Here is a 57,671-nt window from a genome sequence, read left to right as displayed (position 1 = left end):
CCCCGATCTCCAGCCAGCGCGCGGCGGCGTCGATCCCGGCGAGAAAGCCAAGGCAGGTCGCGTTCACATCGAAGCCGAAGCCCTTCCCGTCCGGCACGCCAAGCGCGCGCATCAAAAGCGGCGCGGTGCTGGGGAGCGTCTGATACGGCACGGCGCTGGCGTTGATCAGCACGTCGATGTCTTGGGGGGTGATCCCGGCGGCATCCATCGCGGCGCGGGCGGCGGTGACGGCAAGGGAAATCTGGTCCTCATTCTCGCAAAAATAGCGCGTCTCAACACCGGAGCGGGCGAAAGCCTCGCGCCCGATCTGGGGGAAGCGCGCGGCCAAAGCGTCGAGATCCTGCCGGCTTTGGGGCAGCGCGCGACCCGTCGCCGTGAGATGGACTGTCATATCAAATCTTACCGTTTACGCCCTCTTTAGGAAAGCGCGGCAGGCGGCGCTTTCAAGGGAGGGACTCGTAAGGTCAGATCCGTCTCAGCTCCCCTCGACGATCATGATATTGGCGATCCCATTGCCTTCGCGGTGTTTTTTCGCGTTTTGATAGGCCTCGGAATGATAGCAGGCGAGCGCCTGATCCATGCTCTCAAACTCGATCACGACATTGCGCGGATGGCCCTCGCCCTCAAGCTGCTGCACCGCGCCGCCGCGGGCCAGAACCTTCGCGCCAAATTCGCGAAACGCTTCGGACGCGCCTTCGGCATAGAGCTTGTAAGGGTCCGGGTTGGTCACGGTCACATGGGCGATCCAATAGGCTTTGGGCATGGGGGTCTCCTTTGGCAAAAGCGCGGCGGCACAGGGGGTGCGCCGCCGCACGTATCGTTAACGGCGGTTCAGCATCGGGGTCAGCACCAGATAGGCCGCCCCCGCCACGAACAGCCCGACGAACCACGCATAGGTGTAGATCGTCGCGAAGAATGGCGAGGCGCCACTGGTCAGCCCCACCCCGGCGAGAAAGCCCGGAATATTCGGCAAAATCCCGATGATGAGCGCGCCCATCCCGGCCCAGTTGGTGCCGCTGCTGCCCAAATAGATCCCCTCATGGCGATAGAGATCTGTGAGGTTCAGCCGTCTTTTGCGCAGCAGGTAATAGTCCGCCAGCATGATCCCGGCGATCGGGCCGAGCAGCGCCGAATAGGCGATGAGCCAGCCGGTGATATGGTTGATCAGCACCCAAGGGAACATGGCGATCCCGATGGCCGCGGTGATATAGCCGCCGCGCTTGAGGTTGATCTTGCTCGGCGCGAGGTTCGCAAACCCGTGGGCGGGTGCGACCGTGTTGGCCGCGAGGTTGGTGGTGAGCGTCGCCACGATCAGCGCGAAGAGCGCGATGATGACCGAGATGCCGCCCATACGTTCGGCAAGCTGGATCGGGTCCCAGATCGCTTCGCCGAAAATCACGATGGTGGCCGAGGTCACGGCGGAGGCGATGAAGGCAAAGAGCGCCATGGGGATCGGGAGGCCAATCACTTGCCCCTTGATCTGATCGCCCTGACTGCGCGCGTGGCGGGTGAAATCGGGGATGTTCAGCGCGAGTGTGGCCCAATAGCCGATCATGCCCGTCAGGCTTGGCCAGAAGACGGCCCAGAACTGGCCCTCCTGCGGCTGGCCGGGGTCAAACTGGCTGGGGGTGGAGAGCATCGGGCCAAAGCCCCCTGCCCGCAGATAGGCCCAGATCAGGAGCGCGATGCCCATGGCGAGCAGGAACGGCGCGGCCCAGATTTCGAGCCAGCGGATCGACTCCGTGCCGTGGGTGATGAAGTAGATATGCAGCAACCAGAAGGCGAGGAAGCAGAGGAACTGCCCCAAATTGATCCCGAGGATCGGCAGCGGATCGCCCGCCAGCGCGCCGCCGAGCAGCATGTTGAGAATGACGTAAATGGCCGAGCCGCCCACCCATGTCTGGATGCCGAACCAGCCGCAGGCGACGATCCCGCGCGCCACCGCCGGGATTTTCGCCCCCGCTGGCCCGAAGGAGGAGCGGAGCAGCACCGGGAACGGGATGCCGTAGCGCGTGCCCGCATGGCCGACGAGCAGCATCGGGATCAGCACGATCACATTGGCGATGAGGATGGTCATCACCGCCTGATCCCAGCTCATCCCCGAATTGATGAGATAGGAGGCGAGCAGATAGGTCGGGATACAGACCACCATGCCGACCCAGAGGGCGGAAATGGCGACCCAGTCCCAGTTGCGATCGTCCATTCCGGTCGGAAGCTGGTCCTCGTTATAAAGCGCAGGATCAAGAGCGCCGAGCTCCTGGTGAACAATCCCGGCTGCGTCCGGTTGATAATTAGGCTCCGACATTTTTTGTTCTCCTTATGAGGTCGCATAAGCGTCGTCGTTGGCGATGATGCCGCCCGCGGGTCCCTGTCAAAGCCCTGCGCGGCGGGTGGTGAGAGGCGGCCCGCGGCGGGCGGACCGCCCTGTTATCTTACACCCCGCTGGCCGGGATGCCGCTGCGCTGCACGGGGCGCGGCGCGGTGAGTTCTTTCCAGGCAGAGAGGGCGCGGTTCACGGCGGGCTTGGCCTCGCGGGGCACGAATTCGCCATGACCCTCGCGGCTGTCGACCTTGCCTTCCGTCACCGCGACTACACCGCGCGTCAGCGTGTAGCGCGGCAGGCCCTTCACGTGATGGCCCTCGAACACATTGTAATCAATGGCCGATTGCTGGCTGTCTGCGGTGATGGTTTTCTCCGCCTCGGGGTCCCACACGACGAGATCCGCATCCGCCCCAACCAGCACCGCGCCTTTTTTCGGGTAAAGGTTCATGATCTTCGCGATATTGGTGGAGGTCACGGCGACGAACTCGTTCGGGGTCAGCCGCCCGGTGTTCACGCCATTGGTCCAGAGCATCGGCATCCGGTCTTCCAGCCCGCCGGTGCCATTGGGGATCTTGGTGAAATCGCCCACGCCGTAGCGTTTCTGCTCTGTGGTGAAGGCGCAATGATCCGTCGCCACCACCGAGAGCGAGCCCGATTGCAGACCGGCCCAGAGACTGTCCTGATGCTGCTTGTTGCGGAAGGGCGGCGACATCACCCGGCGGGCGGCGTGGTCCCAGTCCTTGTTGAAATATTCGGACTCGTCGAGCGTCAGATGCTGGATCAGCGGCTCGCCAAAGACCCGCTTGCCCTGCTGGCGCGCCCGGCGGATCGCTTCATGGCTTTCCTCGCAGGAGACATGAACGACATAGAGCGGCACGCCCGCCATATCCGCCACCATGATCGCCCTGTTGGTCGCCTCACCCTCGACTTGCGGCGGGCGGGAATAGGCGTGCGCTTCAGGGCCGGTATTGCCCTCCTCCAGCAGCCGCGCCGAGAGATCGGCGACCACATCGCCATTCTCCGCATGAACCATCGCCAGCCCACCGAGATCGCCAATCCGGCGGAAGGAGGCGAAGAGCTCGTCATCCTGCACCATCAGCGCGCCCTTATAGGCCATGAAATGTTTGAAACTGGTGATCCCGCGATCCTTGACGACGGTTTCCATTTCGTCAAACACCTGCTCGCCCCACCATGTGATCGCCATGTGATAAGCGTAATCGCAATGGGCGCGGCCGGATTTGTTGTCCCACATCCGCAAAGCATCGAGCAGCCCCTGCCCCGGCGACGGCAGCGCGAAATCCACGACCATCGTGGTCCCGCCCGCCAGCGCCGCGCGGGTGCCGCTCTCAAAATCATCGCTCGAATAGGTACCCATGAAGGGCATTTCGAGATGGGTATGCGGGTCAATCCCGCCCGGCATCACATAGCAGCCGGTCGCATCGAGCTGGTTGTCGCCGCTAAGGTTCTCCCCAATCTCGGTGATCTTGCCCCCCTCTACCCGCACATCCGCCTTATAGGTCAGATCCGCCGTGACGATGGTGCCGTTTTTGATGACTGTACTGGTCATGAGTTTATCTCCCGGTGTATTTTGTCTAATTCGCGCGACCTAAGTCCAAACCCGATGTATTCTGAATGAAAGGTGTTTCCTTCAGTCGTCGACACTTCAAGGGAAGTACACACACTGAGCGTGTGCTCAAGATAACTTAGGCATGGACCGCCGTAGGTAAGATACATATCTTGGTCATCTAAATCTTGGGCGACCTCAGGATATTTGCCGCTAAACGTTATCCCTTCGGCAAATAGAGCTTTCTGTATAGCTTGCGCCTGAATACCTGAGAATAACCTTTGTCTGATGTGTTCAGCGCCGTGCTCATCTTTCAATAACTCTGAGGCGACTTTATTGAATGAAATCTCATTTGGTTGGATTAATGTGATTGCATCGTGGAATGGATTATTAGCTTTCTCTCTATTGGAGGCTTTTTGTGCGAACGCTAATGAATTAAAGTCTCGTCTGGCTAACAAATTTGCAATGACAACGCTATGACTTTCAATTTTTATCGGTCGGCCATCCCAACGAACGTTATTAATCAATACCGGAGCCGGGAAGGTGTTATTCGGCGAAAAATTAATTCGTTGTAGAATAACAGGTTCTGACTGATCATTAATTATATGAAATTCCACTTCCTGTATTACGCCATGTTCCGTGACGAAAAATTCGCCACTCTTGCCCGGCGCTTGAAGAATTTCCAGATTTTCGCTCTCACTTTGCCACTGCCAGTAGAGGCCGACACCTGACATTATCAGCGAAATTAAAATTCCAGCCGATTGAATGGTGTCAGTCATTCTCACCGCACCACCTCCGCTGCTTCCAAAACCGCATGGAGCAGCACATCTGCCCCCGCTTCGGCCCATTCCTTGCTGATCTCTTCGGCCTCGTTATGCGAGAGCCCGTCCACGCAGGGGCACATGATCATGACGGTGGGGGCGACGCGGTTGATCCAGCAGGCGTCGTGGCCGGCGCCGGAGACGATGTCCATGTGGGAATAGCCGAGGCGGTCGGCGGCGTCGCGGAGGGATTGGGCGAGGTCTGGGTCGAAGGTGACCGGATCGAAATGGCCGACGGGGTCGATCTCGATGCCAAGGCCGAGCTCTTCGGCGATTTTCGGGGCTTCGGCTTCCAGTTCCGCCCGCATTCCGTTCAGTTTCTCCAGTTCCGGGCTGCGGAAGTCGATGGTGAAGACCGCCTTGCCGGGGATCACGTTGCGGCTGTTGGGGTAGACATTGGCCTGCCCGATCGCGCCGACGGCGTTTGGCTGGTTGTCCATGGCGATGCGGTGGACGAGTTCGGTGATCCGCGCCATGCCAAGCCCCGCATTGACGCGCATATTCATCGGCGTCGAGCCGGTATGCGATTCCTTGCCCGTCAGCGTAACTTGCAACCACCAGAGGCCCTGCCCGTGGGTGACGACGCCGATCTGCGTGTTTTCGGCCTCCAAAATCGGCCCCTGCTCGATGTGATATTCGAACATCGCATGCATGGGCCGCCCGCCGACCTCTTCGGTGCCGCGCCAGCCGATGCGGTCCAGCTCCTCGCCAAAGGTTTTGCCCTCGGCATCCTCGCGGGTATTGGCGAAGTCCTCGGTGTGCTCGCCCGCATAGACGCCGCTGGCGAGCATGGCGGGGGCGAAGCGGGTGCCCTCCTCATTGGTCCAGTTGACGACGACGATGGGCCGTTTGGTTTTCACGCCCATATCGCGGATGGAGCGGATGACTTCGAGGCCGGAGAGCACCCCCAGCACCCCGTCATATTTGCCGCCCGTGGGCTGGGTGTCGAGATGGCTGCCGATATAGACCGGGTCGAGATCCGGCTCCGCCCCCTCGAAGCGCATGAACATATTGCCCATTTTGTCGAGCGCCATGGACATGCCCGCCTCCTCGCACCATGACTGGAAGAGCGCGCGGCCCTCGGCATCTTCATCGGTCAGCGTCTGGCGATTGTTGCCGCCCGCGACCCCCGGACCGATCTTGGCCATCTCCATCAGGCTGTCCCAAAGACGGTCCGCATCGATCTTCATATTGCTGTCGGGGCTGGTCATAGGCGGTCCTTTCGATCACATTTGCAGGCGCATCGGCTTGGCCTGTTTTGACCAAGCTTTTGATAACAGGCTATAAGAATTGCGAATCCAATCAAGAGCGGGACGCAGATGGACAAGGCGCGGCGGCTGACCCGCATTCAAAAGCGCAATCGCGAGGCGATTTTGACGGCGGCGCTGGAGGTCTTCGCGGCCCATGGATTTCGCGGCGCGACGGTCGACGAGATTGCCACGCTGGCCGGGCTGTCGAAGGCCAATTTGCTCTATTATTTCCGCTCCAAGGAGGAGATTCATCGCACGCTGCTCGACGCGCAGATCGAGGAGTGGCTGGCCCCGTTGCAGGCGATTTCGGAGGATGGCGAGCCGCTGGAGGAGCTGCTGGCCTATATGCGCTGCAAGCTCGATATGAGCCGCACCCATGCCAAGCAGAGCCGGCTTTTCGCCAATGCGGTGGTGCGCGGCGCCGAACATATCGAGGCGATCTTGAGCGGGCGGCTCAAGGCGGTGGTGGATGAGAAAGCGGCGCTCATTGAGCGCTGGATGGATGAGGGGCGGATTGCGAAGAGCGATCCTTACCATCTCATCTTTTCCTTCTGGGCGATCACCCAGCATTACGCCGATTTCGAGGTCCAGATCCATGCGGTTCTGGGGCCGGATCACGACCCCATCACCGAGGCGCGCCCCTTTGCCGAGACGCTGTATCGCCGCCTGCTGACGCCCTGAGCGCGTCACTTCGGAAAGGCGCGCGCTCAGGCTCATTCGGCCGCCGTGGCCGAGGGGTTGTTGGGATGCTCGGTCCAGTTGGCGTAATCGCCGACCACCTCGCCCGTGCGCGGGTCCGTCTCGCCCTTCTCAAGCTGCCGCATGGTGATGCAGTTCTCGACCGGGCAGACATCGACGCAGAGATTACAGGCGACGCATTCGTCATCCTTGACCGAGAACACACGATCCGCCGACATATCAATCGCCTGATGGCTCGTGTCCTCGCAAGCCGCGTAGCAGCGCCCGCATTTGATGCACAGATCCTGATCAATCTCGGCCTTGGTGACGTAATTGAGGTTGAGATATTGCCAATCCGTCACATTTGGGCGGGCGCGGCCCACGAGATCGGCGGTGGATGTGAAGCCCTTCTCGTCCATATATTCCGAAAGGCCGGAGATCATCTCCTGCACGACCTTGAAGCCATAGGTCATCGCGGCGGTGCAGACCTGCACATTGCCCGCGCCAAGCGCCATGAACTCCGCCGCGTCGCGCCATGTCGTCACCCCGCCAATGCCGGAAATGGGCAGATCCGCCGTCTCCGGGCTGCGGGCGATTTCGGCGACCATGTTTAGCGCAATCGGTTTCACCGCCGGGCCGCAATAGCCGCCATGGGTGCCCTTGCCGTCAATCGTCGGCTCCGGCGCGAAGAGATCGAGATCGACCGAGGTGATGGAGTTGATCGTGTTGATAAGGCTCACTGCATCCGCGCCGCCGCGTTTCGCCGCCTCGGCGGGTTTGCGCACATCGGTGATGTTCGGGGTCAGCTTCACGATGCAGGGCATCCGGCTATATTGCTTCACCCAGCGGGTGACCATTTCGATATATTCCGGCACCTGACCCACGGCGGAGCCCATGCCGCGCTCGGCCATGCCATGCGGGCAGCCGAAATTCAGCTCGACCCCATCGGCCCCGGTGTCCTCGATTTGCCTCAGGATCGTTTTCCAACTGTCCTCGTCGCAAGGCACCATCAGGCTGATGATCAGCGCCCGGTCCGGGTAGTCGCGCTTCACCGATTTGATTTCGCGCAGGTTCACCTCCAGCGGGCGGTCGGTGATCAGCTCGATATTGTTGATGCCAAGCACCCGGCGATCCGCGCCATACACCACGCCGTAGCGCGGGCCGTTGACGTTCACGACCGGCGGGCCTTCCGCCCCGAGGGTTTTCCAGACGACCCCGCCCCACCCCGCTTCGAACGCGCGGCGGACGTTGTATTCCTTGTCGGTCGGCGGCGCGGAGGCGAGCCAGAACGGGTTGGGGGATTTGATCCCGATAAAGTCGGTGGTGAGATCAGCCATGATTACGCCCCTCCCATGAGTTGCTGGTGAATGTCTTCCGCGGCATCGCGGCCTTGGGCGACGGCGGAGACGGTGAGGTCCTCGCCTGCCGTGCAATCGCCGCCGGCCCAGATTTTCGGGTTTTTGGTGCGGCCATTCGCATCGACCGCGATCTTACGCCCGTCAAGGGCGACGCCGTCCGGTAACCCGCCGAGTTTCTGGCCGATGGCAAACAGCACCTGATCGGCTTTCAGCGTGAAGGTCTCAGGCCGCTGCGCCATGGCGCCGCTCGCGTCATCCTCGGTATAGGCGAACTCGATTTCCTCGACCTTGCCATTCCCGCGGATTGCAACCGGCATGGCGTTGCAGCGGATGCGGACCCCGGCCTTACTGGCGTGTTCCTGCTCGACCCATGAAGCGGAGAGCCGCTCCGGCCCGCGCCGGTAACACATGGTGACATTTTCCGCGCCCAAAAGCCGCGACTGCACCGCCGCATCCACCGCCGTCATGCCGCCTCCGATCACGACCACATCGCGGCCGACGGGCAGCGTGGTCAGATCCTCGGTCTGGCGCAGCTCGGCGATGAAATCGACCGCATCGCGCAGCCCGTTCATCTCGCCGCCAAGCCCGAGATCATTGACCGCGGCGAGGCCGATCCCGAGGAACACGGCATCATAATCCGCCGTCAGTTGATCGAGCGAAATGTCCCGGCCAAGCGCGACGCCGTTCTCGATGGTGATGCCGCCGATCTTGAGCAGCCAATCCACCTCACGCTCGGCAAACTGGTCGCTCGCCTTATAGGCCGCGATCCCGTATTCATTGAGACCGCCGGCTTTGGGCCGCGCCTCGAACACCTTCACATCATGACCCTTCATCGCGAGACGGTGCGCGCAGGCGAGACCCGCTGGCCCTGCCCCCACCACCGCCACGGTTTTGCCCGTGGCCGCCGCGCGGGCGAAGGGGTGCGGATCGTCCAGCACCCGGTCCGTCGCATAGCGTTGCAGCGCGCCGATCTCGACGGGTTTCTCCTCCGCTTCCATCCGCACACACGCGCCTTCGCAGAGCGTTTCCGTCGGGCAGACCCGCGCGCACATCCCGCCAAGGATATTCGACGACAGGATCGTTTTCGCCGCCGCATCGGGCGTGCCGGTCGCGATCTGACGGATGAACAGCGGAATGTCGATCTCCGTCGGACAGGCCGTGATACAGGGCGCGTCATGGCAGAAATAACAGCGATCCGCCGCCACCTGCGCCTCATGCGGATCGAGCGGCGGGCAGTAATCGGCGAAATTTTCGGCAATGAGGGTGGAGGAAAGCCGCCCCTCGGCGATTCCGGGTGTGAAGGTCGAATTACTCACTGGCTTGCTCCCTGGCTGGCGAGTGTCTGATGTCATCCGCGCGCGCGGCCGCCCGTGCGTGTGGACCAAACGCTGTTATCCGCGTTTCCTTCGAGAATGACAGAACCGGAAATTTTATCAACTGGTAAAATTTTGAGCCGTTTCAACATGAAAACAAGGATTTCGCAGATGCAAAAACGCCGCGCATCGGGGAATGCGCGGCGTTTGCTGTGGCGGTGTGACTCGCTCTCGGTTGCTCTGCGGGACGGCCTAGATGCGATATTCCTGCACGCGCTCTTTCGCCCGCGCACCCGCTTTGGCGCCGCTCCATGGCGCATCGGCGGCGAGTTCGAAAAAGAGCCGCCCTTCGCGCCCGCGATGCTGGGCCTGCCCCTGGTCCGGCAGCAGCGCGGCGACGGCGGTGTCGAATTCGTCGGGCGTCACCGGACGGTTGCGGAAATTCGTGACCGAGTTGTCCGTCACAATCGGATAGACCCGCAGCTTTGGCGCACCGCGTGCCCCGATCATCAGCTCGGTCACGAGGCCAAAGGGCGGCGCGTCGAATTTGTGGAAGCCGCTGCCCGGCGTGTTCCAGACGAAATTGCCGATGCCGAAAAGGACCGGCTTGCCGTTCAGCATCTCGATGCGCTGGCTGGAATGGGTGCCGTGGCCGATGATCACGTCGATCCCGGCGTCGATGAGGCCCCAGGCCAGCTCGCGCTGCCGCTCGGTCACATCCTGATAATCCGTGCCCCAATGGGGATAGGCGACGAAAATCGGGTCCGCCAGCTCGGCCCGCAGATAGCGGATCATCTGGCCGATCCGCTCCGGGTCGAGCCGCGCGACGCCTTCGGTTTCGGGGCTGGCATACCAGCGATAGCGGCGGTCGTAGCGATTGCGATGCTCAAAGCCCGCGAAGATCACGAGGGACCGCTCGCGCCCGCCCACGGTGAGGGTTTTCACAATCGGGCGTTCGGCCAGCGAGATGTTCGGGCCCGCGCCGAAAGGCACGATGCGCGCGCGGGTGAGTTGGTCCTGCGTTGCCGAGAGACCAAAACCGCCGCAATCGAGCGCGTGGTTATTGGCGAGGGACAGCGCGGTGAAGCCCGCCCCGCGAAGCGCGCTCACCGTCCGCGCCGGATCGCACCAGCCGAGGAATTTCTTGCGCCCGCGCAGCCGCTCGTCAATGCGCGGCGCCAGCGGGACTTCGAGATTGCCGATCAGCATGTCGGCAGGCTCCAGAAGGTGCTGCACATGGCTCAGGCACTGGCCATAACCCTGATCGAGAAGGCGCTGAAGATCGCGGCATTTGGGGTAATGGCGATAGGCCTCGCCAAAGCCGATATCGCCCACGAAGGTCGCGGTGAAGCTCTGCTCGCGCAGCTTGGCGTCAAGGCTCTCGGCGACCTGATCGCGGCTCCGCGCCACGGGGCTCGCGGTCTCGTCCGGGGCAATCAGCGCCATGGCGGCGAGCGCGCGCGGCATGAGATCCGGATCGGCGGCGGCGAGGATCTGGCTGTTCGAGACCTGTTGCAGCGTCATGATCGCCGCCTCATGGATCGGCTCATTCGGCAGAACGGCGAGATCGACCCGCTCCAGCCCCAAACCGTTGCGGATGATCCCCTCGTCGGAGACCTCGACCACCGCCGCGTCGATCCGCTGCTCCCAGAGCACCGCATCGGGGCTTGGCAGGGCGATCACATGATCCGCGCCCTTTAGCACCGCCTCGTTCTGGCTATAGACCCCGAGTTTCGCGCCGGTTGTCCGCGTGGCGGCGATCATGTTCTTGACCACGCTGGCGGAATCCGTGCCTTTGGCGACCGCGATCACCGGGGTATGGCTCTGCGCGCCTTCGGGGAAGAGGACGTTCACATAATCGGCGGCCACATCGCGCGGCTCGCTTTCGGCGACGATCAGGTGAAGCGACATGCCCGGCTGGGTGTTCGCCTCGCAAATCGCGCCATTGGTGGCCTCGGGCGATTTCGAAATATCGGTGGTCAGGTAATCGATCCCGCACATGTCGATATTGAGGATCTGCGCGGTGCGTTCGGCCATCTCGCGCACCTCGGGGTGGACCTTGTCGGTCACATCCACCGTATCGCCGCCCATGGAGACATTCGAGACGCCATTGATCTGAATGATTTTGCCCTTTTTCGGCACGCTGTCGGGCGAGAGCCCCTGCCCTTTCAGATGCGTTTTCGCCGCAGCGTCCAGCTTGATCGGCAGGCGCATGGCGAGGCGGCCATGGGGGACCGGCGCGCGCAACGGGTCCTTGTTCACCTTGGCGACAAGCTGGCGGATGGTCGATTTGCCATTGCCGACCACACGGGCCGGGCGGCGCAGGCTGGCGGCGCGAATTTCCCCGCCGATCACGAGCAGCCGATATTCATCCCCCTCGATACAGCTTTCCACCAGCACGATGCGCGAGACCTTGCGGGCATAGCGGAAGGCGCGCGCGGCTTGCAGCGCGGAGCCGGGACGCACGGTGATCCCCTTGCCCTGATTGCCATCGACGGGCTTGACCACGACATTGCGGCCAAGGGCATTATACGCCTCCACCGCCTGACGAATGGAGCGGACGGTGCGCTGCTGCGGCACCGGGATATTCGCCTCGGCCAGCATCGCATTGGTGACGGTCTTTTTCTTGGCAAGGCGCTGGCCGATCAGAGAGGTGTCCGAGGATTCCGTGCCGCGCAGGACTTTGGAATATTGCCCGGAGCCGAGCCGCACAAAGGTCGATTCCGGCACGCTGTTCCACGGGATACCGCGTTTCGCGGCGCGGTCAGCCAGCTCCAGCGCATCGGAGGCCGGGGTGCGTTTGGCTTCGCGTTTGAGGAAGGCGGTGAGGATCTCGGAGACGCTTTTTCGCAGATCCTTCTCCGTGCCGCCCGCTTGCAGAGCGGTCAGAAGCTCTGCGCCCGCGCGGGCGGCGTTGCGGCCGATCCGGGGGTTGCGGGTCTCGAAAATCGCCGGGCCTTTCGGCACGAAAGCGCAGGCCGAGACGGGCCAATGCAAGGCGCGCTGGAAGAAAATCGCCAGAACCTCAACCACATGCGCCGCCGGCACGGCACTCCGCGCGCCGCCGATTTGCGCCCAGCCGGGAAAATCGGTGATGCTGGCGCGCTGCGGGCCGATGGCTTTGTAAAGCGTGCGGATCTCTTCGGGCGAGACGGCGGCGCTTTTGGGCAGATCCGCCACGATCACAGGGCTGCGGGACCATGGATTGCCTGCGGCGAGGCTCGTGAGTTTCCTGATTTTCATCCTGTCGCTCCTTCGGATCGTCTGGCGTTATTCCTCGCGCAGGCTGCGCGAGATGGCCCGTGAGATCGGGGCCGAGATATATTCCCAACTGGTGCGTTTGCCGGTGCGGATCATCACCTCGGCGCTCATCCCCGATTGCAGCGGGATGGCGCTTTCCTCGACATCTTTCGGGTCCAGTTCGATGCGCGAGAGGTAATAGGCCGCGCCGGTGCGCGGATCCGTGATCCGGTCGGCGGAAATGGTTTGCACCGTTCCGTCGATCCCGGTCTGGTTGCGGCGGTTCATGGCCGAGAGCCAGACCGTTGCGGGCAGGCCCACGGAAACCTGATCGATATCGAGCGGGTCGATGGTGGCCTGAATGACCAGCTTGTCATTGCTCGGCACGATTTCGAGAAGCTGCTGACCCGGCGCGACAACGCCGCCGACCGTGTGGACGGCGAGGTTCACGACGATGCCAGACGCGGGCGCGCGGATTTCGGTGCGGCGCAGAACGTCGCGGGCTTCGGCGAGTTGCTGGCGCAGGTTATGCGCTTCCGAGCGGGTCTGGCGCAGTTCTTCGACGATCTCGGTGGACTGGCTGCTGCGCAATTCGGACATGCGGAGCGTCGCTTCCTCGACCTTCTGGCGCGCCGTGCCGATATTCGCGCGATGCGTGGCGACCTCGCCTTGGAGTTCCGCCTGATCGCGTTGCAGCGTCAGCAAACGGCTGCGCTGCATCAGCTGGCGGTCCACAAGCTGCTGCGTGGTGGCGAGTTCTTCATTGACGATTTCGAGTTCCCGGTCGGCGGCGGTGATCTGGCCTTCCAGCCCCTCGATCTCGCTTTCGACGCCGCGCCGGGTCTGCTCCAGCATGGTCAGCCGCTCACCAAGGAGCTGCTTGCGGCTGGCGAAAATCTCGCGCTGCCCGTCCATCGCGGCGAGCGCAGCGGCGTCCCCGACCTTGAGGCGCAGATCATCGGGGAAGGTGATTTCGTCGGCATTGTTGCGCTCGGCCACAAGCCGCGCCTCCAGCGCTTGCAATTCGAAGAGCCGCGCCTGAATTTCGGTCATCACGGCGACGGGAATGGTGTTTTGCAGGCGGACGATCACATCGCCCGCCGCCACCTCGGAGCCCTCGCGCACCTCGATGCTCTCGATGATCCCGCCCTCAAGATGCTGGACCGTCCGCACATTGGTATCGACGCTGACAATCCCCGGTGAGACCACGGCGCTTTCCACTGGTGCGAGGAGCGACCAGCCGAGAAAGCCGCCGAAAAAGAGGCCAATAATGGTGAAGCCGATGGCGATCAGCTTGCGATCAAACGGATGGGGAAAGGCGCGGCCTTCCGGCCCGAGCGAGAGATCGGTCATTTCACGCTCCTCAGGTTGGCGCGTTTCTTTTCCTTGCGGGCCTTGGCCCCTTCGGCCTCGGAGACCTTGATGCTCGCCCCGTCAAAATTCAGCGCCATATCGGCGATGCGCGAGAGGCGCGGCGAGTCGATGGCTTGGGTCGCGATGATCGTCGTGCCCTCGTCGCTCAATTGCTGAAGCGCGGCCTCCATGATGCGCCGGGACGGGCCGTCGAGATTGGCGGAGGGCTCGTCCAGCACGAGGATGCGCGGCGCGTTGTAGAGCGCGCGGGCCAGGCCGATGCGTTTGCGCTGGCTGCCGCTGAGGATGCCGTGATGGTCCGAGGTGATCATCGTGTCATAGCCTTCAGGCAGGCTGAGCATCAGCTCGTGAATGCCGACGAGTTTGGCCACCGCGATGACCTTTTCGAGCGGCGGATCGCCCATATGGCCGATATTTTCGCGGATCGTCGCATCGAAAAGCTCGGTATGCTGGGGCATATAGCCGACCAGCCCGGAGCGTTGCTCCGCCGGGATGCGCGAGATGTCGATATCGCCGAGGCGGACATGGCCGAGGCGCGGCTGGATGATCCCGGTGAGGATGCGCGCCAGCGTGGTTTTGCCCGCGCCTGCGGGCCCGGTCAGCACCACGATCCGGCCCGGCGGGATCTCCACCGAGAGACGCCGGAAGAGGTAATCGCGCTGGTAAGGATAACGGTGGCTGACCGCATCGAGCACCAGCGGCGCATGTTCCAGACCGCCCAGCATGGAGGCCTCTTTCGGGGGCAGCGCGTTGAAATAATTGACGAGGCGCTTGTAGGCGTCGATGGATTCGCGGGTGCTGCGCCAGTTGCGCACCGCGCCCTCGACCAGTTTGAACCCGAAACCCGCCATCAGGCGCGCGGCGAAGATGCTGCCGATGGAGAGCTGGTCCAGCACCACGAGCCAGACACCGGCGGCGAGAATGCCGATGCGCAGAAACTGCCCGAGCGCGCCCATGATGAGCGCGAAGGTGTCGCCGCGCGAGGCGGTGCGTTCGGCTTCTTCGAGACGGCCCGCCTCATTGCGCCGCCATTGCTCCGTGAGATTGCCGCCCATTTGCAGCGCATCGACGGTTTCGCGGTGGCGCGTCATGGTCTGCATCAGCGTGCCGCCATCGCGTTTGGCGGCGCTGGCGGCGCGGCGGGCGGCGCGGGTGAGCGGGTCCTGCATCCAGCCGACCAGAATGACGATCAGCACGGAGGCGAAGGTGATCCAGCCCAAGACCGGATGGATCAGGAACACGCCGAACACAAAGACCGGCGCCCAGATGAGATCGAGCCAGCGCACCAGTTGCCCGCCAGCGAAACGGCTGATCGCGCCGAGATCGCTCAGGGCCTGGCCGCTGCTTTTCTCATCCGTCTCGCGATGCGTGCTCCGGCGCATGATTTCCGGCCCGAGCGTTTCCTCGATCCACGCGCTCCAGCGCCGTAGCAGTCGGCGGCGGATGATGTCGAGCGCATAGCCCGTGGCGACCGCGATCAGCGTGATGATGGTTAGCATCACCAGCGTTTCGATGCTGCGGCTCGCCGGGATGCGGTCGAGCACTTGCAGAAGGTAAAGGGGCGTCGCGAATTTCAGGATGTTCACGAACACACTGAAAATGACCACCGCCGTGAGGCCCCTCCAGGAAGCACTCCAGGCGTGGTCGACCAGCGTTTTCAAGCCCGCTTTGCGCCGTTTTGCCATGCGTCTGTCACCTTGAAGCGCCCCGGATATCCGGGGCGGCTTTTCCCTTCACTGCCTACGCGTTACTCGCCGGGGATCGGGATGTAGCGCAGTTCTTCAAAGCCCTCGACGGGGCGGTCGATGCTGCGATTGAACGGGCTGGCCTCTTCGGCGCGGCGCGTGTGGCCATACTCGTTCATCATATCGAGCGCATCGGCTTCGTTCTCGTCGAGATCGTCATCGAGCTCCGCATCATCGAGCACCTTGGCGAGCGCATCCGGGATCGGGTGCAGCGTCGGCTCGATCGGCGGGGTCGCCTCGGCAATCGCCTCGCGCACCGTCACCGCGAGCGCCCCAAGATCGGCGATCTTGGTCTTGCGCGGGCTGATGCGTTTGAGAAGCGCGGCGAGCGCGGTTTCCATCTCGGCGGTCTCGGCATTGAGGACCGCGTCGATCTCCGCGCGGCGCGCCTTGTCGAAACTCTTCGGCGGGACATAACCGCCCTTGCGCAGACGCGGCACCTCCAAGGCAATCGGCCCCATGGGGCTGGCCACTTTGCGCTTGCGGAACCCGTTGCGGCGGTTCACCCGGCTCCCGCCGCGCGCGCCGTAAGCCGAGCGGCACATCTCATCGACTTCGGCTTTCATCACCGCCTGCATGGCCGTGCGCAGAACCGCCTGGGCCTGAAGCTCGCGGGGCGAGACGGACGGGCGGCCCATCGGGACCACATTGCCGCTATACTCGCCCGCATAGATCGCATCTTGCGGGACCAGCACGTCTTTGGTGAGCGGTTTCAGATGCTTGGCCTTGCGGTTCGAGGCTTCATATTCCTTGCGAGCGAGATCGCGGATCGTCGGCACCAGCATCCCGTCCTGAAGCTCCCACGGGCTGAAGACCCGCAGACCGGTGGAGAGTTCCGCCTCGCGCACCCCAAGCGGCGAGCGGCCAAGGCGGCCACTCAGGGCGACCACATTGTGACCGGCCCGGCGGAGCATATCCGCGCCATATTTCGCACCCATGGAGTCGTAGGCCGCGAAGACGGTGCCGATGGTCACATCGAGGATCTTCTTGCTGCGAATGAGTTGCGAGGTTTCAAGCTGCATCAGCCCGTCCGCAATCTCGATCACGGCGAGATCACAGCCATTATCAGCGGCGAAATTCATCAGCCGCATGGTGGCGTTCTCGATATCCTCGACCGAGGTGAGATAGGTGCTGGCAAAGCCCGCATCGGTGAAATCGGCCACGATATCGGCGCCCGCATCGCGCACGATCCAGATATCGCCGCCCGCGCCCGTGCCGGTGATTTTCAGCGCCGCGACCTTGTGGCCAAGGCGTTTGAAACCGCGCACAAGCGACATGGCGGTGAGCGTCTTGCCCGCATTCATCGAAGTGCCGAGCGAGAGGATCGCCGGGATCGGCGGGGTCATTTCGCTCGCCTTCACGCCGTAATCGGCAAGGTTCAGGCGCGAGCCGTCAGCGCGGGCAATGATCCCGAGCGGCGAGATTTTCGTCGGCGGGAGCATCCGCTGATGACGGGACAGCTCGACCGCCGCAAGACCGCCGGCAGCGACCAGATCGCAGGGCGAAAGATCTTCCGCAATCTGCGCCTCATACTGGTCCGGCGCGTAGCGGTTGCCGAAGGCGACGACGATCTCATCGCCCGCGAACATATGCGCGCGGCGACCATCGGTCAGTTCCAGCTTGGTGTGTTTGATGATCTCATCGACGCGCGCCAGCACCAGATCGCCCGGCTCCGGCCGCAACTTGCCGGTCAACAGCCGGCGCATGTCGCCCTTCGGAACGCGCCGTGTGCTGAACGCACGCTTGGCCGTGTCGATACGCTTCGCAGAAAGAATCTGATCCATGCTTTACCCCCACCCAGATCTGATCGCCCGCCTGCACGCGGGCTACAATGTAACAGCTCTAGAGTGAGACAACATGCCACCACGCATACCGAAACTCGCTAAGATCTCACCCATAGCTCTGCGCGGAGGTTCTGCCAGCTAATTAACTTTATTTAAAGCCGCAAATGCAGCATAAGCCCCCACATCCCACGGCTTTCTTAACGAAATTTTAACCAAACTTAACCCAGAAAATTGGTTGTTATTAGCTACTTAACATTTATGTGATGGTGTTACACCCCTGTGTCACAAGGGAAAAGGCGTGTTAGTGGTATTATGATACTCCTGACGAGGCGTCAGGTTTCGGCGGATTATTGCCGACGCGCACTCAAAAGCGCGTGCATTTTGACAGGCCGGAAGCTGCGTTTCATCTGCGCCAGACCCTCGCGCCCGCTATCGGCGAAGTCATTAAAGAATCGCCCATGAGTGGTGCTTTCGATAAATTTGTAGCGCTGATAATAGGCCAGCCCCGGAAAGGCGTGGTCGGAAATGGTGATGAAAAGCGCCGTGGTCTCCGGGTCGATCGGGCCGCCAAAGGTGAAGGCGGCGATCTTGCCGTCCATCTCGATAACCTCGCCGCGGATGACCTCCGGCCCAAGGCCCGAGGCGTTGGCGAGACAGTTGCGGGCATAGGAGCGATAGGGCCCCAGTTTCACGCCGCGTTCCTTCAGGAGCGCGCGCCACTCTTCGAGCAGCGTTTCGCAAGGTTCGCGGTCCTCGGGCGTATAGGGCCGCACCACCGCGCCCGCCTCGTCGAAATAGCGCACCTTGCGGCGGAGCGTTGCGAAGGCCTTGCCCGCCATCGGCAAAACCGCTTCGCGATCATAGACATATTCGTCAGAGTTAAAGCGCAGCTCGAAGCCTTCATTGCCGACCATCCATGCCGCTTCCTCCGGCACGCGGTTGATCCGCAGCGCGCCGCCCTCGTTAAACGCCGCCATTCGCGCCTCGGCGTGGGCGAGCGCCGCCGGGCTGAACGGGAAAGGCGGGACGAGCAAGGACAGCATCTCCCGCCCCTTCCGGCGGTTCATCCGGTAGACCAGCATCGCGCCCTCGGCGTCCTCGAAAAGCGCGTGTTCATTGCCCGAAAGCTGGCTGAAAAAGAGCATATAGGGGAAGAAATAGGACCAGCCCGTGACCTCGGCCGCCGCCACCGCTTCGGCAATGCGCGGCTGATCCTCGGCCGTCAGCGGGCGCAATCCGTCCAGCGCATCGGTTTGGAACGCGGCATCTTCGGGCGCCATGAAACTCTCCCTGTCTTAAGTCGTCTTACGTCAGCTGGGCGCGGAAAATCTGCACCATGCGCGGCGGGCGGAAGCTGCGTTTGAGATCGCTGAGGCCCCCTCGCCCGGCATCATGCCCGTCATTGAACGCCGGCAGCGATGTCCATTCTGCCATCTGGTCATGGCGCAGGAAATAGCTCAGCCCGCGAAATTCCGTGTCGCTGATCCCGATCATCAGATTGCCACAATCGGGGCTGATGGGGCCAGCGAAGGAAAATCCGTGGATCGTTCCGTCAATTTCCGCAACGCGGCCCTTGATGAGATCCTGCGGCCAGTCCGGCGCTTCGGCGAGGCAATTGGCGGTGAGCCGGTAGCCCTCCGCAGGCAAGCCCGCCTCCTTGAGACGGCTGCGCCAGCGGTCCAGCACCTCCATGCAGCCCGCTTCGTCCTCCGCCGTATAATCGCGGGCAACGAAGCCCGGCAGATTGGCGGCCTTGTTGATCTCCTTGCGCAGTTTCTTGAACTGCGAGCCGTCGAGCGGCACCACCTGCGCGCAATCGTAGTAAAATTCCCGCTCCCGCGCATGGATGCGGAACCCGGCGCGGGCGAGATCCGGCATCTGCGCCTCTTCGACATAACGCACGCGAACCGTGCTGCGCCGGTTGGTATCGCGCACCCGCTCGACCGCATGATCCATCGCGGCGGTGCTGTAGGGCATCGGCGGCGTGTGGATTTCCAGCACGGGCCGCCCCTTGCGCTCCGACATGCGGTAAAGAATGGTCGCGCCCTCGAATTGCTCTTCGAGGATCGCATAGCCCTCGCGCATCCCGGTCAAATGCAAATAGGGCAGATAGAGGAACCAGCACATGCGGTCCTCTGCTGCAAACAGCTCCGGCAGCCAGTGATGGCTGTCCACGCGCACCCGGTTTAATCCCTCAATACCCATACGCGCGATTTAAAAAGCCAGATCGTGACGAGGGCAAGACAGTTAACGGGCAAAACTGTAATAAACTTTATATGCGCGGAGGATTGCCGATGCGCCGCGCCCCCTGCCCTTGTTTCGCCCTGCCCCACATGCCACATGGGGGCCAAGCAACGACAGGCGAGGCCCGGTTTGAAACAGTTAACTGCCCCTTTCGCACAGCTTATGTCGTGGCTCCTGCTAGCGTTTTTGGCGCTCGCACCCGGAGCCGCCGAGGCGCAAAGCGGCGCGAGCCGTTTTGGTGCCGCCGCCATGGATGCAGAGGTCGACGGACTCGAGATGGAAATTTATGCGTATCGCCCGGAGGCCTGCGCCTCGCCTTCGGTGCTGGTGGTGTTTCACGGCAATGGGCGCGGTGCCGAATCCTACCGCAATTCGGCGCAGCGCGTGGCGGATCAGTCCTGCTTCGTGATCTATTCGCCGCTGTTTGATGAGGAGCGTTACCCGAGTTGGAAATACCACCGGGGCGGGCTGGTGCGGGACGGTGAGACGCTGGACCCCGAGACATGGACGGTCGAGCAAGTGGGCGAGTTGGTGGATTGGATCCGCGCCCGCGAGGGCCGCGATGTGCCGATCTATCTTTTCGGGCATTCGGCGGGCGGGCAGTTTCTCTCGCGCTACGCCGCCTATATGGAGCCGAATGATGTGGCGCGCATCGTGATCGCCAACCCCTCGACCTATGTGCTGCCGAATTTCGACGAGAGCATCCCCTACGGCTTCGAGGGCCTGCCGCCGGAATTCGACGCCGAGCGCTTGATCGACCATTACCTCGCCGCGCCGGTCACGATTTATCTCGGCACCGACGACACCGGCCAGAAGGATCTGACCATGACCCGGCAGGCGGTGCGGCAGGGCGACAACCGGCTGGATCGCGGGCGCAAGACGTTTGAGCTCGCGCGCGCCGAGGCGGAGCGGCGCGGCGTGCCCTTCGGCTGGGAGCTTGTGGAGGCGGAAGGCGTCGGCCACACGGCGCGCGGGATGCTGGAGCATCGCGACATTCTCGAAGCGCTCGGCTTCGATCTGGCGAGCTAACCGCTAAAAGCACCCGTAAAGACACAGCTTTTCCCGCCGTTCCGGTTGGTTTCGGCGGCAATCGGTGTTATGCGCCCGGCTGACTTGAGAGCAAACACAAAAAACAACCGAGGCAAAGCATCATGGAAGAGTTTCTGAGCAGTCAGACATGGCAGAACGCCCTGACGATCTGGGATCAGGGCTATCGCGGCGTCGATGTGCAGCGGATCCTGATTGCGGTCGGCGTGATTGTGGTGGCGCTGATCCTGCGCAAACTCGTCGCGGCGATCCTCGTGCGGATCCTGCGCGGCGTTTTTGGGCGGCGGAACAAGGCGTTCGGGGAACGGCTGGGCGAGATTTTCGGCCCGCCGCTGTCGCTTGTCGCCGTGGTCGCCGGGATCCTGATCGCCAGCAATGTGGTGTCGGAGAATGAGCAGCTTCAGATCATCGGGCAGGAGATCGCCCGCTCGCTGATTGTCTTCGGCATTTTCTGGGCGCTCTACCGGGCGATCGTGCCGAGCTATCAGTCGCTGAGCGAGCGCTCCAGCCTGTTCAACCCGTCCATGCTGGGCGTCGCGAGCGCGGGCACGAAACTGCTCGTCGCGGTGCTTGGCGCGGCGATGATCCTCGATGTCTGGGGCATCAAGGTCGGCCCGATCCTCGCCGGGTTTGGCCTGCTTGGCGCCGCCGTCGCCTTGGGCGCGCAGGATCTTTTCAAGAACCTCATCGGCGGGATTTTCATCATCGCCGAGCGCCGCTTCCAGATTGGGGACTGGATCATGTCGGACGGGGTGTGCGACGGCACGGTGGAGAAAATCGGCCTGCGCACCACGAAAATCCGCCAGTTCGACCAGTCGCCGATCTATGTGCCGAATGCGGAACTGTCGGACAACCCGGTCGTGAATTACGCCGAAATGCCGTTCCGCCGGATCAGTTGGGTTGTGGGCGTGACCTACACCACCACGGTGCCGCAACTGCGCGAAATTCGCGACGGGATCGCCGAATATATCCACAACAGCGACGATTTCGCGAATCCCGATGAGGTCTCGACCCATATCCGCATCGACAGTTTCGGCGACAGCGCGATCAACATCATGGTCTATTGCTTCACCCGCACGACGGTGTACGCCGATTACCTGCGGATCAAGGAGCAACTGGCCTACAAGATCTCGGATATTGTCGAGAAAGCCGGGTCCGGATTCGCCTTCCCGAGCCAGTCGCTCTATCTCGAAACGCTGCCGAAAGGCGCGGAACTGTTCCCGGCGCATCAGGAGCAGATCGAAGGGTCTGCCGAGAATTCGGACAGCACACCGCAGCCGCAGGGCTAAAGCATCGCGGCGGCCTCTTTACGGGGCCGCCGTGCTGTCGCGGATCAGCAGCTCGACCGGAAGCGTCACCTGCGAGGCCGCATCCTCCCCCTCAATCGTCGCAAGAAGCGTCTCCGCCGCCCGCTGGCCCAGCACGGCGCGGCGCTGGCGGATCGTGGTGAGCGGCGGCAGGCTGTAGCGGGACATTTCGATATTGTCGAACCCGACAACGGAGATATCCCCCGGCACGGACAGCCCCGCCCGGTGCAGCCCGTTCATCAGGCCAATCGCCATCTCGTCATTGTCACAGAACACCGCCGTTGGCTTTTCGGCCATCGCGGCGATCTCGGCAGCGGCGTCGATCCCCGATTGCAGGCTGAAATCGCCAGCAAGCTCGCGCGATGCGTCGATCCCGGCGTCCTTCAGCCCGGCCGCGAAGCCTTCCCGGCGCGAGAGCGTCAGCGTGTTGCCTTGCGGCCCGCGCAGATGGAGAACCCGGCGGTGGCCCAGTTCCGCCAAATGCGCGGCGACCAGCCGCCCGCCTTCGGCATTGTCGGCCAGCACGCGCGGCGCATCCAGCCCCTCGATCCATTCGCAAGCCTGCACCACGGGCGGGCAACCGGGGATGGAAAAGAGATCCGCCGGAAGCGCGCCGTCAAGCGCGATCACCCCGTCGCAGCGCGCGCGATTGAGATAAGAGGTCAGCGGCGCGTCGGGCGACTGGTCCGATGCCATCCGCGTGTCGAGGACCAGAAGGTTCATCCCCTTGGGACGCAGCGTCGCGGCGATTCCCGACAGGATTTCCGAAAAGAACGGATTGGCGAGCTTCGGAACCAGCGCCAAGACCCCGCCAACCTGCTGCTGACGCAGATTGCGCGCGGTGACATTGACGATATAGCCGGTTTCCGCCACCGCGTCCTCGACCGCTTTGCGAGTCGCTTCCGAGACCATGGAAGGCTTTGATAACGCACGGCTTACCGTTGCTGCGGAAACCCCTGCCAGCGCCGCGACATCATGGATTCGCGGCGCCCGTGACTGATCTTTCACCTGTCAATCTCTCCCTCTCCTGTAACCACTAAAATTAATCGAAAAAAACGGGTTGTAAACCATTACATCCTGTGTCAGCGTTTATGAAACCGATTGCATAAACATAAATCAACGGTGTTAACGGGGGGATAATGCGGACACTGAAGGGTCCAGGCTTGTTTCTTGCGCAGTTTGTGGGAGACGATGCGCCGTTCAATAATTGGGATGGTATCACGAAATGGGCCGCCGATTGCGGCTATCTCGGCGTGCAGGTTCCCTCCGGCGCGGATCCGCTGATGGATCTCGAAAAGGCCGCATCTTCAAAGGCGTATTGCGATGAGCTAAAGGGCGCGGCAGAGGCCCATGGCATCGCGATCACCGAACTTTCGGCGCATTTGCAAGGCCAGCTTGTGGCCGTTCACCCCGCGTTTGACGTGGCTTTCGACGGTTTCGCGCCGGCACCCGTCCATGGCAATGCCAAGGCGCGGACCGAATGGGCGGTCGATCAGGTCAAGAAAACCATCGACGCCTCGGCCCATCTCGGCCTCGACCGGATGGCGGCGTTCTCGGGCGCCCTCGCCTGGCCCTATGTCTACCCCTGGCCGCAGCGCCCGGCGGGTCTCGTGGAAGCGGCGTTTGACGAACTCGCCGCGCGCTGGCGGCCGATCCTCGATCATGCGGAGGAGAAAGGCGTCGATATCTGTTTCGAGATCCATCCCGGCGAGGATCTGCATGACGGCGTGACCTTCGAGATGTTCCTCGATCGCGTGGATCAACACCCGCGCGCAAAGATGCTTTACGATCCGTCCCATTACCTGCTGCAACAGCTCGATTACCTCGCCAATCTCGACATTTACGGCGAGCGGATCGGGATGTTCCACGTCAAGGATGCGGAGTTCAACCCGAGCGGGCGGCAAGGCGTTTATGGCGGCTATCAGCCTTGGGTGGACCGCGCCGGACGGTTCCGCAGCCCCGGTGACGGGCAGGTCGATTTCAAGGCGATCTTCTCCAAGCTGACGGCGATGGATTTCGACGGCTGGGCCGTGGTCGAGTGGGAATGTGCGATGAAACACCCCGAGGATGGCGCGCGCGAAGGCTCAGAGTTCGTCAAGGATCACATCATCCGCGTCACCGAACGGGCCTTCGATGATTTTGCGGATAGCGGCGCGGATGACGTCGCGAACAGAAACATGCTGGGTTTGGGAGGACAAGAATGACCCGTCATATTCCACTGCGTCTCGGGATGGTCGGCGGCGGTGCCGGCGCGATGATCGGCAATGTGCACCGGATCGCCTCGCGCATCGACGGGGAGTATCAGCTCGTCGCGGGCGCGCTCTCCTCGACCGAAGAAAAGGCGAAGGACAGCGCGGCGGCGGTCGGCATTGCCGAGGATCGCGCCTATGCGGATTTCGAGACAATGGCCGAGGCGGAAGCGGCGCGGGAGGACGGGATCGAAGCGGTCGCGATCTGCACGCCGAACCATCTGCACGCCCCTGCCGCGATGGCGTTCCTGAAGCGCGGCATCCATGTGATCTGCGACAAGCCGATGACGGCGACGCTGGAGCAGGCTGAAGAATTGGCGGCGGCGGCGAAGGAGGCGGATGCGCTCTTCTTCCTCACCCACAACTATTCCGGCTATCCGCAGATCCGCCTCGCGCGCGAGATGGTGGAACGCGGCGATCTTGGCAAAATCCGTCTGGTGCAGGTCGAATATGCGCAGGACTGGCTGACCGAGGCGAGCGACTCCAAACAGGCCGAGTGGCGGGGCGACCCGAAGCGCGCCGGCGCGGGCGGCTCCATCGGCGATATTGGCACCCATGCCTTCCAATTGGCGCGGTTCGTGACCGGGATGCTGCCCGAAAAGCTGGCGGCGGATCTCACCGCCTTCGTGCCGGGCCGGGTGATGGATGACAACGCGAATATCCTGCTGCGCTACGCTGAAGGGGCGAAAGGGAGCCTCTGGTGCTCGCAAGTCGCCCCCGGCACGGAAAACGGTTTGAAACTGCGGGTTTATGGCGAGAAAGCGGGTCTCGAATGGGCGCATGAAACGCCGGAGACGCTGTGGTTCACGCCCTTTGGCGAGCCGACCCAGAAGCTGCGCCGCGGCGGTGCCGGGACGACCGACAGTGTGGCCAGCGCCAGCCGCGTGCCGCCGGGCCATCCCGAGGGGTATCTCGAAGGCTTTGCCAATCTTTACAAGGAAGCCGCCGCCGCGATCCGCGCGAAGAACGCCGGGGAGACGGTGCCCGAAACGCTGGTGCCGAGCCTGCAAGACGGGCTTGAGGGGCTTTATTTCATTGATGCTTGTGTGCGCTCGAACGAGGCGGACACGGCCTGGGTGGAGATCATGCCATGAGCGAGCCGATCCTGTCCCTGCAAGGGGTCACCAAATCTTTCGGGCCGATCGAGGTGCTGCATGGCGTCGATTTCGCCCTGCGTCCCGGTGAGGTTCACGCCCTTATTGGCGAAAACGGCGCGGGCAAATCGACCACGATGAAGATCCTCGCGGGCTATCTCGGACAGACCGACGGCGAGATCCTGTTTGAGGGCAAGCCGATCACCTTCGACCATTCCGACGAGGCCGAGGATCTGGGGATCATCATGATCCATCAGGAGTTTAACCTCGCCGAGCATCTGGCGGTGGATCAAAACATCTTTCTCGGGCGGGAGCTCAAAAAGGGCTGGCGGCTCGATCACAAGACGATGCGCGAGCGCTCGGCGGAGCTTCTGAGCCGTCTCGACTGCCGCGTCAATCCGGGCACGCCGGTCAACCGCATTTCGGTGCCGGACAAGCAGATGGTGGAGATCGCCAAGGCGCTTGGCCGCGACGCGCGGGTGCTGATCATGGACGAGCCGACCGCCGTGCTGACCGAGAAGGAAACCGAGGTGCTGTTCGAGCAGATCGACCGGCTCCGCGATCAGGGCGTGGCGATCCTCTACACCTCCCACAAGCTCGGCGAGGTCAAGCGCATCGCCGACCGTGTGACCGTGCTGCGGGACGGGACGATGGTGACATCGAGCCTCGTCGATGAGGTGTCCGAGCATGATATGGCGACGGCCATGGTGGGCCGGGAAGTCTCCGACCTCTTCCCGCCGAAAGCCTTGGGCGGTGAGGACACGATCCTTGAGGTCAAAGATGTGAGCGTGCCGGGGATCGTTGAGGATTGCAGCCTCTATCTGCGGCGCGGCGAAGTGCTGGGGATCGGCGGGCTCGTCGGCTCGGGCCGCACGGAACTGGCCGAAGCGATTGCCGGGCTGCGCGCCCGAACGGGCGAGGTGAAGATGAACGGGACCACCCTGCCCTCCGGCTCGATTGCTGATGCGGTGAAGGCGGGGCTGGTCTATCTCACCGAGGATCGCAAGGGCGCGGGTCTCCTCCTGGAAAAATCCCTGCGCGAGAACCTGACCCTGCCGCTCCTCCATGAATTCGGCAACCCGCTGATCGACCGCAAAAAGGAAGACGCGGCGCTCTCCAAAGCCATTGACGATTTTGCCATTCGTGCGCCGGACCGCAATATGGCGGTTGGCAACCTGTCGGGCGGGAACCAGCAAAAGCTGCTCCTTGCCAAGACCCTGCTGAGTGATCCCGAGATCATCATCATTGATGAGCCGACCCGCGGCATCGACATCGGCACCAAGCAGCAAATCTACACCCTGATCGCGGAACTCGCCGAACAGGGCAAAAGCATCATCGTCATCTCTTCGGAAATGCCGGAACTGATTGGCCTCGCCGACCGTGTGGTCGTCATGCATGCGGGCGAGATCACCGGCGAAGTGCGCGGAGAGAACGTCACCGAAGAAGCCATCGTCAAGCTCGCCATGGGCCTTGACGGACAGCATAAGGACACAGCGGCATGAGCACGGCCACAGCCCCCAAAACCCAAGCCTCGCGCGGGAAACGCGTCGATCTGCAAGTGATCGGCCCCATCGTCGCGCTCATCGTTCTCATCCTCATCGGCATCTCGCTGAGCGACAACTTCCTCAGCTATGCCAATGTGACCAACGTTCTGGCGCGCTCGGCCTTCATCGGGATCATCGCGGTCGGCATGACCTTCGTGATCACGGCGGGCGGGCTGGACCTCTCGGTCGGCTCCATGGCGGCCTTCGTGGCCGGGGTGATGATCCTCGCCATGAACGCGCTGACGGAGAGTATGGGCGTGACCCTGCCCGTGGTCCTCATCGGCATCGCGCTGGCGCTCTTTGTGGGCTTTGCGGCGGGCATGATTAACGGCCTGCTCATTACCCGCGCCGGGATCGAGGCGTTTATCGTGACCCTCGGCACCATGGGCATCTACCGTTCGCTGATCACATGGCTCGCCGATGGGGGCACGCTCTCGCTCAGCTTCGAGATGCGCGAGCTGTATCGCCCGGTTTATTACGGCGGCATCGCCGGAGTGAGCTGGCCGATCATCGTCTTTGCGCTCGTCGCCATCATCGGCGAGATCGCCATGCGCCACACCCCCTTTGGCCGCCACTGCGCCGCCATCGGATCCAACGAGAAGGTGGCGCGCTATTCATCCGTGGCGGTGCTGCGGGTGCGGCTGATCACCTATGCGCTGCTCGGCTTTCTCGTCGGCCTCGCGGTGGTGATGTATGTCCCGCGCCTCGGTTCGGCCTCCTCGGCCACGGGCCTTCTGTGGGAGCTCGAAGCGATTGCGGCCGTGATCATCGGCGGCACGCTGCTCAAGGGCGGGTTCGGCCGGGTCTGGGGCACCGTAATCGGTGTGCTGATCCTCAGCCTGATCGGGAATATCCTGAACCTGACCGATTTCGTGAGCCCCTATCTCAACGGAGCCATTCAGGGCGTCGTCATCATCCTGGCGGTGGTTCTGCAACGCAATACGGGCCCGGCGCGCTAAGCGCTGCCGGCTTCCCGTGACCCCAATCTTTATCATCTAGGGAGGATTTTCAGATGAAGATGACTTTGATCGCAACCACGGCATTGACCGCCAGCATGGCCCTTCCGGCCCTTGCGCAGACGGTGGGTGTCTCGATCCCTGCGGCGACCCATGGCTGGGCCGGTGCGCTGAACTTCCATGCCGAGCAGACGGTTGAGCGGCTGGAAGAAACCTATCCGGACATGGATTTCGTGCTGACCACGACGCCCGATCCGGCAACGCAGGTGTCCGACCTCGAAGACATGGTCGCGACCCGCAATATCGACGCGCTGGTCGTGCTGCCCTTCGAATCCGAGCCGCTGACCGGCCCGATCCAGCGGATCGCGGAAAGCGGTGTCTGGGTGACTGTGGTGGACCGCGGCCTTGCCGTTGAGGGGATCGAGGATCTCTATGTCGCCGGGGACAATGCCAGCTTCGGCCGCACGGCGGGCGAGTATTTCGCCGAGACGCTGGAGGACGGTGCGCAGGTCGTCGTGATGCGTGGCATCCCCTCGACCGTGGACAATGAGCGCGTGGAAGGCTTTGAAGCGGCGCTTGAAGGCTCCGGTGTCGAAGTGGTCGCCATGGATCACGCCAACTGGAACCGCGACGAAGCGTTCACCCTGATGCAGGACTATCTGTCCCGCTTCTCGGAAATCGACGCAGTGTGGGCGGCGGATGACGATCAGGCCGTTGGCGCGCTGGCCGCGATCGAGCAGGCGGGCCGGTCCGGCGAGATGATCGTCGTCGGCGGTGCGGGTATGAAAGAAATGGTCGACCGCATCCGCAATGGCGATGAGAGCGTGCCGGTGAATGTCACCTACCCGCCCTCGATGATCTCGACCGCGATTGAAATGACCGCCGTTGGCGCGTCGGGCGCGGCCCCGATGACCGGGGAATTCATCATCTCCTCGGAGCTGATCACCCCTGAAAACGCTGACGATTACTACTATGAGGACAGCCCCTATTAAGGGCTGACCTGCTGCGCGCGCGGGCGCTACGACCCTCCCGCGCGCAGCCCCCCTTTTTCCCGTTTACATCCGCAGCGCGTAAAGCTGCACCAACCAGTCGAGGAGACCGACATGACCGATTTTTCGGAACGGAGACTTGCGCGCCGAACACTCTTCAAAGGGGCAGGTGCCGGGATCGTGCTGATGGGCGCAGGCGGTGCGGCACGGGCGCAGGAGAGCGGCGGCGCGGCCCCTGAGGAGACCGCGCTGAAAGGCAATATCAACCACTCCGTCTGCCGCTGGACGTTTGGTGATCTGCCGCTCGAAGACCTCGCGGCGCTTTGCAAGGAGATCGGCATCGGCGCGATTGATCTGTGCGGGCCGGATGACTGGGAGACGTTGAAGAATAACGGCCTCGACAGCTCCATGTGCAACGGCGCGGAGATCAGCCTTGAGGATGGCTGGGCGGAGCCGGAAAACCACCCCGAACTGATCGAGCGCTATCGCCGCCATATCGACCTCGTGTCGCAGGCGGGCTTTACCAATCTCATCCTCTTTTCCGGCAATCGCCGGGAGATGGACCCCGCCGAAGGGCTTGCCAATTGCGAGACCGGGCTGAAGGAAATTCTGGGCCAAGCCGAAGAGGCGGGCGTCGTTCTGCAAATGGAACTGCTGAACTCCAAGGTCGATCACCCCGATTACCTTTGCGACAACAGCCCTTGGGGGATCGAGCTGGTGCAACGCCTCGGCTCGCCCAATTTCAAGCTGCTTTACGACATTTACCACATGCAGATCATGGAGGGCGACGTGATCCGCACGATCACCGACCACCATGAGAATTTCGGCCATTACCACACGGCCGGAAATCCGGGACGCAATGAGCTCGATGAAAATCAGGAGCTCTTCTACCCGGCGATCTGCCGCGCCATTCGCGACAGCGGTTTCGACGGCTATGTCGCGCAGGAGTTTATACCCAGTGCCGATCAGGGATCACCGGAGGCAGCCGAGGCGCTGCGCCGCGCGGTGCTGACCTGTGATGTGTAACCACCCGAACTAAAAGCAAGAAACTGCCAACCAGCAATCCGGAGGAAGATAGCAAGATGGCTGAGAATATGCATTACGACGCGATTGTCGTCGGGTCAGGGATCAGTGGGGGCTGGGCCGCCAAGGAACTGACCGAACGCGGGCTCAAGGTGCTCATGCTGGAGCGTGGCCGCAATATCGAACATCTCACCGATTACGTGAATGCCGATAAGGAAGCGTGGAATTACCCGCACCGGGGCAGCGCGACGCAGGAGATGAAAGAGAATTATCCGGTCCTGAGCCGCGATTATCCGCTGAATGAGCCGACCTATGGGATGTGGGCCGATGAGCAGGAGAACCCCTATGTCGAGACAAAGCGGTTCGACTGGTTCCGGGGCTATCATGTCGGCGGGCGCTCGCTGCTCTGGGGCCGTCAGTCCTATCGCCTCGGGGATATTGATTTCGAGGCGAATGAGAAGGAAGGCGTCGCGATCGACTGGCCGATCCGCTATGCCGATATCGCGCCCTGGTATGACCATGTGGAGGCTTTTGCGGGCATTTCCGGCTCGACCGAGGGTCTCGATGTTCTGCCCGACGGGCAATTCCTGCCGCCGATCCCGCTCAATATCGTTGAGAAAGACGTCGCCGCGCGCATTCAGGAAGCCTTTGGCGGCAAGCGTCACCTCATCAACGCGCGGGTGGCCAATATCACCGAGCCGAAGCCCGAGCAGAACCGCGTGAACTGCCAATACCGCAACAAGTGCTGGCTCGGATGCCCTTACGGCGCCTACTTCAGCACCCAATCGGCGACCCTCCCGGCGGCGGTGGCGACTGGCAATCTGACGCTCCGTCCCTTCTCCATCGTGCGCGAGATCATCTATGACAAGGACACCAAACGCGCCAAGGGCGTAGAGGTGCTGGATGCGGAAAACAACCAGACCTATGAATACACCGCCAATGTGATCTTCGTGAACGCCTCGGCCTTCAACTCCACCTGGCTGCTGATGAACTCGGCGACCGATGTGTGGGAAGGCGGGCTCGGCTCCTCCTCGGGCGAGCTGGGTCACAATGTCATGGACCACCATTTCCGCGTCGGCGCGTCGGGCCGTGTGGAAGGCTATGACGACAAATACTATTTCGGGCGGCGTCCGGCGGGCTTCTATGTGCCGCGCTTCCGCAACCTTGAGGGCGAGCAGCGCGACTATCTGCGCGGTTTCGGCTATCAGGGTTCCGCGAGCCGTCAGAACTGGCGCCGCGAGGTTGCCGAACTCAACATCGGCGCGGATTTCAAGGACGAGATCAGCAAGCCGGGTGACTGGACCATTGGCATGACCGCCTTTGGCGAAATGCTCCCGAACCATGACAATCGCATTTCACTCGACCCGAACACCACTGACAAATGGGGCCTTCCGGTTCTCGCTGTCGATGTGGAGCTTGGGGAGAACGAGCGCAAGATGCGGATCGACATGCAGCAGGATGCGGTGGAGCTGTTCGAGGCGGCGGGCGTTGTCGATGTCCAGCCGACCGAGAGCGACTATGCCCCCGGCATGGGCATCCACGAAATGGGCACCGCCCGGATGGGCCGCGATGCCGCGACCTCGGTTCTCAACCAGCACAATCAGGTCTGGGATGCGCCCAACGTCTATGTGACGGACGGTGCCTGCATGACCTCGTCAAGCTGTGTGAACCCCTCCCTCACCTATATGGCGCTGACGGCGCGGGCCGCGGCCCATGCGGTCGAAAGCCTCAAAAATGGAGATCTGTGATGAATCGCCGCGAATTGATGCAAATGATCGCCGCCGTCACCGGGACGACCATGGTCACGCCGAAACTGGCATGGTCCTATCAGGACACGGAGGTGGGCGAAAACATCTTCAGTGATGAAGATGCCGCCTTTCTCGATGAGGTCGGCGAGGTGATTATCCCGCAGACCGACACGCCGGGCGCGAAGGACGCCGCCGTGGGCGCGTTCATGACAGTCTATGTCAGCGATTGCTATGACGCCGAGGCGCAGCAGGGTTTTCGTGACGGGATGGACCAGCTCAAGGCTCGCGCGACTGAGGCCGGGACCGACTTCATGGAGATGTCCCCCGAGCAGCGGCTGGAGCTGATCACCGCCGTTGCGACCGAAGCGAAAGAGCAATCGAGCCAGGAGGAGGCTGAGCCGCATTGGTTTACGCCGATCCATCAGCTTGTGCTTTTCGGCTTCTTCACCTCCGAGCCGGGCGCGACCGAAGTGCTGCGCTATGAGGCTGCGCCGGGTGAGTATATCGGCGATCTCGATTATGACGGCGGCCCCGCCTGGGCCACCTGACGGAACTGGCCCCGGACCTCCCTCCGGGGCCTTTTTTGACGACGAAAGGAAACACTGATGAAACAGATTATGACAAGCGCGCTGGCGCTCAGTTTCGCCGCCGGCATGGCGCTCGCGCAGGAAGATGCTCCCGAAGCGGAAATGACCGATGCGCAGAAATCCACCGTGACCGAGCAATGGGAGCCGGTGCCCGAGAAAATCGACGCGCCCGCCGATGCGCCGCCCTCCGATGCGACGGTGCTTTTTGGCGGTGACAACTTGGATGCGTGGGAATCCGTTGAGGGCGGCGAAGCGGGCTGGACCGTGGAGGACGGCGCGATGACCGTGGCGCTCGGCAGCGGCGCGATCCGCACGAAGGAGAGTTTCTGCGACGCCCAGCTTCACATCGAATGGCGCGCACCTGCCGAGACCGAAGGCTTCGACGGGCAGGATCGCGGCAATAGCGGCGTGTTCTTTCAGGAGCTTTACGAGGTGCAGGTGCTGGATAGCTATGACAACCCGACCTATCCGAACGGTCAGGCTGGCTCTGTCTATAAGCAGCACCTCCCGCTCGTGAACGCCTCCCGCGCGCCCGGCGAATGGCAGAGCTACGACATCATCTTCGAGGCCCCGATTTTCGGCGAGGACGGCGATCTGCGTAAACCGGCCTATGTCACCGTGATGCATAACGGCGTGGTCGTGCAGAACCATGTGGAATTGCAGGGCGGAACCGAGTGGATCGGCTATCCGCGCTATCAGGCCCATGACTGCGCGCCGATCCAGCTTCAGGATCACGCGAGCGAAGTCAGCTACCGCAATATCTGGATCCGCCCGCTTTAAGCGGCGGTTCCAACGTTATCGCAGACAACAAAAAACGGGCCGCTTATCATGCGGCCCGTTTCGATTTGCCAGAAGCCAACTTTAGTCGCGAGTCGCGCCTTCAGGCAGGTTTTCGGTCAGGAAGCTCGCGCCGGTCGCGACGACCTCATCGGCTGCGGGCGGCAGATCATGCTCGATGATATACCACTCGACACCGGCCTCTTCAGCCGCCGGAAGGATCGCGGCCCAGTCGAGCACTCCTTCGCCAAGTGCTGCAAATCCGCGCTGGTCCTCATTTTCGCCCTCAGGCGCATTGTCCTTGGCGTGAACCGCAAAGACGCGATCCTGGAACCGGCCAAGATATTCCGCCGGATCATGCCCGCCGCGCGCGACCCATGCGAGGTCAATCTGCGCCATCACGTCTTCGCCCGCCGCGTCCAGCATGATTTCAAGCGCCGTTTTGCCGTCAAACTCGACCATCTCGAAATCATGGTTGTGATAAGCCAGACGCATATCCTGCTCTTGCAACTGGTCCGACATCTCCTTCATCTCCGCGCCAAGGGCTTCCCAGCCCGCCGCATCCTCGGGGCGCGCCTCTTCTGCGAGATAGGGAATGGTGATCGTGCTGTTGCCAATCGCCTTGTTGAAATCGACCACGGCCTGAAGATCGGCGCGCAGATCGTCGATCTGGGCATGGGTCGAAATGGCCTGGATGTTATGGGCGTTCATCAGCTCCGACAGCTCTTCGGCGGTGATGTCATGGGTGCCGACCGTCTCCACCGCCGTCACGCCTGCCGCTTCCACCGCGCCAAGCTGCTCATCGAGCGTGCCGAAATCGCGCATGGTGTAAAGCTGCACCGCAATCGGCAACTCGCCGGTCACGCGCTCGGCGTCGTCCTGCGCCATCGCGCCCGGTGCGCTCATCATCAGCGCCGCGCCCGCCATCAGGCCAAATTTGAAAGTCCGAAATGTCATGGAGGTCTCCCTAAGGTTTCTACCCTGTCTCACTGAGGGCTGAGTCGAAATGTAATGGATTGCAACGAGACTGCAAAGGTTTGCACTCGGAGATTTACGCTAAATTTTAACGATTTGGGGTGGGGTGAGCGGAACTCCGCCCGCGCCCGGTTTTGCAGGCTTCGCGAGCGCTCTTGGGGCCGCGCGACGCGCCGCGAAGGTTACTTTTCACACAAACATGTCTGGCACCGGGATGCTATACTGCACAGATTATATTTCAGGAGATAGATTATGGCACAGTTACGACCCCTTCTTCGTCATGCGCTCGACACGCTGAACAGCGCGGCGGGCGGCGCGGCGGATCTTGGTTTTTCGCGGCAAATGGATGCGCTGGCGACGCAGCTTGATGTGGAGAGCGGCGCGGGCACCCTGCCCGTCGTCATGCAGATCCCGCAACATCCCCCTGCCCCCGGCGAGACTTGGCCGGAATATAAAGCGCGTGTTCACGCGGCGCTGGAAATGGCCAATGAGGCGCTGACCGGCGGCGGCGGTGAGCCGCTCTATCTCGCCAATGCGATTGCGGCGAAGCTTGGGCCGGAGCAAATCGCGGCGATGGCGGAGACGGAGATGATCGCCTCGATTGAGCTCGACCGGCTCGCCAAGGTGGTCGATATGGACGACGCGGTGATCGATGTTGGCGTCGAGCCGTTTCGTCAGGAGGTCGGCCCCTATCGCGGCAAGGGCGTGCGGGTGGCGGTCCTCGATTCCGGGATCGATGCGGAGCAACCGTTTCTCAATGTCGCCGAAGCCGTGTCGACCTGCGGCGAGCCAGTGGAACTCCCCGGCTCACATGGCACGCATTGCGCCGGATCGGTCGCCTCGCAAGACGCGGTCTTCCCCGGTATCGCGCCGGATTGCACGCTGCTCAATGTCAAAGTCCTGCGCGAAAATGGCAGCGGGACCAGCACCTTCATCACCAAGGGCGTCGATGCGGCGCTGGATCTCGAAGCGGACATTCTCTCCATGAGCCTCGGCTTTAACCATCTGCCGATCTGGTCGCGCGGCGGGCATGGCTGGAGTTGCCCGGATGGGCGCTGCGAGCTGTGTACGGCCATCGACAACGCCGTATTCTTCGGCAAAACCGTGATCGTGGCGGCGGGCAATGAGCATAACCGGGCCGAAGCGCTGCGGCAGGCGGGCTATGGCAATGAGTTTGACACGGAGCTTGGCTGTCCCGGTCAGGCGCGCGGCGCAATCACCGTGGGCGCGCTGACGAAACGGACCTTTCTGCCGGCGGATTTCACCAGCCACGGCCCCGCCTCTTACGGCGAGACCAAACCTAATATCGCCGGCCCCGGCGTCAATGTGACCTCGACCATTCCGGTGCCGCGCGATCTCTCGGGCAATCCCGTGCCGGACGCCAATCGCAGCCAGCTTTTCGAGCGGTTCAGCGGCACCTCCATGGCCACGCCCATCGTTGCCGGGACCGCCGCACTCATTTTCGAGCACCACCGCGAGACTGGTTTGCCGACCGATCCGGAGGCGATCCGCGCGGCCCTTCTCAACCAGGCGGTGACAGAAATGGAGGAATCTGCCACTATCGTCGGCGCCGGACGTGTGGATCTGGCAAATTTCGGGCGCGCGCCGCTCGTTGGTTAAAGGAACCGGGCCATGGACCGTCTTGGACCCCAAGAGATCGAAAAACTCGCCGCGAGCGGTGAGACGGAAACCCTGCCCGGCGGCGCGCCGGGCCTCCGCCTCACCGCGCAATATCCCGGCCGTCCAACGACGCGCGACCGCTCCGAATGGGCCGCCGAGCTTCAGAAATGGGAGCAGCATCTCGCGGAAGACATTCGCGAAATGGGCGGCGACACGGTGGATGGCAGCCTGTCGATGAGCGGGCAGACGGTGGAATTGCTCGTTCCGCTCGATGTGGTCGAAGTCACGGTCCGCAAGCTGGAATCGCAAAATATCGCGGTCACGCTGCAACGCGAGCGGCGGGTTGATCCGAGTTATTGACCGCTTGCGGTGCGTGTCTTTTGACATCGCCCGCAACGGTCCCGAACTGCGACCCCCTGAGATTCGGTAACTATTTCCTTAACGCGCCGAAAAAGACGGCATTTCGCCGCCTATCGGCGCGTGAAATGCTTGCCGTGACAGTTATGTGATCGTATGAATCGCCTTTATTTTCCGTAAGCTGGATTGCCTTGATGCAAAGACGCGCATTTCTGCAAGTGACCGCCGCGCAGGCGGTGCTGACCGCCCTGCCCGCCACACTGCACGCTCAGGATGAGGACGCGGCGCCCGAGGATGGCGAGCCGCAGGGCATTTTCAGCTTCGACACGGTGATCGCGCAGGCCAAGGCGCGGGCGAGTGCGGAATATGTCGCGCCGAATTCGACCCTGACCGGGAGTTTCGCCGATCTCAATTACGACCAGTATCGTGCGATCCGTTTCCGCCGGGACCGCGACCCTTGGGCCGATCTGCCGAATTTCGGGATCGACCTGCTCTCGCCGGGGCTGATTTTCTATGAGCCGGTGAAGATCAATCTCGTGCGTGAAGGCCGGGCGACGCCGATCCCCTTCTCGACCGATCTTCTGGAATTCGACCCCAGCCAGTTCTCGCCCGAACAGGCGGCGAATACGGAAGTCGGCGATATGGGCTGGTCCGGCTTTCGGATGCGCACGCCACTCAACCGCCCCGATGTGATGGATGAATTCATCGTCTTTCAGGGGGCCAGCTATTTCCGCGCCGTCGCCCGCGGCACGCTTTACGGTCTCTCCGCGCGCGGCCTGGCGATCGACACCGGCAGCCCGCAGGGCGAGGAATTCCCGCTCTTCACCGATTTCTGGCTCGACACCCCACAATCGGCCTCGCAAACCGTGCGGATCTACGCGATCCTCGACAGCAAATCCGTGTCGGGCGCGTTCCAGTTCGATGTGACACCGGGCGAAGAGACCGTGATCGAAACCCGGCTCGTCCTCTTCCCGCGCGCCGATCTCGACGGGGCGGGCATTGCCCCGCTGACCTCGATGTTCTGGTTCAGCCCGGCCAACCGGCGCGGCGTTGATGACTACCGCCCGGCGGTGCATGATAGCGACGGGCTGCAAATCTATACCGGCGCGAGCCAGAGCCTGTGGCGCAGCCTATCCGCGCCGCCGCGTCTGCAATTCTCTGATTTCGTGGATGAAAACCCCAAAGGCTTCGGCCTCGTTCAGCGCGAGCGGGATTTTGATGCCTATCAGGATTCCGAAGCGCGCTATGAGCGCCGACCAACCGCGTGGATCGAGCCGCGCGGTGACTGGGGCAAGGGTCAGGTGCGGCTGGTGGAGATCCCGGTCGAGAACGAGTTTAACGACAATATCGTCAGCTATTGGCGCCCGCGCGAGCCGCTGGAGGCCGGGCAGCGCTATGATTACGCCTATGATCTGACCTTCACCGCCGCGAGCCCCGATCCCGCTCCCGTGGCCCGCGTGGTTGCGACCCGTTCGGGCCGCCCGGTGAATGACAAGAATGGCCGCAGCTATGTGATTGATTTCGAACTGGAGCCGTTCAAGGACGAGACACCCGAGGCCAATATCCGCGCGTCCACCGGCGAGATCGCGAATATCTATGTGCTCCCGCTTCCCGATGAGAACATCCTGCGGCTCGGCTTCCTCTACACGCCCGACGGCGATCAGGCGGCGGATCTGCAAGCCTCGCTCCGCCGCGGCGAGCAGACGGTGAGCGAGTCCTGGGTGGCGCGCTGGTCGCGATGAAGATCGAACGCGACACCCCCTATGCGCCGGTCCCGCCTGATGCGCCGCTGGAGATGCCGACGCAGGATCTAAGCGTCGTGCCCGATGCCGGCCCTGCGCCGGAGCATCGCGTGACCCCGGCGGCGGAGCGCGCCCGCATCTATCTCGCGCGGCTCCTCACCTTTGGCGGAGCGGCGGCGGCGACCGTGTTTGGCTTTACGCAAATGCTCGCGGCGTTCGGCGACAATGTCGTGCCGCTGCAATGGGCGCTGCTCTTTCTCTTCACGCCGACCTTCCTTTGGGTGTCGTTCAGCTTCTTCGGGATGCTGGCGGGGGTCTTCGCCCGCAATTTCAGCGTGACCCGCGACGAGACCGCGCCCTTGCCCCGCCTCGCCGTGGTCATGCCGATTTACCATGAAGATGCGGCGGCCTCCCTCGGTGCGCTGATCACGCTGGCCGAAGAACTGGCCGAGCATGGCAGGGCCGAGGCGAGCGAGATTTTTGTTCTCTCCGACAGCCGTCAACCCGAAGCGGTGATCGCAGAGCGGCTGGCCGTGCAAAAGGCGCGCGATCTCAGCCCCCTGCCGATCTGGTATCGCCAGCGCGAGGACAACACCGACCATAAATCCGGCAATGTCGCCGATTTCGTCCGCCGTTGGGGCGGGCGTTATGACCAAATGGTCGTGCTCGACGCGGATAGCATCATGTCCGGCGGCACCATCGCCGCACTATCGGACCGGATGCGCGCGGACCCGGCGGTCGGCCTTATCCAGACCATGCCCATGCTGATCGGCGGCGAAACGATTTTCGCCCGTGTCACGCAATTTGCGGGCCGGATCTACGGGCCGATGATCGCGCGCGGTGTCTCCGCATGGTCCGGGGACAATGGCAATTTCTGGGGCCATAACGCGATCATCAATGTCAAAGCCTTCGCCGCCTGTTGCGGTCTGCCGCGGCTCAAGGGCAAGCCGCCCTTTGGCGGCTCGATCCTCAGCCACGATTTCGTCGAGGCCGCGCTTTTGCGTCGGGCGGGTTGGAAAGTCCGGCTCGATCACGACCTGCGCGGCAGCTATGAGGGCAGCCCGCCGACGCTGATCGATGTCGCCAAACGCGAACGTCGTTGGGCGCAGGGCAATCTGCAACATCTCGGCCTCATCCGCTCGCGCGGCTTCACCGCGATCAGCCGCACGCATTTCATCATCGGCGTCTTTGGCTTCGTGATGAGCCCGATCTGGCTCGCGATGATCCTTGTCGGGCTTGCGCTGTCCTTCTGGGTACTGCTCTCGACGCCGGAATATTTCCCCTCGACCTATCAGATGTTTCCGGACTGGCCGGTCTTTGACAGCCGCCGGATGCTCTGGCTCTTCTTCAGCGCCATGACCCTGCTTTTGCTGCCGAAATTCGTGGCGACCTTCCGGGCGTGGAAGCGCCCGCTGGCGCGCAACGCGGGCGGACGGCGGCGCGTTCTGAGCAGCGCCGTCTTCGAAACCCTGCTCTCCGCCCTCATCGCCCCGGTGCAGATGCTGATCCAGACCCGCCAGATCGCCGAAATCCTCTCGGGCCGCGATTCCGGTTGGGGCGCGCAACTGCGCACCGGGTCCATGCCAAGCTGGTCGATGGTCTGGGGACGGCACTGGACGCATGTGGCCCTCGGCGTCGTCACGCTGATCGTGCTGTCGGTCTTCGCGCCGCCGCAACTGATCTGGCTTTCGCCGATCCTCGCGGGGCTGATCCTCTCGCCCGTCGTCTCGCGCTACAGCGCCAGCCCGCTTTTCGGTCGTTGGGCGCGGCTCAACGGCCTCCTGGTGACGCCCGAAGAGCGCGACCCGCCGAAGACCCTGACCCGCGCCGCGACCCTCACCCGCCAGTTTCAGGCCGCAGAGCATCTGCAACTGCCCGACATGGCGCGCAATCCCGCCGCCCTCGCCCGCTACAGCGCGATGCTCGATACGCCCGACGAGACGCGCCCGGCCGCAAAACGCCTCCACGAAATCTCGGCCGAAGCCAAAATCGCCCATGCACAAAGCCGTGCGGAGGCCCTTTCCTTCCTTGACCGACAGGAAACTTTGGCGTTGATCGGGTCCGCAAACTTGATGCGGACGTGGAGCGCCCTGCCCGAATGAATCGGATTATCCAGCTTGATATGCTGCGCGGCTACGCGCTGCTGTGCATTATGATCGACCACATGCCCGTCTCGGTGCTCCGCGAGGGCACGTTGGCGCGGTTCATGATCTTCGATGCGGCTGAGCTGTTCGTTCTGCTCTCGGGCTTTCTGGTCGGCCTCGTCTGGGTGATGACCGAGGCGCGCGAAGGTCTGAAAGCCGCCCGCTGGCGCTTTGCCCGCCGCGCCTTCGAGGTCTGGCGCGCCCTTGTGATCGGCGCGCTGATCATGGCTGCACTCTCCGCTTGGCTGCTCGCCAATGGCTATGAGCACCGCGCGATCTGGAACGGATACGCGGCATGGCTGGTCGAGGATCCGCTGAATTACCTGATCTCCGTGGCGTCCATGTGGCTCCAGCCCAATCTGCTCGACGTGCTGGCCGTCTACGTGATCCTGATCGCGAGCGCCCCGATTTTGGTGCCGCTCCTGCGCCGCTGGCCGCTGCCCTTCGCGGCGGTCTCGGTCGTCCTTTGGTGGTTCGCGCCCGAGCTCAACATGATGATCATCCCGAGCCACGAGAAAAACGGGATGCTGTTCAACCCCTTCGGCTGGCAAATGCTGTTTTTCTCCGGTGTCGCCATGGGCCTCTTCCGCAAGGAGATGATGCCGAAGCTGATGGAACATTCCCGGCTTCTCACCGTAATCGCTGCCGCCGTGGTGCTCTACGGCATGGTGATCGACCTCGCCCCCCTCATGGGCGAGACCGGCAAAACCATCCGCGAGACGCTCAAGCCGCTCTATGGCGAGATCAACAAATGGCGCCTCGACGAGACCCGGTTCATGGCGATCATCGCCGCAAGCTGGCTGGTCGCCGTCCCTCTGGCACCGCCGCTGCGCTGGCTCGCGCAAACGCTTCTGGGTCGCGCCATGTCCGATATCGGCCGCGGCGGTCTCTGGTCCTTCTTCATCTGCGTGTTGCTTTCCGTCCTCGGCGACGCCATGCAGCGCCACCCTGAAGTGCAAACGGTGCCGATCCGCCTCGCCATCGACCTCTGGGCCATCACCGCCCTCTGGCTCGCGGCATATCTCTATCACGAGATCAAAGCGCGACGTCTGGCCAAGTCGAGTGCGGCAACGCGGACACGTAAATCCGCATGAAAAAAGGCGCGGTTTGACCCGCGCCTTTTGGGTTTTGGGGATGCGGCTCATTGAGCCGCGTGGGTTTTAGAAAAGGATCAGCGTCCCGTCGTCGAGCATATCATCCACGGTGCCGAGATAGGCGCGGTGGATCGTGATCGACATCACCGAATCTTCCGCGTTTCCGGCACCGTCAAGATCCACGGAGATCTCAGTGCGCGTCGCGCCATTGCTGAACTCGCGGCTGACAACATCGACGTAGTCGTCGTAGTTGTTCTCATTGATCCCGCTCCCCTCGAACACGCGAGAGAGGTCGACCGCATCATCTTCGCTGAAATGGACAAGACGGTGCTGATCCTTGTTTGCATCGGCATAGATGAATTGATCGGCGCCGCCATTGCCGTTGAGAAAGCTCTTCTGGCCTTTGGCGACGTAGACAAGTTCACTTGCGCTCGACAAGTCCGCGCGGCCCGTGACTTGCTCCAGAACCTTTTCAAACGCATCCGCAATGGAAATGAGACCGCCGCTGACGCTTCCATCACCAGTGTCCGTTTCGCCACTTCCGTCGAGGAAGTTCTCGCCATTGTCTTCAATGAAACCGAGATCAATCTGAAGCGCTTTACCAGCGGCGTCATAGGCGTCATATCGTTCAGTGGTGGACAGGCTCGCATCGTCGCCGATGCTTTCCATCTTTGTCAGATACTTTGTATAGCTTTCGAGCCACTCTGCATGCCCGTCCTGCTGTAAATTGAGAACGAACGAGTCCGTCACATCGATGGAGAGCGCATCCATATTTTTCAGCGCATTCTCGCCAGTTGTGCGCGGAAGCATCGTCACATTGTTTGCGACGATTGCGTTTTGCGTCAGTGCCGTCTCGGTCCATTGACCCGTCTTCGAATTGTAGAATGTCCCGTTTGCAAGGTTGTAGCGACCAGAGTCGCCGCCATCCGACTCAAAGCCGATATTTATTGACGGGACGTGCACCGGATGGGTCATGCGGCCCGTTTCAAGATTGAGGCTCAGCTCGTTGCCGAGCACCATGTTGTCGGTGACTTCAAGGCCGTTGATCCCCGTCAGGGTGATGCCATGAAGATGGCCATTCAGAATCTGGTTGCCGGTAATTTTGAAGTTCTCGAAAGGCACGTCTTTGTATTCGGTGTCGCCCTGAAGGGCATGGCGACCGAAAATTGTCTGCGTCCATTCATTGCCCTGCTGATTGAACACATTGTCTTCGATCGTGAAATTCTTGATCCCGTAATAATCGCCATTCGCCCAATACTGGATGAAATCGCCATGGTCGCCACCGGTGTCGGTCGCGTTGCGATAGGGATTGAAGTTTTCGAAAATGTTGCGCGCAATCGTGGTGCCGTCATGGTCGCCGCCGCGGATGCCATCGGTTCGGATCTCGGTGAAGTAATTGTCTTCAATCGTGACATTCCGGCTCGGCGTTTTGCCCCAGCCGCCGATTTCGATCCCATGATTCAGCTCTTTAAAACTTGAGCCCGACACTTCGACATCTGTCGAGCCCCGAATGCCGAGGCCAACATAGGTCGCGTGGTCTGCGCGATAGTGGATCGACTGAAAATTGTTGGCTTTGAGCTCGTTATACTCCTCTTGAGAAACGATCCGACCGCGAAAATCCACATCGTTAATGGTGATGCCGTGGCTGTCGGCGACACGGATCAGGCGCTCGGCGCCCGCATGCTTGGTGTTCGGAACCCAGTTTTCCGCGGTGATCGTCATATCTTCAATCGTCACGCCTTGAGACTCGCGGATGACAAAACGCGACTCGACCTCGACGCCTTCGGAGGCGGTGATCGTGATGGGATTGTCCGCGTTGAACCGTTGGTTCTGGATATAAAGCGCGGATGCGTTGTCCAGGTTTTTCGTCAGCTCGATGGTGTCGCCGCTGCTTGCCTTCTCAAGCGCGTTGTAGAATTGAGCTTTCGTCGAAACTTTAAAAAGGGCCATTCATAACTCCAGTTGTTGGGTGTGGCTGACATTGCGAGTCGCGGAGTTAAAGGCGCGATAATTTTTTCGGTAATGCTCTATTAACCATCCTGAATTCTTCGTTAGCGTGGATTTGGAAAGGTTTATTCTTGTCAAGGTAAAACTGTCAGGCATGACGGCCTGCCAGGGCGGATTTCCAATTGAGGGCACTGTTTTTGAGGGTTCTTTCTTGGGTGTCATAGCTCACATGGACGATGCCGAAGCGCTTGGCGTAGCCTTCCGCCCATTCGAAATTGTCGAGGAAGGACCAGACATAATAGCCGCGCAGATCAACGCCCTCGGCCATCGCGTCGGCCGCAGCGGCGAGATGGTCTGTAAAGTATTTTATACGAATCTGATCATTAACCTCGCCATCCACCAGCGCATCGTCAAGCGAACAGCCATTTTCCGTCACGTAGAGCGGCGGCAGGTCCGGGTAGGTCTGATGGGTGCGCAGCAACATGTCGCGCATCGAGTCGGGAAAGATCTCCCAGCCCATGGTCGTGGTCGGCGCGCCGTCCGGGACAAATTCCCGGAAGGCGTCCGGCTCGGCGTAAGACACACGCAGCGGTGTGTAGGTGTTGATGCCGAGGAAATCCATCGGGGCGCGGATATTCTCCATATCTCCGTCGAGGATCAGCGGGGCGGTGTTCGGCCAGAGACGATCGAGCGCGGCGGGATAGCCCTCGCCGAAGAGCGGACCGAGAAACCAGTCATTCTGATAGGCATTGGCGAGCAGCGCCGCTTCTTCGGCACCGGGGGCCGCGCCATAGACGGCGTAGAGGTTGAGGGCGATGCCTGCGGGTGTATCCGGGTCGATGGCGCGCAGCTTCTCGAGGCCGAGCGCATGCGCGAGGAGCAGATGATGCGCGGCTTGCCGGGCGAGTTTGGGATCGGCGCGGCCGGGCGCGTGAACGCCGACGCCGTAGCCGAGCCATGCGGAGACCCACGGCTCGTTCACCGTGATCCATTGATCGACAAGCCCGCGAAATTCGGTCGCCATCATCTCCGCGTAATCAGCGAAGCGATAGGCGGTTTCGCGGTTGGTCCAGCCGCCGCGTTCTTCCATCCATTGCGGCAGATCCCAGTGATAGAGCGTGACCGACGCTTTGATCCCGCGCGCCTTCAGCCCTTCGAGAATGTTGCGATAGAAGGCGATCCCCGCCTTGTTGCGCGTGCCGTCGCGGTGCATCACCCGCGGCCAGGCAATCGAGAAACGGTAGAGGTCGAAGCCGAGATCCGCGATCAGATCTAGATCGGCTTCCCAGCGGTGGTAATGATCGCAGGCCGGGTCGCCACTCTCGCCGTTGCGCGTCTTGCCGGGCGTGGCGGCGAACACATCCCAGATGCTCTCGAGCCGTCCATCGGCGTCGAGCGCACCCTCCACCTGATAGCTGGCCGTGGCCACGCCAAAGGTGAAATCACGGCGCATTGCGTCCGGGATTGTGATCATTCCCATTGCTCCTTCCTTCAGAAAGCCAATTTGTATTCAGACCGGTTGGCGTGACTGACACGGGGGTGAGGCGTGGCAGTGTGGCTCAGGTGGGGTGGCCTATGCTGCGGGATTTATCGGATGTGTGGCGGAGCTTTCGCAAGACCAGTGGCCTTCACAACGGGGCGCGAAGGCGGTATCTCGCTTATAAAGAGACGTTGACTGTCGGAAGCGCTTTGAAAATACGTCAGATTAGTTGCCAACTTTAACTTATCTTGGCGACGAAACGTTACGATCATTCCTGCTTCCTCCTTTATATGTGCTCTTTAACATAAGTTTATAACACATTCGTGATATATCGCGAGGGAGAATGTCCATGAAAAACGCTTTGCTGGTCATTGATATGCAAAAAGATTTTTGTCCCGGTGGGGCCCTGGCGGTCACGGGTGGGGACGAGATTGTTGCGGGTATAAACGCAGCAATGTTTACATCTGACCTCGTGGTGCTCACACAGGACTGGCACCCCGAAGACCATCTTTCTCTCGCACCCAACCATCCCGGAAAATCTTCCTTTGAAACTGTTGATATGCCTTACGGTCCGCAGATCCTTTGGCCCGCCCACTGCCTCATCGGCAGCGAAGGTGCAGCATTTCACGACGATCTGGACCTGAGTCGCGCGGACCTTATTCTTCGCAAGGGCAGCAATCCCAAAATCGACAGTTATTCGGCGTTTTTCGAGAATGACAAGGAGACGAAAACCGGACTGGAGGGCTATCTGCGCGACCATGGTGTCGAGGCGGTGACACTGATGGGGCTGGCGCAGGATTTCTGTGTCGCATGGTCGGCGGTGGATGCGGCGCGGCTTGGTCTTGACACATCGGTGGCGCTGGATCTGACACGGGCGATTGACACAGACGGCTCGAAAGAGGCGGCGCTGGCGAATATGCGGGCGGCGGGCGTGACATTTATCTGAGGCGCGCCGCTTCAGAACGCGCCCCCTCCCCAAGAAACAAAAAGCCCCGCACAGTGGCGGGGCTTTCTTTCTTCTGAGAGGCGCGGTTTAGTTGCCAGCAGCTTTCGCCACTTCTTCCGCGAAGTTCTCTTCTTTCTTCTCGATGCCTTCGCCGACACCCATGCGGATGAAGCCGAGGATCTCAACACCGGCTTCCTTCGCCGCGTCGCCCACGGTGATGTCCGGGTTGATGACGAAGGGCTGGTTCACGAGCGTCACTTCCTTGAGGAATTTCTGCATACGGCCTTCGATCATCTTCTCGATGACATTCTCCGGCTTGCCGCTCTCGCGGGCCTGCTCGGTCAGCACGTTTTTCTCACGCTCGATGAAGGCTGCGTCCAGCTCGGACTCGTTCAGCGCTTCGGGGTTGGTCGCCGCGATATGCATCGCGATCTGGCGGCCGATACCGTTGTCCTGACCCTTCATCGCGACGAGAACGCCGATTTTGCCGATGCCATCAGCGGCGGCATTGTGCACGTAATCGGCCACGCTGTCGCCTTCGATGCTTTCCATGCGGCGCACGGCCATATGCTCACCGATGGTCGCAATCGCGTTGGTGACGAGATCGTTCACCGACTTGCCGTTGACCTCTGCCTGAAGCAGCGATTCCAGATTGTCCTGACCATGGGCGGCGCCAGCGATCTGGGTCACCATGCTCTGGAAATCCGCGTTTTTCGCAACGAAGTCGGTCTCCGAGTTCACCTCGACAGCGACACCCTTGCCGCCTTCGACCTTCACAGCCACAAGACCTTCGGCCGCGGTGCGATCCGATTTCTTGGCAGCTTTCGCCAGACCCTTGGTGCGCAGCCAATCGACCGCAGCATCCATATCGCCATCGGTTTCGGTCAGCGCTTTTTTGGCATCCATCATGCCTGCGCCGGTCATCTCGCGCAGTTCTTTCACTTGTGCAGCAGTAATAGCCATATCTCTCTCCTTGAATGATAAGGCGATAATTGAGGCGCAACCCTAGAGACGGGTTGCGTCAGAATTATGTCAGTTATGTAGGCTTAGGCGTCGGTGTTTTCAGCAGCTTCTTCAACCGCTGCGGCTTCCTCTGCCGGAAGCTCTTCCATCTCGCCAAGGTCCACACCGGCATTGCCGAGCTGTGCCGCCATGCCGTCCAGCGCCGCACGGGCCACCAGATCGCAGTAAAGGGCAATCGCGCGGGCCGCGTCGTCATTGCCGGGGATCGGATAGTCGATGCCATCGGGCGACGAGTTGGAGTCGACCACAGCCACAACCGGGATGCCCAGCTTCTTGGCTTCGGCAATCGCCAGATCTTCCTTGTTGGTGTCGATCACGAACATCAGGTCCGGCACACCGCCCATTTCGGCGATCCCGCCGAGCGATGCTTGCAGCTTGTCCTGCTCGCGCTCCATGTTCAGGCGCTCTTTCTTGGTGAGGCCCGCAGCGCCTTCCGACATCTGCTCATTGATCGTCTTGAGACGGCCGATGGAGTTCGACACGGTTTTCCAGTTGGTCAGCGTGCCGCCGAGCCAGCGGTGATTCATGAAATACTGCGCCGATTTCTCAGCGGCTTCCGCGATCGGGCGCTGTGCCTGACGCTTGGTGCCAACGAACAGAATGCGGCCACCTTTCGAGGTGGTCTTGCGCACGGCTTCCAGAGCCGCGTCGAGCATCGGGACCGTCTGGGTCAGGTCGAGAATGTGGATGCCGTTTTTTGCGCCGTAGATGAACTGGTCCATCTTCGGGTTCCAACGGTGGGTCTGGTGACCAAAGTGAACACCAGCTTCAAGAAGCTGGCGCAGCGTGAATTCGGGAAGCGCCATATGCGTATATCCTTTCCGGTTCTTCCTCGGCAGCGCGTCACGGGGTCTCCCCCGACCGGCGGACCTGATGAGGATGTCTCCCCCATAGGCCCAAAACGCCACCTGTGTTTTCAATGTGGGGCCACATACGCGCATTTCCCGCCCTGCGCAACCCCCCTTCCCCCTTGCACGCGCGAGGCCGCCGGGACATAGGAGGGATATGACGGATTTCATTACGGTAATCGGCTCTGCCAATTGGGATGTGATCGCGCGCTCGGCCCGCGTGATGCAGCTTCACGATGATATGCCGGGCACGGTGTCGCGCCATCCGGGCGGTGTCGGGCTCAATATCGCGCTGAAACTGGTGGGGCATGGGGCGAAGGTCGCGCTGGTCTCCGCCATTGGCCGCGATGCTTTGGGCGATGCGCTGACCGAGGTGATCGAGGCGCGCGGAATTGAGACGCGCTATCTATACCGCACGGATCGCCCGACCGACACCTATATTGCCGTCGAGGCCGCCAATGGCCTTGTCGGCGCGATTTTCGATGCGCGTTCGCTTGAGGCGGTGGACGAAGCGCTGGTCGAGCCGCTCGCCAAGATGGACCCGCCGCGCCTTCCGGTGGTGATCGACGGCAATCTGACGGAAACCACCCTTGCCGCCCTCGCCGCGCACGAAACGCTGGCGGGCGCGGATTTGCGGCTGGTTCCGGCCAGCCCCGGCAAAGCGGAGCGGCTACGCGGTTTCGTCACCGGCGGGCGCGGGCTGCTCTATTGCAACACGCATGAGGCGCGGGTGATCTCCGGCAAGGATGTGATCACGGCCCGCGATGCCGCCGATGCGCTCTTGGAGATGGGCGCGGCGCGGGTGCTGGTCACCGATGGCAGCGCGGAATGTGTCTGCGCCGATCCTTCCGCGATTCACGCCGCGACCCCGCCCCCGATTGAAACCCGGATCGTCACCGGCGCGGGCGACAGTTTCATGGCCGGGCATATCATGGCCGAAATCGCGGGCCTCTCCCGCCAGGATGCGCTGGAAGCCGCCATCGCCGCCGCCCAGACCCACATGACCAAGGACCCGACATGAAATTTTCTGCCGAAGTCGCTGCTGCGAAAGAGAAAAATGAACCGATTGTGGCGCTGGAAAGCACCATCATCACCCACGGGATGCCCTATCCGCAAAATGTGGACACGGCCCGCGAGGTGGAGCAGGTCATTCGCGATGCGGGCGCGGTTCCGGCGACCATCGCGGTTCTCGGCGGCGAGCTGCATATCGGACTTGAAGAGGACGAGCTAACGGCGCTTGGCCAAAAGGAAAATGTGCTGAAGCTTTCCCGCGCCGATCTTGCTGCCGCGATGGCGACGGGCCGGGATGGCGCGACCACCGTGGCCGCCACGATGATCTGCGCGCATCAGGCCGGGATCTCCGTTTTTGCCACCGGCGGCATCGGCGGGGTGCATCGCGGCGCGGAGACGAGTTTCGACATTTCCGCCGATCTCTTGGAACTCGCGCAAACGCCGGTGACGGTCGTTGCGGCGGGTGCGAAGGCCATTCTCGACATTCCCAAAACGCTGGAAGTGCTGGAAACCCAAGGGGTTCCGGTGCTTTGTTATCAAAGCGACGCATTCCCTGCCTTCTGGTCCCGCGACTCCGGCATCCGCGCGCCCTTCCGCATGGATCACGCGAAAGACATTGCGCAAGCCCATATTCTCAAACAGAAAATGGGGATTCCCGGCGGCCAGCTTGTGGCGAACCCGATCCCCGAAGCTGACGAGATTTCCCGCGACGTGATTATCCCGGTGATCGAAAAGGCGCTGTCTGAGGCAGAGGCTCAGAACATTGCCGCAAAAGAGGTCACACCCTTCCTGCTCGCGCGGATTTTCGAGTTGACCCAAGGCCGCTCCTTGACCGCCAATATCGCGCTGGTGAAGAATAACGCGAAACTCGCCGCCGCAATCGCGCGGGAGATGCTTTCGTAAGACCCGGCGCTAACCTGATGAGCTGACATGCAAAAACCATCGCTCTTCCAACGTCTGCAAGCGAATTTCTTCACCGGCCTCGTCGTGGTGATGCCAATCCTGCTGACCATGTGGCTCATCATGACCATGGTGAATTTCATTGACGCGCGGGTGCTGCCCTTCCTGCCCGGTGCCTATAACCCGCAGACTTACTTAGGCAAAAACATCTTCGGCTACGGCGTGTTGGTGTTTGTGGTCTTCACCACGCTCATCGGCGCTGTGACCAAGGGCATGTTCGGGCGGCAACTTCTGCGCATGACCGAACGTCTGGTCGATCGCACACCGGTCGTGCGCAATATCTATGGCGGCGTGAAGCAGATCATCGAGACGATCCTGTCGCAAAATGGCAATAATTTTCAACAGGTTTGCCTTGTCGAATATCCGCGCAAGGGCATCTGGTGCATCGTTTTTGTCTCGACCGACACGACCGGCGAGATCCCCCATAAGGCGGGCCATAATGACCTTGTCAGCGTGTTTCTTCCAACGACGCCGAACCCGACCAGTGGCTTCCTTCTCTTCGTGCCGCGCGAGGATCTGACGCTGCTCTCCATGTCGGTCGAGGAAGCGGCGAAGCTGATCATTTCGGGCGGGCTGGTGACGCCGGAATATGTCGAGGATCACATCATCGAGCCGCCCCATCAGACGGATATTCCGCACGTTTAAAAAAACGGCGCCGAAGCGCCGTTTTCGTTTGAGATCAACTCACTCTGCGGATTTGCTCCACCAGACTTCGGGCAGGAAGCCTACCCAATCGCCCCACATCGGGACCTCTTCAGCATGGGTCAGATCCGCGTCATAGGCGAGGCGCGAGACATCCTGATACCAGGTCGGGACGATATAGCGCCCGGCGGTCAGCACCCGGTCGAGCGCGCGGGTCGCGGCGATGAAAGTGTCTTCATCCTCGGCGGTCAGGATGGTGTTGATCAACCCGTCCACCGCTTCGGAATTGATGCCCGCATAGTTGCGCGTGCCCTCCGCCTCGACGCCGTCCGAGCCGAAATAGAGGTTCAGCTCATTGCCGGGGCTGAGTGAGAGCGGCCAGACGCCGTAAACCGGGTGGCCATAGATCATGTCGTAATCATAGGCTTTCTGGCGGGTCTGATACTGGCTGTCGTCGATCAGCCGCACATTCGCGGTAATCCCAAGCGATTTCAGCGCGTTGACATAGAGGTTTGTCACCGGTTCATTGCTGGATGAGCCGAGCAGGATCTCGAAACTGAAGGGCTGGCCGTCCTTCTGCAAAATCCCGTTCTCGACCTGCCACCCGGCCTCGTTGAGAAGCTTCATCGCGGCGCGGATATTGGCACGGTTGCGCTCGGTCCCATCGGATTTCGGCAGGGCGTAGCCTTCCAGCGCGCCCTCCGGAATGTCCTCATATTGCTCCAGCAACTCCTTCACCTGTCCCTGCGCCGGCCCGTGCTGCATCCCCAAATCCGAGTTGGAGAAATAGCTTTCGGCGCGCGGCAAGGTGCCGTCATTCAGGGTCCGGTTGATGAATTCATAATTGAACACCCGGATCAGCGCCTCGCGCACCCGCGGATCCTCGAAAATCGGCTTGCGGGTGTTGAACACGAAGCCCTGCATCCCCGAGGGACGTTGATGTTCGACCTCTTCCTTGACGATCTCGCCATTGGTGACCGCCGGGAAGTCGTATTGCGTGGCCCAACGTTGCGCATCCCCTTCCCGGTGAACAGAAATTTCGCCCGCCTTGAAGGATTCCCACGCCGCATTGCTGTCCACGAAATACTCGTAGCGGATGGTGTCGAGATTGTGCTGGCCCTTGTTGATCGGCAGATCCGCGCCCCAGTAATCGGGGTTGCGGGTGAACTCGATGAAGCGGCCCGGCTCGAAATCGCCGAGGATATAGGGGCCGGAGGCAATCGGCGCGTCGAGGCCCGATTCCGCAAAATCCTTGTCGTCGTAGAAGCCTTTTTTGAGGATCGGACGCAGGCCGATGATCAGCGGCAATTCGCGGTCGGCTTCGGAGAAGGTGAAACGCACCGTGCGCTCGTCCACCTGCTCGCTGCTCTCGACCTTTTCCCAGGCGTTGCGATAGCGCGGGTGGCCGTCGCTCGCCAGCGTCTCCATGGACCAGATCACATCCTCCACGGTGACGGGCGAGCCATCGGAGAAGGTCGCCTCCTCGCGCAGGGTGAACTCGACGAAACTGCGCGCCTCATCGGTCTCGATGCTTTCGGCCAGAAGCCCGTAAAGCCCGAACGGCTCGTCATAATTTCGGCCCATCAGGGTCTCGACCATATGTGCCTGCACGCCGTAAGCCGGGCGGCCCTTGAGAATATAGGGGTTGAGCGAGTCGAAACTGCCGCTCTCGCCATAGACGATCTCGCCGCCCTTGGGCGCTTCGGGGTTCACATAGGGAAGTTGGGTAAACCCCTCCTCCAGCGCCGGTGCGCCATACATCGCGATCCCATGCTGAGGCTCGGCCCATGCGGCAAAAGGAATCACCGCGCTGGCCAGCAAAAGCCCCCGTATCGTCTTGTTAAGTGTCATCTTTGTCACAGCTCCTGCTCGAATCGCCTTGTTTTATGGGGTCAGCCTACAAGCCTTTGCCATTTCTGCAAATTCAAGTTGGAGAACGGCGATGTATGGCCTATAGTGAAGTTACTGCTCGATAGGTTTCTTGCCTGTATGAAACCTGCCTCATGACTGTGCCCTCCTTCGGGAGGGCATTTTTTTATGAGTCATCAAGAGATTTTGCGAAGGACATCCGCGCGGTTCCTCTCGAAATTGTCCCATCAAGCGGTTACGTTCCCGTCAGATAATCGACAAGGAGCACACTGTCATGTCAATTAAAGGTAAGACCGCCGTGATCACCGGATCAAATTCGGGGATCGGTCTCGGGATTGCGAAGGAAATGGCCCGTCTGGGGGCGCATGTCGCGCTCAACAGCTTCACCGATAATGACGAGGACCACAAACTCGCTGAAGAGATCGCGGCGGAGACCGGCTCGAAAGTCGTCTATATCAAGGCGGATATGTCGAAGCCCGAGGAATGTCGCGAGTTGATCAGGAAAGCGGCGGAGCAGCTCGGCAAGGTCGATATTCTGGTGAACAATGCGGGCATTCAGCATGTCGCCGGGATCGAGGAATTTCCGACCGAGAAATGGGACGCGATCATCGCGATCAACATGTCCTCGGCCTTCCACACCTCGGCTGCCGCCGTCACGCAGATGCGCGCGCAAGGCTGGGGCCGGATCGTCAACATCGCCTCGGCCCATGGCCTGACCGCCTCGCCCTATAAATCCGCTTATGTCGCGGCCAAGCACGGCGTTGTCGGCCTGACCAAAGTGATCGGGCTGGAGACGGCGCAGGAGCCGATTACCTGCAACGCGATCTGCCCCGGCTATGTGATGACGCCGCTGGTCGAGAGCCAGATCCCGGACACCATGAAGAAATACGACATGGACCGCGAAACCGCGATCAAAGAGGTTCTGCTGGAGCGTCAGCCCTCCAAGGAATTTGCGACCACCGAGCAGATCGGCGGCATCGTGGCGTTCCTCTGCTCGGACTCGGCCGAGCAGATCACCGGCACCACCCTCTCCGTTGATGGCGGCTGGACGGCCCTCTGATGGCAGCCAGGAAAAAGCGGGTCGTCAATCTCGCCCTGCAAGGCGGAGGCGCGCATGGCGCCTTCACCTGGGGCGCGCTGGACCGGCTCATGGACGAGAAAGATATTGAGATCGACGGCGTCACGGCCACGTCGGCGGGCGCGATGAACGCCGCGGCGATCAAGATCGGCTGGCATGAGAATGGCCGCGCCGGTGTGCGCCGCCGTCTCGATCAGTTCTGGCTCTCGCTCTCCACCACCGGAGACGCCCTGCCCGCGCCGATCGAGAACTGGCTCATGACAGTCGCGCCCTCGCCCGGCTTCGTCAGCGATATTCTGGAGATGAGCCCGGTCTATTGGGGCTCCGAAATGCTGACCCGGTTCCTCTCGCCCTATGAGTATAACCCGTTCAACATCCAGCCTTTCCGCAAGCTTGTGGAGACGCATCTCGATGAGGAGAGCCTGCGCGCCAAGGACGGCCCGCAGCTTTTCATCAACGCGACCAATGTGCGGACCGGCAAGGCCAAGGTGTTCAGCGGCGACGATGTGACCATCGACGCGCTCATGGCCTCGGCGTGCTTGCCGACCATCTATCAGGCGGTCGAGATCGAGGATAAGAAAACCGGTCAGATGGAGGCCTATTGGGATGGCGGTTATACGGGGAACCCGTCGCTTTTCCCGCTCTATGAGACCACCAAGGCCGACGATATTCTGATCATCCATATCAACCCGCTCTACCGGGAGCAGGTGCCCCATACGGCGACGGAAATCTCCAACCGTGTCAATGAGATCTCCTTCAACGCGTCGCTCCTCAAGGATCTGCGCGCCGTGGCTTTCGTGAACCGTCTGACCTCGCAGGGGAACATCCCCAAGGGCGCGATGCGCGATCTGCGGATCCATTCGGTGATGGATGACGAGACCATGCGCCAGCTTGGGGTGGCCACGAAAATGACGCCGGATCTGGCGTTCCTGCTGCACCTCAAGGAAGCGGGCCGCCGCGCGATGTCCGGTTTCCTGCGCCAGAATGGCGACAAGATTGGCAAGGAAAGCTCGGTCAATCTGACGGAGATGTATTCATGACCCGGCTCGAAATCTGGTCGGACCCGATTTGCCCTTGGTGCTGGATCGGCAGCACGGGCCTCTTCCGCGCCATCGAGGCGATTGGCGACACGCCCTTCGAGGTGAGCTGGCATCCGTTTTTCCTCAACCCGGAGATGCCGCCGGGTGGGATGGATCGCCGCGCCTATCTCGAAGCGAAATTCGGCGGCAAAGCGGGCGCGGCCAAGGCCTATATGCCCGTCTCCGAGAATGCCGAGGCGATGAATTTGCCTCTGAACCTCGACAAGATCGGGAAAACGCCGCGCACGCAGGACGCGCATCGGCTCATCCATTGGGCGGGCATCGAGGGCAAGCAAACCGGCCTCGCCATGGCGCTCTTCGAGGCGTATTTCCGCGACGGCAAGGATATTGGCGATGCGGAGGTGCTGGCCGAGATCGGCGGCCATGTCGGGCTCGACCGGGATCTGATCACGCGGCTTCTCGCCACGGATCAGGATCTGGAGCTGGTCGAGACGGACGCCGCGCGCGGGCGCGACATGGGCATCACCGGCGCGCCGACCTTCATCATCGCGGGCGCCCATGTGGTGCCGGGCGCGCAGCCGGCGCATTTCTGGGAACGTGTCGCGCGGGAAATTCTCACCGCGCAGAAAGACATGCAGCCCGAATAAAAAAGACCGCAGGCGTTTCCGCCTGCGGCCTCTTCACGCATCTGAAACTCAGATTAGTTGCTGGTCGCTTCTTCAGCTGCGTCGCCAGCTTCTTCAGCCGCATCGCCTGCAGCTTCAGCTGCATCGTTGGCTGCGTCGCCTGCTGCGTCAGCCGCATCGCTTGCTGCGTCCTGAGCGGCGTCAGCTGCATCGCCAGCGGCTTCCGCTGCGTCATTTGCCGCATCTTCAGTCGCGTCCATTGCGTCGCCTGCTGCGTCGCCAGCCGCATCGGCTGCGTCGTCAGCTGCTTCAGCAGCGGAATCAGCGGCTGCGTCTGCGTTTTCAACGGTTTCGTCAGCGGCAGCTTCGGCTGCGTCTGCTGCATCTTCAGCCGCTGCTTCTGCATCGCCAGCCGCTTCTTCAGCATTCTGTTCGATGGTGGTCTCGTCGCCTTCGACAACGGTCTCATCGTCGCCGCCGAGGAAGAGGAAGCCGAGGATCGCAAGTGCAACAATTGCGATGATCCCGATGATCATGCCGTTGCCGCCGGATTTGTTCGGATCGTTCTGGTTGTTGTTCGCCATGTCGTTTTCCTTTCGAATCAACAGATTCTGCAGCGTCGTTCACAACGCGCATCGGCGACCTTATGACGGAGTATGTCAAAAAATTCGAGTCACCATTTCTTGAATACGCAGTTTTCAGCGGGTTAGCGAGAGATTTCCTTCGCAAGCGCCGCGAGATCCCGAACGATTTGGAAGGCCCCTTTGACTTTCTGACCGTCACGATCCCAGTCCCGTTTGACCACGAGCTTGTTGTCGCGCACCTTCGCCGTGCCGCGCTGGTCCTGAATAAATTGCACAAGGCCCGCCGGGTTAGGGAATTTGTCGTCGCGGAATTGCAGCGTGATCCCCTTCGGCCCGCCATCGAGACGCTCGACATTGGCGCGGCGGCACATCGCCTTGATCCGCATGATGTTCATCAGCCCGTCCACCTCTTTGGGCAGCGGCCCGAACCGATCGATGAGCTCGGCGGCAAAGCCTTCCATCTCGACCTTCTTCTCCATCTCCGACAGGCGGCGATAGAGGCCGAGGCGTACATCGAGATCCGGCACATAATCCTCCGGGATCAGCACCGGCACACCGAGATTGATCTGCGGCGACCAGCTTTCCGAGAGATCCACATCCCCCATCTCGCCGGATTTCAGCTTGGCAATCGCCTCCTCCAGCATGTCCTGGTAAAGCTCGTAACCAACTTCGCGGACCTGCCCGGACTGCTCTTCGCCAAGGATATTGCCGGCCCCGCGAATATCGAGATCTTGACTGGCGAGCGCGAACCCGGCCCCGAGGCCATCAAGCGCCGCCAGCACTTTGAGCCGCTGCTGCGCGGCGGGCGTGAGGCGCTGGCCCGCTTCGGTCATGAAATAGGCATAGGCGCGGATTTTCGAGCGCCCGACCCGGCCCCGGATCTGGTAAAGTTGCGCGAGGCCAAACATATCGGCGCGCAGCACGATCAGCGTATTGGCCCGTGGAATGTCGAGGCCGGACTCGATGATCGTGGTCGCGAGCAGCACATCATATTGTCCGTCGTAGAACGCATTCATCCGCTGATCGAGATCACCGGCCGCCAGCTGGCCATGGGCCGTGACGGTTTTCACCTCGGGCACCAGCTCTTTCAGCATATCCTCATATTCGGGGATGTCGGAAACGCGCGGCACCACGATGAAACTCTGCCCGCCGCGATAATGCTCGCGCAAAAGCGCCTCGCGGATGGTCACCGGATCGAATTCGCTCACATAGGAGCGGATCGCGAGGCGGTCCACGGGCGGCGTGCCGATGATCGAGAGGTCCCGCACCCCGGTCAACGCCATTTGCAGCGTGCGCGGGATCGGCGTGGCCGTCAGGGTCAGCACATGCACATCAGAGCGCAGCGCCTTCAGCCGCTCCTTATGCGCCACGCCGAAATGCTGCTCCTCATCGACAATCACCAATCCAAGCCGTTTGAACCGTACGGATTTTGCCAGCAAAGCATGGGCGCCGATGACGATATCGACGGAGCCATCGGCCAGCCCGTCCCGCGTCGCCTTCGCATCCTTGGCCGAGACGAAACGCGAAAGTTGCCGGACTTTCAGCGGGAAGCCCCGGAAGCGCTCGGCGAAGTTCTGGAAATGCTGGCGAGCGAGCAGCGTCGTCGGCGCGATCACCGCCACCTGATGCCCCTCCATCGCGGCGATGAAAGCGGCCCGCAGCGCGACCTCGGTCTTGCCGAACCCGACATCGCCGCAGACGAGCCGGTCCATCGGGCGCCCGCTTTCAAAATCGCTCAGCACATCGGCGATGGCGGTTAGCTGATCCTCGGTCTCCTGATAGGGGAAACGCGCGCAGAACTCTTCCCAGAGATGGTGATGTGGCTGGAATTTCGGGGCGTTACGCAGGTAGCGCTCGGCGGCAAGGCGGATCAGCTTCTCCGCCATCTCCTTGATCCGCTCTTTCAGCTTTTCCTTCTTAGCCTGCCACGCGCCGCCGCCGAGACGGTCCAAAAGCCCCTGCTCATGACCGTAGCGGGACAGCAGATCAATGTTTTCGGCGGGCAGATAGAGCCGATCGCCGCCCGCATATTCAAGGAGAAGACATTCATGCGGCGCGCCGGTCACATCGACCGTCTCTAGCCCCTGATAGCGACCAATCCCGTGCTGGATATGGACCACGAGATCGCCCTGTTTGAGCGAACTCGACTCTTTCAGGAAATTCTCCGCCCGGCGGCGTTTCTTGGCGCGGCGGATGAGCCGGTCGCCCAGAATATCCTGCTCGGCGATCACGGTCAGATCCGGCGCGGTAAACCCGCTTTCGAGCGCCCAGACGGCGAGGTTCACGCCCTCACTCACATCCCCTGCCCGCGCTATGGTTTTGCTGGCGATCCCCTCGTCATTCAAAAGGCTCTGCATCCGGTCCCGCGCGCCATCCGAATAGCTCGCCAGCACCACGGGGCCCTCTTTGAGCCGCGCTTTGACATGGGCCGCCAATTCGCTGAAAAGATTGATTTCCTCGCGTTTGCGCTCGGCGCTGAACTCACGGCCAAGCCGCCCGCCCGCGTCGATCACATTGGGGCCGGAGGGCGTCGGATTGGGCGAGAATTGCCGCACTGCCCGCGGCTCCAGCGCGGTCATCCATGCTGCTTCATCAAGGTAAAGCGTCTCTGGCGGCGCGGGCCGGTAAGGCGTGCCGCCCATCCGGTTCTTGTCCTCCATCGCCTCCAGC

The 57,671-nt window shown here is 61.8% G+C and carries 47 protein-coding genes (2 of these 47 running past the window's edge); 24 read left to right on the top strand and 23 right to left on the bottom strand.

The genetic code is table 11. The features are described 5' to 3' along the window. From ACMA5I_RS12030 to ACMA5I_RS12005, 6 genes are all read right to left on the bottom strand, one after another. On the bottom strand, positions 1 to 391 hold the 5' end (the start) of the coding sequence (locus ACMA5I_RS12030) for a 3-oxoacyl-ACP synthase III family protein (RefSeq protein WP_525886519.1). It extends 602 nt beyond the left edge of the window; only the first 391 of its 993 coding nucleotides appear in the window; its start codon is at positions 389 to 391; its stop codon lies beyond the left edge, outside the window. Positions 392 to 475: 84 nt separating this feature from the next. After that, positions 476 to 763 carry a DUF1330 domain-containing protein gene (locus ACMA5I_RS12025; protein ID WP_525886518.1) on the bottom strand — a complete coding sequence of 96 codons (288 nt, stop codon included), beginning with the start codon at positions 761 to 763 and terminating at the stop codon, positions 476 to 478. A 57-nt stretch (positions 764 to 820) separates the two neighbouring features. Next, positions 821 to 2,305, bottom strand: coding sequence for an NCS1 family nucleobase:cation symporter-1 (locus ACMA5I_RS12020; RefSeq protein WP_525886517.1), 1,485 nt, complete (start codon positions 2,303 to 2,305; stop codon positions 821 to 823). A 127-nt stretch (positions 2,306 to 2,432) separates the two neighbouring features. Continuing rightward, a complete protein-coding gene (gene hydA, locus ACMA5I_RS12015) occupies positions 2,433 to 3,890 on the bottom strand; it encodes a dihydropyrimidinase (protein WP_525886516.1) in 1,458 nt (485 codons plus the stop codon). After that, entirely contained in the window at positions 3,887 to 4,666 is a 780-nt protein-coding gene (locus ACMA5I_RS12010) for a hypothetical protein (protein WP_525886515.1), read from the bottom strand. Before ACMA5I_RS12010 ends, hydA begins: the two co-directional genes overlap by 4 nt. Before the next feature lie 2 nt (positions 4,667 to 4,668). After that, the gene (locus tag ACMA5I_RS12005; RefSeq protein ID WP_525886514.1) at positions 4,669 to 5,919 is read right to left on the bottom strand and encodes a M20 family metallo-hydrolase; all 1,251 of its coding nucleotides are present in this window, start codon (positions 5,917 to 5,919) and stop codon (positions 4,669 to 4,671) included. Positions 5,920 to 6,027: 108 nt separating this feature from the next. On the opposite strand from ACMA5I_RS12005, the gene ACMA5I_RS12000 reads away from it, so the two are divergent. Continuing rightward, positions 6,028 to 6,639, top strand: coding sequence for a TetR family transcriptional regulator C-terminal domain-containing protein (locus ACMA5I_RS12000; protein ID WP_525886513.1), 612 nt, complete (start codon positions 6,028 to 6,030; stop codon positions 6,637 to 6,639). Positions 6,640 to 6,671: 32 nt separating this feature from the next. Here ACMA5I_RS12000 and preA read toward each other — a convergent pair whose 3' ends face one another. From preA to ACMA5I_RS11960, 8 genes are all read right to left on the bottom strand, one after another. Beyond that, the gene (gene preA / locus ACMA5I_RS11995; RefSeq protein ID WP_525886512.1) at positions 6,672 to 7,973 is read right to left on the bottom strand and encodes an NAD-dependent dihydropyrimidine dehydrogenase subunit PreA; all 1,302 of its coding nucleotides are present in this window, start codon (positions 7,971 to 7,973) and stop codon (positions 6,672 to 6,674) included. Positions 7,974 to 7,975: 2 nt separating this feature from the next. Beyond that, entirely contained in the window at positions 7,976 to 9,310 is a 1,335-nt protein-coding gene (locus ACMA5I_RS11990; RefSeq protein ID WP_525886511.1) for an FAD-dependent oxidoreductase, read from the bottom strand. Between the two features lie 249 nt (positions 9,311 to 9,559). Beyond that, positions 9,560 to 12,550: a CapA family protein gene (locus tag ACMA5I_RS11985; protein WP_525886510.1), complete on the bottom strand. Its 2,991-nt coding sequence runs from the start codon at positions 12,548 to 12,550 to the stop codon at positions 9,560 to 9,562. A 27-nt stretch (positions 12,551 to 12,577) separates the two neighbouring features. After that, the gene (locus ACMA5I_RS11980) at positions 12,578 to 13,900 is read right to left on the bottom strand and encodes an HlyD family type I secretion periplasmic adaptor subunit (RefSeq protein ID WP_525886509.1); all 1,323 of its coding nucleotides are present in this window, start codon (positions 13,898 to 13,900) and stop codon (positions 12,578 to 12,580) included. After that, positions 13,897 to 15,606, bottom strand: a complete 1,710-nt coding sequence (locus ACMA5I_RS11975; protein WP_525886508.1) for a type I secretion system permease/ATPase — start codon at positions 15,604 to 15,606, stop codon at positions 13,897 to 13,899. The genes ACMA5I_RS11980 and ACMA5I_RS11975 overlap by 4 nt, the downstream gene beginning before the upstream one ends. A 62-nt stretch (positions 15,607 to 15,668) precedes the next feature. Then, complete coding sequence (locus tag ACMA5I_RS11970; RefSeq protein WP_525886507.1) at positions 15,669 to 17,450, bottom strand: transposase; 1,782 nt, start codon at positions 17,448 to 17,450, stop codon at positions 15,669 to 15,671. Between the two features lie 347 nt (positions 17,451 to 17,797). Beyond that, a complete protein-coding gene (locus ACMA5I_RS11965; RefSeq protein WP_525886506.1) occupies positions 17,798 to 18,730 on the bottom strand; it encodes a phosphatidylglycerol lysyltransferase domain-containing protein in 933 nt (310 codons plus the stop codon). A gap of 25 nt (positions 18,731 to 18,755) precedes the next feature. Further along, a complete protein-coding gene (locus ACMA5I_RS11960) occupies positions 18,756 to 19,655 on the bottom strand; it encodes a phosphatidylglycerol lysyltransferase domain-containing protein (protein WP_525886505.1) in 900 nt (299 codons plus the stop codon). A 201-nt stretch (positions 19,656 to 19,856) separates the two neighbouring features. On the opposite strand from ACMA5I_RS11960, the gene ACMA5I_RS11955 reads away from it, so the two are divergent. Together ACMA5I_RS11955 and ACMA5I_RS11950 are read left to right on the top strand one after the other, a co-directional pair. After that, positions 19,857 to 20,723, top strand: a complete 867-nt coding sequence (locus ACMA5I_RS11955) for an alpha/beta hydrolase (RefSeq protein ID WP_525886504.1) — start codon at positions 19,857 to 19,859, stop codon at positions 20,721 to 20,723. Between the two features lie 122 nt (positions 20,724 to 20,845). Next, positions 20,846 to 22,030, top strand: coding sequence for a mechanosensitive ion channel family protein (locus tag ACMA5I_RS11950; protein ID WP_525886503.1), 1,185 nt, complete (start codon positions 20,846 to 20,848; stop codon positions 22,028 to 22,030). Between the two features lie 18 nt (positions 22,031 to 22,048). Here the strand turns inward: ACMA5I_RS11950 and ACMA5I_RS11945 are convergent, their stop codons facing one another. Further along, positions 22,049 to 23,056: a LacI family DNA-binding transcriptional regulator gene (locus ACMA5I_RS11945; protein WP_525886502.1), complete on the bottom strand. Its 1,008-nt coding sequence runs from the start codon at positions 23,054 to 23,056 to the stop codon at positions 22,049 to 22,051. 131 nt (positions 23,057 to 23,187) lie between these two features. On the opposite strand from ACMA5I_RS11945, the gene ACMA5I_RS11940 reads away from it, so the two are divergent. From ACMA5I_RS11940 to ACMA5I_RS11900, 9 genes are all read left to right on the top strand, one after another. Beyond that, positions 23,188 to 24,252, top strand: a complete 1,065-nt coding sequence (locus tag ACMA5I_RS11940; RefSeq protein WP_525886501.1) for a sugar phosphate isomerase/epimerase family protein — start codon at positions 23,188 to 23,190, stop codon at positions 24,250 to 24,252. Continuing rightward, positions 24,249 to 25,391, top strand: coding sequence for a Gfo/Idh/MocA family protein (locus tag ACMA5I_RS11935; protein WP_525886500.1), 1,143 nt, complete (start codon positions 24,249 to 24,251; stop codon positions 25,389 to 25,391). The genes ACMA5I_RS11940 and ACMA5I_RS11935 overlap by 4 nt, the downstream gene beginning before the upstream one ends. Further along, entirely contained in the window at positions 25,388 to 26,893 is a 1,506-nt protein-coding gene (locus tag ACMA5I_RS11930; RefSeq protein ID WP_525886499.1) for a sugar ABC transporter ATP-binding protein, read from the top strand. The genes ACMA5I_RS11935 and ACMA5I_RS11930 overlap by 4 nt, the downstream gene beginning before the upstream one ends. After that, complete coding sequence (locus ACMA5I_RS11925; RefSeq protein ID WP_525886498.1) at positions 26,890 to 27,894, top strand: ABC transporter permease; 1,005 nt, start codon at positions 26,890 to 26,892, stop codon at positions 27,892 to 27,894. Before ACMA5I_RS11930 ends, ACMA5I_RS11925 begins: the two co-directional genes overlap by 4 nt. 53 nt (positions 27,895 to 27,947) lie before the next feature. Next, positions 27,948 to 28,883, top strand: a complete 936-nt coding sequence (locus ACMA5I_RS11920; RefSeq protein WP_525886497.1) for a substrate-binding domain-containing protein — start codon at positions 27,948 to 27,950, stop codon at positions 28,881 to 28,883. 111 nt (positions 28,884 to 28,994) lie between these two features. Continuing rightward, complete coding sequence (locus ACMA5I_RS11915; RefSeq protein ID WP_525886496.1) at positions 28,995 to 29,906, top strand: hydroxypyruvate isomerase family protein; 912 nt, start codon at positions 28,995 to 28,997, stop codon at positions 29,904 to 29,906. Positions 29,907 to 29,962: 56 nt separating this feature from the next. Further along, a complete protein-coding gene (locus ACMA5I_RS11910) occupies positions 29,963 to 31,651 on the top strand; it encodes a GMC oxidoreductase (RefSeq protein WP_525886495.1) in 1,689 nt (562 codons plus the stop codon). Further along, complete coding sequence (locus tag ACMA5I_RS11905; RefSeq protein WP_525886494.1) at positions 31,651 to 32,199, top strand: gluconate 2-dehydrogenase subunit 3 family protein; 549 nt, start codon at positions 31,651 to 31,653, stop codon at positions 32,197 to 32,199. Before ACMA5I_RS11910 ends, ACMA5I_RS11905 begins: the two co-directional genes overlap by 1 nt. A gap of 57 nt (positions 32,200 to 32,256) precedes the next feature. Beyond that, complete coding sequence (locus ACMA5I_RS11900; RefSeq protein WP_525886493.1) at positions 32,257 to 33,018, top strand: 3-keto-alpha-glucoside-1,2-lyase-like domain-containing protein; 762 nt, start codon at positions 32,257 to 32,259, stop codon at positions 33,016 to 33,018. Positions 33,019 to 33,099: 81 nt separating this feature from the next. Here the strand turns inward: ACMA5I_RS11900 and ACMA5I_RS11895 are convergent, their stop codons facing one another. After that, positions 33,100 to 33,972 (bottom strand): sugar phosphate isomerase/epimerase family protein, encoded by an 873-nt coding sequence (locus ACMA5I_RS11895; RefSeq protein ID WP_525886492.1) that lies wholly within the window; start codon positions 33,970 to 33,972, stop codon positions 33,100 to 33,102. A gap of 270 nt (positions 33,973 to 34,242) precedes the next feature. Between ACMA5I_RS11895 and ACMA5I_RS11890 the strand changes: the two genes are divergently transcribed. The 5 genes from ACMA5I_RS11890 to opgC all read left to right on the top strand — a co-directional run bounded on the left by ACMA5I_RS11890 (position 34,243) and on the right by opgC (position 40,947). After that, on the top strand, positions 34,243 to 35,610 hold the full coding sequence (locus tag ACMA5I_RS11890; protein WP_525886491.1) for a S8 family serine peptidase: 1,368 nt from the start codon (positions 34,243 to 34,245) through the stop codon (positions 35,608 to 35,610). A gap of 12 nt (positions 35,611 to 35,622) precedes the next feature. After that, on the top strand, positions 35,623 to 35,970 hold the full coding sequence (locus tag ACMA5I_RS11885; RefSeq protein ID WP_525886490.1) for a hypothetical protein: 348 nt from the start codon (positions 35,623 to 35,625) through the stop codon (positions 35,968 to 35,970). A 191-nt stretch (positions 35,971 to 36,161) separates the two neighbouring features. Next, positions 36,162 to 37,709 (top strand): OpgD/OpgG family glucan biosynthesis protein, encoded by a 1,548-nt coding sequence (locus tag ACMA5I_RS11880; RefSeq protein ID WP_525886489.1) that lies wholly within the window; start codon positions 36,162 to 36,164, stop codon positions 37,707 to 37,709. After that, complete coding sequence (gene mdoH, locus ACMA5I_RS11875; protein WP_525886488.1) at positions 37,706 to 39,811, top strand: glucans biosynthesis glucosyltransferase MdoH; 2,106 nt, start codon at positions 37,706 to 37,708, stop codon at positions 39,809 to 39,811. Before ACMA5I_RS11880 ends, mdoH begins: the two co-directional genes overlap by 4 nt. Beyond that, complete coding sequence (opgC, locus tag ACMA5I_RS11870) at positions 39,808 to 40,947, top strand: OpgC domain-containing protein (RefSeq protein WP_525886487.1); 1,140 nt, start codon at positions 39,808 to 39,810, stop codon at positions 40,945 to 40,947. The genes mdoH and opgC overlap by 4 nt, the downstream gene beginning before the upstream one ends. 66 nt (positions 40,948 to 41,013) lie before the next feature. Here opgC and ACMA5I_RS11865 read toward each other — a convergent pair whose 3' ends face one another. After that, complete coding sequence (locus ACMA5I_RS11865; RefSeq protein ID WP_525886486.1) at positions 41,014 to 42,897, bottom strand: type I secretion C-terminal target domain-containing protein; 1,884 nt, start codon at positions 42,895 to 42,897, stop codon at positions 41,014 to 41,016. A gap of 145 nt (positions 42,898 to 43,042) precedes the next feature. Further along, on the bottom strand, positions 43,043 to 44,374 hold the full coding sequence (locus ACMA5I_RS11860) for a GH1 family beta-glucosidase (RefSeq protein ID WP_525886485.1): 1,332 nt from the start codon (positions 44,372 to 44,374) through the stop codon (positions 43,043 to 43,045). A gap of 349 nt (positions 44,375 to 44,723) precedes the next feature. Here ACMA5I_RS11860 and pncA point away from each other — a divergent pair, with 349 nt between their 5' ends. Further along, positions 44,724 to 45,320 carry a bifunctional nicotinamidase/pyrazinamidase gene (gene pncA / locus ACMA5I_RS11855; RefSeq protein ID WP_525886484.1) on the top strand — a complete coding sequence of 199 codons (597 nt, stop codon included), beginning with the start codon at positions 44,724 to 44,726 and terminating at the stop codon, positions 45,318 to 45,320. A gap of 87 nt (positions 45,321 to 45,407) precedes the next feature. Here the strand turns inward: pncA and tsf are convergent, their stop codons facing one another. Then, the gene (gene tsf / locus ACMA5I_RS11850; protein WP_525886483.1) at positions 45,408 to 46,283 is read right to left on the bottom strand and encodes a translation elongation factor Ts; all 876 of its coding nucleotides are present in this window, start codon (positions 46,281 to 46,283) and stop codon (positions 45,408 to 45,410) included. 83 nt (positions 46,284 to 46,366) lie between these two features. Further along, positions 46,367 to 47,149: a 30S ribosomal protein S2 gene (rpsB, locus tag ACMA5I_RS11845; protein WP_525886482.1), complete on the bottom strand. Its 783-nt coding sequence runs from the start codon at positions 47,147 to 47,149 to the stop codon at positions 46,367 to 46,369. A 199-nt stretch (positions 47,150 to 47,348) separates the two neighbouring features. Between rpsB and ACMA5I_RS11840 the strand changes: the two genes are divergently transcribed. From ACMA5I_RS11840 to ACMA5I_RS11830, 3 genes are read left to right on the top strand one after another with little or no spacing between them, the layout of a single operon-like run. After that, a complete protein-coding gene (locus ACMA5I_RS11840; RefSeq protein ID WP_525886481.1) occupies positions 47,349 to 48,212 on the top strand; it encodes a PfkB family carbohydrate kinase in 864 nt (287 codons plus the stop codon). Continuing rightward, on the top strand, positions 48,209 to 49,105 hold the full coding sequence (locus tag ACMA5I_RS11835) for a pseudouridine-5'-phosphate glycosidase (RefSeq protein ID WP_525886480.1): 897 nt from the start codon (positions 48,209 to 48,211) through the stop codon (positions 49,103 to 49,105). The genes ACMA5I_RS11840 and ACMA5I_RS11835 overlap by 4 nt, the downstream gene beginning before the upstream one ends. A 27-nt stretch (positions 49,106 to 49,132) precedes the next feature. Continuing rightward, positions 49,133 to 49,807 (top strand): DUF502 domain-containing protein, encoded by a 675-nt coding sequence (locus tag ACMA5I_RS11830; protein WP_525886479.1) that lies wholly within the window; start codon positions 49,133 to 49,135, stop codon positions 49,805 to 49,807. A 39-nt stretch (positions 49,808 to 49,846) separates the two neighbouring features. On the opposite strand, the gene ACMA5I_RS11825 is transcribed toward ACMA5I_RS11830, so the two are convergent. Continuing rightward, positions 49,847 to 51,655 (bottom strand): extracellular solute-binding protein, encoded by a 1,809-nt coding sequence (locus ACMA5I_RS11825; RefSeq protein WP_525886478.1) that lies wholly within the window; start codon positions 51,653 to 51,655, stop codon positions 49,847 to 49,849. Positions 51,656 to 51,947: 292 nt separating this feature from the next. Between ACMA5I_RS11825 and ACMA5I_RS11820 the strand changes: the two genes are divergently transcribed. From ACMA5I_RS11820 to ACMA5I_RS11810, 3 genes are read left to right on the top strand one after another with little or no spacing between them, the layout of a single operon-like run. Continuing rightward, on the top strand, positions 51,948 to 52,733 hold the full coding sequence (locus ACMA5I_RS11820; protein ID WP_525886477.1) for a 3-hydroxybutyrate dehydrogenase: 786 nt from the start codon (positions 51,948 to 51,950) through the stop codon (positions 52,731 to 52,733). Then, positions 52,733 to 53,791 carry a patatin-like phospholipase family protein gene (locus ACMA5I_RS11815; protein ID WP_525886476.1) on the top strand — a complete coding sequence of 353 codons (1,059 nt, stop codon included), beginning with the start codon at positions 52,733 to 52,735 and terminating at the stop codon, positions 53,789 to 53,791. The genes ACMA5I_RS11820 and ACMA5I_RS11815 overlap by 1 nt, the downstream gene beginning before the upstream one ends. Then, positions 53,788 to 54,438, top strand: a complete 651-nt coding sequence (locus ACMA5I_RS11810; protein ID WP_525886475.1) for a DsbA family oxidoreductase — start codon at positions 53,788 to 53,790, stop codon at positions 54,436 to 54,438. The genes ACMA5I_RS11815 and ACMA5I_RS11810 overlap by 4 nt, the downstream gene beginning before the upstream one ends. A 53-nt stretch (positions 54,439 to 54,491) precedes the next feature. On the opposite strand, the gene ACMA5I_RS11805 is transcribed toward ACMA5I_RS11810, so the two are convergent. Further along, entirely contained in the window at positions 54,492 to 55,001 is a 510-nt protein-coding gene (locus ACMA5I_RS11805) for a hypothetical protein (RefSeq protein ID WP_525886474.1), read from the bottom strand. A 122-nt stretch (positions 55,002 to 55,123) separates the two neighbouring features. Beyond that, positions 55,124 to 57,671, bottom strand: partial view of a transcription-repair coupling factor gene (gene mfd / locus ACMA5I_RS11800; RefSeq protein WP_525886473.1) — the 3' portion only. It continues 878 nt past the right edge of the window; the window shows 2,548 of its 3,426 coding nt (coding positions 879-3,426); the start codon falls outside the window, past its right edge — the gene reads right to left on this strand; the stop codon is at positions 55,124 to 55,126.

Origin of the sequence: Jujubicoccus corallicola (genome assembly GCF_047345645.1) — a bacterium.
GTDB lineage: Bacteria > Pseudomonadota > Alphaproteobacteria > Rhodobacterales > Rhodobacteraceae > JBLEFH01.
The sequence above is the reverse complement of the archived record's forward strand: the minus strand, read 5'-3'. Positions and strand labels throughout refer to the sequence as shown.

Excerpts from the sequence above, each read along its gene's own strand:
- ACMA5I_RS12025 (WP_525886518.1), bottom strand. The coding sequence starts at position 763 with ATGCCCAAAGCCTATTGGATCGCCCATGTGACCGTGACCAACCCGGAC.
- ACMA5I_RS12020 (WP_525886517.1), bottom strand. The coding sequence starts at position 2,305 with ATGTCGGAGCCTAATTATCAACCGGACGCAGCCGGGATTGTTCACCAG.
- hydA (WP_525886516.1), bottom strand. The coding sequence starts at position 3,890 with ATGACCAGTACAGTCATCAAAAACGGCACCATCGTCACGGCGGATCTG.
- ACMA5I_RS12010 (WP_525886515.1), bottom strand. The coding sequence starts at position 4,666 with ATGACTGACACCATTCAATCGGCTGGAATTTTAATTTCGCTGATAATG.
- ACMA5I_RS12005 (WP_525886514.1), bottom strand. The coding sequence starts at position 5,919 with ATGACCAGCCCCGACAGCAATATGAAGATCGATGCGGACCGTCTTTGG.
- ACMA5I_RS12000 (WP_525886513.1), top strand. The coding sequence starts at position 6,028 with ATGGACAAGGCGCGGCGGCTGACCCGCATTCAAAAGCGCAATCGCGAG.
- preA (WP_525886512.1), bottom strand. The coding sequence starts at position 7,973 with ATGGCTGATCTCACCACCGACTTTATCGGGATCAAATCCCCCAACCCG.
- ACMA5I_RS11985 (WP_525886510.1), bottom strand. The coding sequence starts at position 12,550 with ATGAAAATCAGGAAACTCACGAGCCTCGCCGCAGGCAATCCATGGTCC.
- ACMA5I_RS11980 (WP_525886509.1), bottom strand. The coding sequence starts at position 13,900 with ATGACCGATCTCTCGCTCGGGCCGGAAGGCCGCGCCTTTCCCCATCCG.
- ACMA5I_RS11975 (WP_525886508.1), bottom strand. The coding sequence starts at position 15,606 with ATGGCAAAACGGCGCAAAGCGGGCTTGAAAACGCTGGTCGACCACGCC.
- ACMA5I_RS11970 (WP_525886507.1), bottom strand. The coding sequence starts at position 17,450 with ATGGATCAGATTCTTTCTGCGAAGCGTATCGACACGGCCAAGCGTGCG.
- ACMA5I_RS11965 (WP_525886506.1), bottom strand. The coding sequence starts at position 18,730 with ATGGCGCCCGAAGATGCCGCGTTCCAAACCGATGCGCTGGACGGATTG.
- ACMA5I_RS11960 (WP_525886505.1), bottom strand. The coding sequence starts at position 19,655 with ATGGGTATTGAGGGATTAAACCGGGTGCGCGTGGACAGCCATCACTGG.
- ACMA5I_RS11955 (WP_525886504.1), top strand. The coding sequence starts at position 19,857 with ATGTCGTGGCTCCTGCTAGCGTTTTTGGCGCTCGCACCCGGAGCCGCC.
- ACMA5I_RS11950 (WP_525886503.1), top strand. The coding sequence starts at position 20,846 with ATGGAAGAGTTTCTGAGCAGTCAGACATGGCAGAACGCCCTGACGATC.
- ACMA5I_RS11940 (WP_525886501.1), top strand. The coding sequence starts at position 23,188 with ATGCGGACACTGAAGGGTCCAGGCTTGTTTCTTGCGCAGTTTGTGGGA.
- ACMA5I_RS11935 (WP_525886500.1), top strand. The coding sequence starts at position 24,249 with ATGACCCGTCATATTCCACTGCGTCTCGGGATGGTCGGCGGCGGTGCC.
- ACMA5I_RS11930 (WP_525886499.1), top strand. The coding sequence starts at position 25,388 with ATGAGCGAGCCGATCCTGTCCCTGCAAGGGGTCACCAAATCTTTCGGG.
- ACMA5I_RS11925 (WP_525886498.1), top strand. The coding sequence starts at position 26,890 with ATGAGCACGGCCACAGCCCCCAAAACCCAAGCCTCGCGCGGGAAACGC.
- ACMA5I_RS11920 (WP_525886497.1), top strand. The coding sequence starts at position 27,948 with ATGAAGATGACTTTGATCGCAACCACGGCATTGACCGCCAGCATGGCC.
- ACMA5I_RS11915 (WP_525886496.1), top strand. The coding sequence starts at position 28,995 with ATGACCGATTTTTCGGAACGGAGACTTGCGCGCCGAACACTCTTCAAA.
- ACMA5I_RS11910 (WP_525886495.1), top strand. The coding sequence starts at position 29,963 with ATGGCTGAGAATATGCATTACGACGCGATTGTCGTCGGGTCAGGGATC.
- ACMA5I_RS11905 (WP_525886494.1), top strand. The coding sequence starts at position 31,651 with ATGAATCGCCGCGAATTGATGCAAATGATCGCCGCCGTCACCGGGACG.
- ACMA5I_RS11900 (WP_525886493.1), top strand. The coding sequence starts at position 32,257 with ATGAAACAGATTATGACAAGCGCGCTGGCGCTCAGTTTCGCCGCCGGC.
- ACMA5I_RS11895 (WP_525886492.1), bottom strand. The coding sequence starts at position 33,972 with ATGACATTTCGGACTTTCAAATTTGGCCTGATGGCGGGCGCGGCGCTG.
- ACMA5I_RS11890 (WP_525886491.1), top strand. The coding sequence starts at position 34,243 with ATGGCACAGTTACGACCCCTTCTTCGTCATGCGCTCGACACGCTGAAC.
- ACMA5I_RS11885 (WP_525886490.1), top strand. The coding sequence starts at position 35,623 with ATGGACCGTCTTGGACCCCAAGAGATCGAAAAACTCGCCGCGAGCGGT.
- ACMA5I_RS11880 (WP_525886489.1), top strand. The coding sequence starts at position 36,162 with ATGCAAAGACGCGCATTTCTGCAAGTGACCGCCGCGCAGGCGGTGCTG.
- mdoH (WP_525886488.1), top strand. The coding sequence starts at position 37,706 with ATGAAGATCGAACGCGACACCCCCTATGCGCCGGTCCCGCCTGATGCG.
- opgC (WP_525886487.1), top strand. The coding sequence starts at position 39,808 with ATGAATCGGATTATCCAGCTTGATATGCTGCGCGGCTACGCGCTGCTG.
- ACMA5I_RS11865 (WP_525886486.1), bottom strand. The coding sequence starts at position 42,897 with ATGGCCCTTTTTAAAGTTTCGACGAAAGCTCAATTCTACAACGCGCTT.
- ACMA5I_RS11860 (WP_525886485.1), bottom strand. The coding sequence starts at position 44,374 with ATGGGAATGATCACAATCCCGGACGCAATGCGCCGTGATTTCACCTTT.
- pncA (WP_525886484.1), top strand. The coding sequence starts at position 44,724 with ATGAAAAACGCTTTGCTGGTCATTGATATGCAAAAAGATTTTTGTCCC.
- tsf (WP_525886483.1), bottom strand. The coding sequence starts at position 46,283 with ATGGCTATTACTGCTGCACAAGTGAAAGAACTGCGCGAGATGACCGGC.
- rpsB (WP_525886482.1), bottom strand. The coding sequence starts at position 47,149 with ATGGCGCTTCCCGAATTCACGCTGCGCCAGCTTCTTGAAGCTGGTGTT.
- ACMA5I_RS11840 (WP_525886481.1), top strand. The coding sequence starts at position 47,349 with ATGACGGATTTCATTACGGTAATCGGCTCTGCCAATTGGGATGTGATC.
- ACMA5I_RS11835 (WP_525886480.1), top strand. The coding sequence starts at position 48,209 with ATGAAATTTTCTGCCGAAGTCGCTGCTGCGAAAGAGAAAAATGAACCG.
- ACMA5I_RS11830 (WP_525886479.1), top strand. The coding sequence starts at position 49,133 with ATGCAAAAACCATCGCTCTTCCAACGTCTGCAAGCGAATTTCTTCACC.
- ACMA5I_RS11825 (WP_525886478.1), bottom strand. The coding sequence starts at position 51,655 with ATGACACTTAACAAGACGATACGGGGGCTTTTGCTGGCCAGCGCGGTG.
- ACMA5I_RS11820 (WP_525886477.1), top strand. The coding sequence starts at position 51,948 with ATGTCAATTAAAGGTAAGACCGCCGTGATCACCGGATCAAATTCGGGG.
- ACMA5I_RS11815 (WP_525886476.1), top strand. The coding sequence starts at position 52,733 with ATGGCAGCCAGGAAAAAGCGGGTCGTCAATCTCGCCCTGCAAGGCGGA.
- ACMA5I_RS11810 (WP_525886475.1), top strand. The coding sequence starts at position 53,788 with ATGACCCGGCTCGAAATCTGGTCGGACCCGATTTGCCCTTGGTGCTGG.
- ACMA5I_RS11805 (WP_525886474.1), bottom strand. The coding sequence starts at position 55,001 with ATGGCGAACAACAACCAGAACGATCCGAACAAATCCGGCGGCAACGGC.